This is a genomic window from Streptomyces sp. NPDC058662 (assembly GCF_042716255.1).
Taxonomy (GTDB): Bacteria; Actinomycetota; Actinomycetes; order Streptomycetales; family Streptomycetaceae; genus Streptomyces.
In genome coordinates this window covers 1-44,049 of sequence record NZ_JBHXRU010000053.1, presented here as the reverse complement: position 1 = coordinate 44,049, position 44,049 = coordinate 1, and the positions used below count along the sequence as shown (strand labels likewise).

The following is a 44,049-nucleotide window of genomic DNA, read 5'->3' as shown; positions in this document are numbered from 1 at the left end:
CCGTCTGGGGCATCGGCGTCGCCGTCTACTTCGTCGCGGTGATCTTCAGGACCAGCCTCGGCGTCGCCGGACTCGACGCCGCCGACCGCTTCCACGTCAACGCCTCGGCCCTGGCCGCCTTCTCGCTGCTCCAACTGCTCGTGTACGCGGGCATGCAGATACCCGTCGGCCTGATGGTGGACCGGCTCGGCACCAAGAAGGTGCTGACGCTGGGCGCTGTGCTCTTCACCCTGGGGCAGCTCGGCTTCGCGCTCTCGCCCTCGTACGGCATGGCACTCGCCGCGCGCGCCCTGCTGGGCTGCGGCGACGCGATGACCTTCATCTCCGTACTCCGTCTGGGCAACCGGTGGTTCCCGGCCCGGCGCGGGCCGCTCGTGGCGCAGCTGGCCGGGCTCGTCGGCATGGCGGGCAACCTCGTCTCCACCCTGGTGCTCGCGCCCGTCCTGCACGGCGTCGGCTGGACGGCCGCCTTCGCGGGCAGCGCGGTCGCGGGGCTGGTCGTCCTGGTGCCGCTGGTGCTGTTCCTGCGCGACCACCCGGAGGGGTACGGGCCCGCGCCCCGACCGGCCCCCGTACGGGGCGGCGGGGGCGGCTTCGTGCGCCGCCAGATCGCCGAGTCCTGGCGGGAGCCCGGCACCCGGCTCGGTATGTGGGTGCACTTCACGACGCAGTTCCCCGCGATGGTGTTCCTGCTGCTGTGGGGGATGCCGTTCCTGGTCGAGGCGCAGGGGCTGTCCCGGAGCACGGCGGGCGGGTTGCTGACGCTGGTGGTCGCCTCGAACATGGCACTCGGCCTGGTCTACGGCCAGCTGGTCGGCCGCCGGCAGTCCGCGCGGATACCGCTGGCGCTGGGCACGGTCGCCGTCACCGCCACCCTGTGGGCGGCGGTCCTCGTGTACCCCGGGGACCGGGCGCCGATGGGGCTGCTGGTCGCCCTGTGCCTGGTGCTCGGGATGTGCGGACCGGCATCGATGATCGGCTTCGACTTCGCCCGTCCGGCCAACCCGGCGGAACGCCAGGGCACCGCCTCCGGGATCACGAACATGGGCGGCTTCATCGCCTCGATGACCACGCTGCTCGCGGTGGGCGTCCTGCTGGACGCCACCGGCGACAACTACCGCGTCGCCTTCTCGACCGTCTTCGTCCTCGAAGCCCTGGGCGTCGCCCAGATCCTCCGCCTGCGTCGCCGGGCCCTCGCCCGCGAGGGGGCGTGACTCGCCCCGCGACCGGCCCCGCGACCGGGCTGGCGGCCGGGGCGCCGCTCGACGGCGTTCGGGCGTGCGAAGCCCCGCCGGCGTGGGCGGCGCGGGGCCCCGGTCCCGGTGGAGCCGGGCGCGGCAGGCCCCCCGCCCGCCGCTACGGCGTCACGGCGAAAGCGGCGAGGATGGCCGCGGCCAGCTCCGGATCCCCCTCCACCTTCACCCGGTCCGCCACGGCGTGCGGCCGCACCCGCCCGGCCGCCAGGCGGACGTACGTCTCCCAGTCCAGCGTCAGCGTCACCGCCGGGCCCAGCGACGGCGCCTTGTCCAGCGTCCCCCGGCCCTCCGCGTCCACCCGTACCGTCCGCATGAACTCCAGCTGACCGTGCACGTCCAGGACCACCGCCGAGTTCGCGGGCGCGCCCGCGCCCTTCGCGACCGCCTTCGGCAGCCCCGCCAGCAGGATGTCCCGCGCCACGTAAGCGCCCGGCGAGTCCCAGTTGCCGGGCACGCGCAGCGCCGCCCGCAGGTCCTGCTCGTGGACCCACACGTCGAACGCCCGCAGCCGCAGCGCCTGCTCCAGCGTCACCTGGTCGCCCAGCGGCCCCCGCACCATCGTGTCCGGATCCCGCTTCTCGTTGCGCAGCTGGCGCGCGCGCCGGATGACCGTGTACTCCAGCTCGGAGGTCATCTCGGGGGCGGTGTGGTGGCGGCGCACGTCGACCTGCACCTCCATGTACCGGCTGAACTCGTCCACCACGTGCCGCAGGTCCCGGGCCACCGTGTGGATCGGCCGCGGGTCCCCGAGCTGCTCGCACTCGATGCCGATGATGTGCGACACGATGTCGCGGACCGACCAGCCGGGGCACGGCGTCGCCCGGTTCCACTCACCCTCCGCCAGCGGGAGGACCAGCTCGGATATCGCCTCGATGGAGTGCGTCCACGCGTCGGCATAGGGCTGAAGGCTGGGATGGACGGTCAACGGGACCCCTCGCGGTGCTGTTCAGTGGCGCGTTCTGGATGCTCAAGACTTCGAAGACTCAGTTTCCAAAACTACGCTGCCGGTGAGCACCCCGGCAGTGCTTTCGTGTGACGATCGTAGGCCCGAGTTGACGGCTTGAATGCCAGGACGGTGGTAGTGTGCGCGCCTCGCTGATCCAAATCGCGGTGAATGAGGGCGAGTCGGTGTCTTCCCGGCGGGCCCGGGTGGCCGGTCTCGTACGGGAGCAGGCCGGGTCCGACCTCGTGGTCCTGCCGGAGCTGTGGCCGGTCGGCGCCTTCGCCTACGAGCAGTTCGAGACCGAGGCGGAACCGCTGGACGGCCCGACGTACGAGGCCATGGCCGCGGCCGCGCGGGACGCCGGTGTGTGGCTGCACGCCGGGTCGGTCGTGGAGCGCGCGGGCGACGGCTCGCTGTACAACACGGCCCTCGTCCTGTCCCCGGCGGGCGAGCTGGCCGCCACCTACCGCAAGATCCACCGCTTCGGCTTCGACCAGGGCGAGGCGGTGCTGATGGCGGCGGGCGACTCCCTCACCACGGTGGCCCTGCCGGAACAGGTGCTCGGCATCGCCACCTGCTACGACCTGCGCTTCCCCGAGCTCTTCCGGGGCCTGGTCGACGCCGGCGCCACCACGATGGTCGTCGCGGCGGGCTGGCCCGCGCGCCGCCGCTCGCACTGGACCCTGCTCAGCCGGGCGCGGGCGGTGGAGGACCAGTCGTACGTCCTGGCGTGCGGCCTCGCCGGCACCCACGCGGGCGTCGAACAGGCCGGGCACAGCCTGGTGGTGGACCCGTGGGGCGAGGTGCTGGCGGAGGCCGGCCCCGGCGAGGCCGTCCTGACCGTGGACATCGACCCGGCGAAGGTCTCCGAGACCCGCGCCCAGTTCCCGGCCCTCAAGGACCGCCGCCTCCCCACCCCTTGAGGGGCCCTGCCGGCCCGGCCGCCCCCGCCTCCGGCTTTCGTCACGTACGGGGTGTTCCGGGGTGCGGTCCGGGCCCGCGATAGGTTGCCGTCATGCCTCTGCTCTACGTGACCGACCTGGCCTACCCCGCGCGGGGGCGCCGCTACTGCGACGAGGACATATTCCTGACCTCGCGGCTGCGGGAGTCCTTCGAGATCGCCCTGTGCCATCCCGCGGACGCCCGCGCCCTGATGCCCGGCTTCGACGCCGTGGTCGTCCGCAACAGCGGGCCGGTCCTGCACTACCAGGAGACCTACGACGCCTTCCGCGCGGCCGCCCTCGCCGCCGGGACCCCGGTCTACAACCCGCTCACCGGGCGCGCCGACATGGCGGGAAAGCAGTACCTCCTCGACCTCACGGCCGCCGGCTACCCGGTCATCCCGACCGTCGACGACCCGGCCCGGCTGGCGGAGCTCCCGCAGGTGCCGCTGTACGCGGTCAAGCCCAAGCGGGGCGCCGACTCCATCGGCCTGGAGTTCACCGCGCGCCCCTGCGGCCCGGCCGGCTCCGTCCTGATCCAGCCCCGCGTCGACTTCGCGTACGAGGTCTCCTTCTACTTCGTCGACGACGCCTTCCAGTACGCGCTGTACGCCCCGGACCCGGCCCGCCGCTGGGAACTGCGCCCGTACGAGCCGACCGCCGCGGACCTGGCCTTCGCCCGCGCCTTCGTCGAGTGGAACACCCTCGACCACGGCATCCAGCGCGTCGACGCCTGCCGGGCGCCCTCCGGCGAGCTGCTGCTGGTGGAGCTGGAGGACCTGAACCCGTACCTCTCCCTGGACGTCGTCCCGCCCGCCGTCCAGGACGCGTTCGTCGCCGCCCTCACCCGCTCGCTGCGCGCCTTCCTCGGCTGACCCGGGACCCGACCCGACCCGACCCGGCCGCCCCGCCCCCGGGTCCGGCGCGTGGCCGGCTTCGTACGGCCGTGATTCCGCGTTCACGGGCGGATGGCAAGCTTGAAGCATGAACGATGCCGCCCCGGTGCCCACCCCCGCGCCCGCGCCCCGCCGTGCCCGCCTCCGTGCCCCCGAGCTGATCGGCAAGGGCGGCTGGCTGAACACGGGCGGGAAGGACCTGACCCTCACCGGACTCCGAGGACGCATCGTCATCCTCGATTTCTGGACCTTCTGCTGCGTGAACTGCCTGCACGTCCTCGACGAGCTGCGCGAACTGGAGGAGAAGCACCGCGACACCGTCGTCATCGTCGGCGTGCACTCCCCGAAGTTCGTCCACGAGGCCGAGCACGCGGCCGTCGTCGACGCCGTCGAGCGGTACGGGGTGCACCACCCCGTCCTGGACGACCCCGAGCTCGCGACCTGGAAGCAGTACGCCGTCCGGGCCTGGCCCACCCTCGTGGTGATCGACCCCGAGGGCTACATCGTCGCCCAGCACGCCGGTGAGGGGCACGCGCACGCCCTGGAGCGCCTCGTGGGCGAGCTGGAGGCCGAGCACGAGGCCAAGGGCACCCTGCGCCGGGGCGACGGGCCGTACGTGGCTCCCGAGCCGGTCGCCACCGACCTTCGCTTCCCCGGCAAGGCGGTCGTCCTGCCGGGCGGGAACCTCCTGGTGTCCGACACCACCCGGCACCAGCTCGTGGAGCTGGCCGCCGACGGGGAGGGCGTCGTACGCCGCATCGGCGGCGGGGAGCGCGGCTTCGGCCCCGGCGCCTTCAACGAGCCGCAGGGCCTGGCGCTGCTGCCCTCCGGTTCCGTCGTCGTCGCCGACACGGTCAACCACGCGCTGCGCGTCCTCGACCCCGCCACCGGCGCCGTCGAGACGGTCGCCGGCACGGGCCGGCAGTGGTGGCAGGGCTCGCCGACCTCCGGTCCCGCCCTGGAGGTGGACCTGTCCTCGCCGTGGGACGTGGCCTGGTGGCAGGGCCGGGTGTGGATCGCCATGGCCGGCGTCCACCAGCTGTGGACCTGGGACCCGGAGTCGGGGACCGTGGAGGTCGCGGCCGGCACCACCAGCGAGGGCCTGCACGACGGTCCGGCCAGGGAGGCCTGGCTGGCGCAGCCGTCCGGGCTCGCCGCCGCCGGGGACCGGCTGTGGATCGCGGACTCGGAGAACAGCGCCCTGCGCTACGTGGAGGCCGACCCGGGCGCGGAGGGCGGCTACGCGATCCGCACGGCCGTGGGCACCGGGCTGTTCGACTTCGGGCACCGCGACGGCCCGGCCGGCCAGGCGCTGCTCCAGCACCCGCTCGGCGTGACCGCGCTGCCCGACGGCTCGGTGGCGCTCAGCGACACGTACAACCACGCGCTGCGCCGCTACGACCCCGCCAGCGGCGAGGTCACCACCCTCGCCACCGATCTGCGCGAGCCGAGCGACGCCGTGCTCGTCGGCGAGGACATCGTGGTCGTCGAGTCGGCCCGGCACCGGCTCACCCGGCTGCGGCTGCCGGAGGAGGCGGTCCGCGTGGAGGCCGTGGCGCACCGCACGCAGCGGGCCGCGACCGAGGTGGCCCCCGGAACGCTGCGCCTGGACGTGGTGTTCCAGGCGCCGACCGGGCAGAAGCTGGACGACCGGTACGGGCCGTCCACCCGGCTGCTGGTCTCCTCGACCCCGCCCGAGCTGCTGCTGTCCGGAGAGGGCGCGGGCACGGACCTGTTCCGGGAACTGGGGTTGAACCCCGCGGTCACCGAGGGCATCGTGCACGTCTCCGCGATGGCGGCGTCCTGCGACGACGACCCGCACAACGAGTACCCGGCCTGCCACGTGCACCAGCAGGACTGGGGTGTGCCGGTGCGGGTCGCCGAGGGCGGCGCGGCCCGGCTGCCGCTGGTCCTGGCCGGCCTCGACGCCGGGCAGGAGTAGCGGACGGCGGATGCGCGCGCGGCCCCGCCCCGGAACCGTCCGGGGCGGGGCCGCGTCTCCGCGGCACGGGCCGCGCGCGTACGGGCCGGCGCTCAGCCCTGCAGGAACGCCACCAGGGCGTTCGCCAGCAGGAACGGGTCGTCCGCGCCGCACAGTTCGCGCGCGCTGTGCATCGACAGGATCGCGACGCCGATGTCCACCGTCTGGATGCCGTGGCGGGCGGCCGTGATCGGGCCGATCGTCGTGCCGCACGGCATGGAGTTGTTGGATACGAAGGTCTGCCACGGCACGCCGGCCCGCTCGCAGGCGGCGGCGAACACCGCGCGTCCGCTGCCGTCCGTCGCGTAGCGCTGGTTGACGTTGACCTTGAGGATGGGGCCGCCGTTGGCGCGCGGGTGGTGCGAGGGGTCGTGCCGCTCCGCGTAGTTGGGGTGCACGGCGTGCCCGGTGTCCGAGGACAGGCAGACGGTGCCGGCGAAGGCCCGCGCGCGGTCCTCGTAGGTGCCGCCGCGGGAGAAGACTGAACGTTCCAGCACATTGCCCAGCAGGGGTCCGTCCGCGCCGGTGTCCGACTGCGAGCCGTTCTCCTCGTGGTCGAAGGCGGCCAGGACGGGGATGTGGTCGAGACCGCCGGCGGTCGCCACCGCCGCGAGCGCGGCGACGCCCGCGTGCACGGACAGCAGGTTGTCCATCCGGGGACCGGCCAGCAGCTCGCGGTCGCGGCCGAGGTAGGCGGGCGGCTCGATCGAGTGGACCATGAGGTCCCAGCCCGCCACCGAGCCCTGCGCCAGGCCCTCCTCCTCTTCGAGGAAGGCGATGAGGTCGCCCTCCTGGACCTCGCCCAGGCCCCAGATCGGCTGCATGTGGCGCTGCTTGTCGAGCTTGAGGCCGTCGGAGTTCACCGCCCGGTCGAGGTGCACGGCGAGTTGGGGCACGCGCAGCAGTGCGCGGTCCACGTTCACCAGGCGGTCGGTGCCGTCGAGCAGGGTCAGCCGCCCGGCCAGGCCCAGGTCCCGGTCGAGCCAGGTGTTGAGCAGGGTCCCGCCGTAGATCTCGACGGCGATCTGCCGCCAGCCCTGGGAGCCGGTGTCCGGCAGCGGCTTGACCCGGAGGTTGGGGGAGTCGGTGTGGGCGCCGACGATCCGGAACGGCGTGTGGGCGGCCGCGCCTTCGGGGACGTACCAGGCGATGAGCGCGCCGCCGCGGAGCACGAACCTGCCCCCGGTGCCCGCATCCCAGGCGTCCGTTTCCGACAACTGCCTGAAGCCTGCCTTTTCCAGCCGCTCGGCCGCGTTGGCCACGGCGTGGTACGGCGACGGACTGGCCGTCAGAAAGGTCATCAGATCGTCGGTGTGGCCGCGGTCGAAGCGGGCGGGAGAGCTCATGTGGTTCACCTTAACGACGGTCGTGTTCGCCATGGCCGGACTGCGGCGGATAGCCGGGGGTGCGGGGCCGCGGGGCGTGTGATCTGCGGTCCCTTCCGGTACTCAGCCCGGCGGGCGCTCGAATCTGCGCTGCAGCTGCCTGCGCTCGCCCCGGCGGATGCGCGGGAGCATCTCCGGGGTCTGCGCGGAGCGCTGCGCGCGTCTCTTGCGTCCGGCGCAGAAGATACAGGCCTCACCGGGCGGCGCGTCCGGGTCGATGGGCGCTCCGGGGTGCTCCGAGCAGCCCGACGCGTTGCGCGGGCGGGACAGCTCGCGGGCGACGATGAAGGCGCGGTGCAGGTCGTCCGCCATCCGCACGAAGTCGTCGGCGGGGGAGGACAGCGAGAGGTGGAAGCGGCGGTCCTCGACCGTGCGCAGGCAGTCGCGCAGTGCCTGGAGGGTGTACGGCGGCGCCGGGACCGGGTACCCGAGCCGGCGCTGCTCGCCGGCGGGCCGCTCGGCGGCCGGGGCGGGGCGGGCGCCGTGGGAGCGCAGGCCGAGCCGGCGCCGGTCGTTGCAGAGGAGGCAGCGGCCCCAGCCCTCGGGCGCCTCGGGGTCGAGGGCGCCGTTGGGGTGCTCGGGGCAGCCGGTGTAGCTCTTGGCGGGGGCGAGCCCGGCGGCGGTCCGGAACGCGATGTACAGGGCGTCGGCCAGGCCCTCGTACTCGGCGGGGTGCGCACCTTCGTACAGCTCCCGCAGGTGGTCGCCGAGGCTGCCCAGGGTCGCCTGCAGCTCCTTGAGGGCGTACGGCCGCCCGGTGGGGACGGAGTACCCCCTGCTGCTGTGCTGGTCCTGTGGGCTCATGTCTACGAGCGTCCCATGAACGGCTGACAAGAGGGGAACGGGCGGGTGCACGCAGGCGGCCGGACCCCTCGGAAGGGGCCCGGCCGCCTGCGTACGACGTGGCTCGGGGCGCTCGCGGGCGCCGGAGCGGGAAGCAGCCTAGAAGGCGGCCTCGTCGAGCTCCATGAGGGAGTTGTCGACGGTCTCGGCCAGCTGGCGCTGGACCGAGACGTTCGGCAGGACCTGCGAGGCGAAGAACTTCGCGGCGGCGATCTTGCCGGTGTAGAAGGCCACGTCCTTGGCGGAGGCGGTGGCGAGCTTCTCGGCCGCCACGGCCGCGCCCTTGAGCAGGAGGTAGCCGACGACGACGTCGCCCGAGGCCATCAGCAGGCGGGTGGTGTTCTGGCCGACCTTGTAGATGTTCTTGACGTCCTCGCCGGTGGCGGTGAGGTCGACGATCATCCGGCCGACGATGGCCTCCAGGTCCACGGCGGCCTTGGCCAGCGCGTCGCGGGCGCCGGCCAGCTCCTCGCCGCCGATGGCCTCGGCCAGGAACTTCTTGATCGTCTCGGAGAGGACGTTCAGGGAGGCGCCCTGGTCGCGGACGATCTTCCGGAAGAAGAAGTCCTGGCCCTGGATCGCGGTGGTGCCCTCGTAGAGGGTGTCGATCTTGGCGTCGCGGATGTACTGCTCGATCGGGTACTCCTGCAGGTAGCCGGAGCCGCCGAAGGTCTGCAGGGACTGGGCGAGCTGCTCGTAGGACTTCTCCGAGCCGTAGCCCTTCACGATCGGCAGGAGCAGGTCGTTGAGGCCGATCTCGGCGGAGGCGTCCTCACCCGCGGCCTGCTTGACCTGGATCTCGTCCTGCACCGAGGCGGTGTACAGCACCAGGGCGCGCATGCCCTCGGCGTACGCCTTCTGGGTCATGAGCGAGCGGCGCACGTCGGGGTGGTGCGTGATGGTGACCTTGGGCGCGGTCTTGTCCATGAAGTTCGCGAGGTCCGGCCCCTGCACGCGCTCCTTGGCGTACTCCAGGGCGTTCAGGTAGCCGGTGGAGAGGGTGGCGATGGCCTTCGTGCCGACCATCATCCGGGCGAACTCGATGATCATGAACATCTGGCGGATGCCGTCGTGCTTGTCACCGATCAGCCAGCCCTTGGCGGGGTGCTGGTCGCCGAAGGTCATCTCGCACGTGTTGGAGGCCTTGAGGCCCATCTTGTGCTCGACGTTCGTGGCGTACACGCCGTTGCGCTCGCCCAGCTCGCCGGTCTCCCAGTCGAAGTGGAACTTCGGGACGAGGAAGAGCGACAGGCCCTTGGTGCCGGGGCCGTGGCCCTCGGGGCGGGCGAGGACGTAGTGGAGGATGTTCTCCTCCATGTCGTGCTCACCGGAGGTGATGAAGCGCTTCACGCCCTCGATGTGCCAGGAGCCGTCCGCCTGCTGGATCGCCTTCGTGCGGCCGGCGCCCACGTCCGAGCCGGCGTCCGGCTCGGTGAGGACCATGGTGGAGCCCCAGCGCTTCTCGACGGCTATCTGCGCGACCTTCTTCTGCGCCTCGTTGCCCTCCTCGAAGAGGATGCCGGCGAAGGCCGGGCCCGAGGAGTACATCCAGACGGCCGGGTTCGCGCCCAGGATCGTCTCGGCGAAGCCCCAGATCAGGGAGCGGGGCGAGGTGGTGCCGCCGATCTCCTCGGGCAGGCCCAGACGCCAGTACTCGGAGTCCATGAAGGCCTTGTAGCTCTTCTTGAAGGACGCCGGGACGGGCGCGGTGTTCGTGGCCGGGTCGAAGACCGGCGGGTTGCGGTCCGCGTCCTCGAAGGAGGCGGCCAGCTCGTTCTCGGAGAGCTTGGCGATCTCGCTGAGGACGGTCTTGGCGGTCTCGGTGTCCATCTCACCGAACGGGCCGGTGCCGTACACGTTGTCGCGGCCGAGCACCTCGAAGAGGTTGAACTCGATGTCGCGGAGATTCGACTTGTAGTGCCCCATGGCGACGGCTCCGTTAAGGCTCGGTGAGAGTGGTTCCCAGTGCATACCGATCGGTAACGTAATGATGCTACCCGCCGGTAATAAGGGCAACCCTTCCACGGCGACTGTGACCAGGGTCAAGTTCGAGCTCGCACCAGACGGTCTTGCTGCCGGGCCCCTGGATGACCCCCCATTGCAGTGTCAGCGCGTCGAGCAGGGCTAGGCCGCGGCCGGATTCGTCACCGTCGGCGGCCTGTCGCGGTACGGGCCGTGCGTGCGGGGCGGGGTCAGTGAGCTCGACCCGCGTACGGGCTGCCCTTCCGGTGACGCGCAGGGTGACGGGGGTGCCTTCGCCCAGGTGGGTGAGGGCGTTGGTCAGCAGCTCGCTGACGCAGAGCTCCACGTCCGGGCTCCCCAGGTGCTCGCGCACCGCGTGGCGGGCCAGGGGGATGGCACCGGGGGTGACCAGCAGTCGCAGCGTGAGGTCGCTGTTCACCGCTCGCCGGCCAGGGCCTCGGTCAGGCGGCGGGCGGTGGCCAGGTTGCAGTTGCCGAGAGCGATGAGGGGCGGGGTCGCGGAGGTCCCCGCGTAGGAGGGGAGGTGGAGGTCGAGGGAGGGGAGGGTGATCCCGTGCGCCGCGAGGGCCGCGCGGAGTCGGCCGAGAGCCTCGACGGAGAGGCGGTCGCTGACGTGGTCGCTCATGAGGGCGGGTCCGTTCCTGTGCGGAGTGTGACGAAGCCCTCACAGGCTGGCGTGCCGCCGCGTACCGTGGGAAGGGTTTCAGGTTGCGCAGGGCAAGTGGCAAATGGCGGTGGTGGGTTGTGCCTCCTCGTAAGGACATCGATGCTTCGGCGAATGTCCCCTCCTTCTACGGCGCCGAGTTGCGCTACAAGCGGGAAGTCGCCGGCCTCACGTTGGAGCAGCTGGCGGAGGACAGCTTCCGGGGCGTCCCCTTCCTGAGTCAGATCGAGCGCGGCGAGCGTCGGATGCCGCTGGATCTGGCCCGCCACGTGGACGCGAAGCTCGGCACGGACGGCTTTTTCGAGCGTCGCTGTGAAGATGCGCGCAGGGCGAAGCAGTCCGGTCATGCGGAGTACTTCGCGGATGTCGCCGAAATGGAGCCGTTCGCGGAGACGATCGAGGATTGGGCCCCGATGCTGGTCCCGGGGCTGCTCCAGACGCCCGCCTACGCGCGGGCGGTCAGCCGGGCCGCGATGCCCCGCGCATCCGATGCGGCGATCGAGAGGCTGGTCGTAGCCCGCATGGGGCGCGCCAAACTCTTCGACCAGGAGTGCCCACCCGACTTCTGGGCGGTCCTGGACGAGTCGGTGATCCGCCGCCCAGTCCTGCCCGCGTGCCAGATGGCCGCGCTCTTGGAGCACATCGGGGCAGTGGTCCGCAGGACGCGGGCCATTTTGCAAGTCGTGCCGCAAACGACCGCCGCCCACGCACTCATGATGGGAATGGCACGGGTCATGACCTTTCCGGACGCGCCTCCGGTGGTCTACGTGGAGAGCCTGCACAGCGGGCAGCTCATCGACTTTCCGGCCCTCGTGAAGGAGTACCGCAGGTCTTACGATCTGTTGAGGGCCGCCGCTTTGCCGCCGGAGGTGTCCCTGGCCCTTCTCGACGCTGCGGCAGAGGACTATCGAAATGGCAAGCAGCGGATTTGACCTGAGCGCCGCGACGTGGCGCAAGAGCAGCTACAGCAACGGGACCGGCGGCGAATGCGTCGAAGTCGCCGACGGAGTCGTCGGGGCCGTCCCCGTGCGGGACTCCAAGGTGCGGGACGGGGCCGTCCTGGTCGTCTCCGCGCGCGCGTGGGCGGGCTTCGTCGCGGGGCTGAAAGCCCACTGACCGGAACTCGGCGCCCCCGGCGCTCCCGGTCTCGATAGGCTTCGCTCCATGTACGGCTACGACCAGAACCCGGGCGCCCAGCAGCAGTACGCCCCGCAGCAGCCCGCGCAGGGCTACGGGCAGGCACCGCTGTACCCCGAGCCGTCCCCGCCGTCGCTCGCCGACGCGGTACGGGCCTTCACCACCGGGTCGCTGTCCGCCGAGGACTTCCAGCAGATCTTCGCGACCTCGAAGGTCTACTGCCCCCGGGGCGACACCCCGGGGTTCCTGGCGCTGCACAACACGCAGCAGCCGGTGATCCCCATGTTCACCACGCTCAAGGAGCTCCGCCGCTACGCCGGCAAGGAGTCCAAGTACTTCGTGATCACCGGCGCCGAGGTGATCGACCTGCTGCCCACCGGGTACGGCTTCGTCCTCGACATGGAGGGCGACCACCGCATGGTCTTCGACGCGAAGGCCGTCGAGCAGATGGTCGACTTCGCGATGCGCCGGATGTACGGCTAGTACTGCCCGTAGCCCATCCGCACGCCCGCCCCGCCGCAGATCCGCGGCCGGGGCGGGCGTGCGGCCGTTTCCGGGGTCCGGACGGGGTTCGGGCGGGGTTCCGACGGGGGGCCGCGCGAGGGGCGCGGGCCCGGCGCGCGGTGGCGGGAATGACGGCGCGCGGCCCGTGGTTCTGTCGGTGTGGCAGAAAGTTCGAGTTTCAACTAAACTCGACGCAGAAGGAGGTCCTGACCATGCCCGCAGTGACTGTTGAGAACCCTCTGACGCTTCCGCGAGTGGCCGAGCCCCAGGCGGCCGTCCCGCGCAAGGCGCTGGCCGTCACCACCGCTCCCGGCGGGTTCGAGGGTGAGGGATTCCCGGTGCGCCGCGCGTTCGCGGGGATCAACTACCAGTACCTCGACCCGTTCATCATGATGGACCAGATGGGCGAGGTGGAATACGCGCCGGGTGAGCCCAAGGGCACGCCCTGGCACCCGCACCGGGGCTTCGAGACCGTCACGTACCTGATCGACGGAACCTTCGTCCACCAGGACAGCAACGGCGGCGGCGGAGTCATCAACGGCGGCGACACCCAGTGGATGACCGCCGGGTCGGGCCTGCTGCACATCGAGGCGCCGCCGGAGTCCCTGGTCGTGAGCGGCGGGCTGTTCCACGGCCTCCAGCTGTGGGTCAACCTCCCGGCCTCCGACAAGATGATGCCCCCGCGCTACCAGGACATCGGCGGCGGCCAGGTCCAGCTGCTGACCACTCCGGACGGCGGCTCGCTGCTCCGGGTGATCGCCGGTGAGCTGGACGGCCACGAGGGCCCGGGCATCACCCACACCCCCATCACGATGATCCACGCGACCGTCTCCCCGGGCGCCCGGATCACCCTTCCCTGGCGCGAGGACTTCAACGCGCTGGCGTACGTCATGGCCGGGCGCGGCTCGGTCGGCGAGGACCGCAGGCCCGTGCACACCGGGCAGACGGCCGTCTTCGGCGAGGGCGGCTCGATCACGGTGCGGGCGGACGAGTCCCAGGACGCGAACGCTCCGGACCTGGAGGTCGTCATCCTCGGCGGGCGTCCGATCCGGGAGCCGATGGCGCACTACGGGCCGTTCGTCATGAACAGCAAGCACGAACTGCAGCAGGCCTTCGACGACTTCCAGGCCGGCCGGCTGGGTCGCATCCCCACCACGCAGCGCACGGGCCTCGGCCACCGCGGCGTCGGCGAGGCGGACGACTGACCGTCCCGGACCGCCGCCGGAACGGCTGAGGGGCGGGCTCCCGACCGGGGGCCCGCCCCGTCGTGCGTCCGGGGGCCGCCGTCCGCCCGGGCGGTCAGTCCAGCGGGTCGGGATCCGGCTTCGACTGTTCGTGCAGCTCGAACCAGATCGACTTGCCCTCGCCCCGCGGGTCGACGCCCCAGGTGTCCGCCAGCATCTCCATCAGCAGGACGCCCCGGCCGCTGGAGGCCATCTCGCCCGGCTGCCGCTTGTGCGGGAGCTCGTCGCTCGTGTCCGCGACCTCGACGCGCAGCCGCCGCGCCCCCAGTTCACCCACGGCCTCCGCCACCAGCAGGGCGTCGCCGTCCGTGTGCACCAGCACGTTCGTCACCATCTCGGAGACCATCAGGACGGCCGAGTCCACCTGCTCCCCGTCCGCCCAGTCGTGCAGCAGCTCCCGGACCTGGCGCCGCGCGCCGGCGATCCGCTCCGGCTCCGCCTGCGCCACGGTCAGCATCGTGCGGCGGGCCGGCCGGACCGCGTGCGGCGCGGTGCTGCCGCAGCCGCAGTTCCCGCCCTCCCGGCACAGCAGCACGACGGCTATGTCGTCCTCGCGGCGGTCGGCCAGCGGGCCGGTGGTGTGGTGGGAGGAGGGTCCGTGCACGGCCTGGACCAGCAGGTCGGCCAGCCGCTCCAGGTGCCCGCCGTCCAGGTGCCCGTCCGCCGCCGGCGGGCCGGGCGGATCGGCCTCCAGGATGGCGCGCAGCCGGGCCCAGCCGGTGTCCAGGTCGTGGCCGCCGGTCTCGATGAGCCCGTCGGTGCACAGCATCATCGTCTCGCCGGGTTCCAGCGTGAACCGGGTGGTGGGGTAGTCCGTGTCGGGGACGATCCCGAGCGGGAGCCCGCCCGCGGTGGGCCGCATCAGCACGGTGCCGTCCGTCATCCGGATCGCGGGGTCGGGATGGCCGGCCCGGGCCACCTCCAGCAGGCCGGTCCGGGGGTCGCACTCCACGTACAGGCAGGTGGCGAAGCGCGGGCTGAGGGAGTCGGGGTCGCCGCCGGGGTCCCCGTACCCGCCGGGATCGCCGTACGGGGCCGGGTCGCCGTACGACGCGGCGCCCCCGCGGCCGTCGGACTCCTGCGAGGAGCACAGCCCGGCCAGGAACCGGGAGGCGCGGGAGAGCACCGCGTCCGGGCGGTGGCCCTCGGAGGCGTACGCCCGCACGGCGATCCGCAGCTGGCCCATCAGCCCGGCCGCCCGTACGTCATGGCCCTGCACGTCACCGATGACCAGCGCGAACCGGCCCGACGGCAGCGGGATCATGTCGTACCAGTCGCCGCCGACCTGGAGCCCGCCGCCGGTCGGGACGTACCGCGCGGCGATCCGCATGCCGGGGATCTCCGGGCCGAGCTGCGGCATCATCGACCGCTGCAGACCGGTGGTGAGCTCCCGTTCGGACTCGGCCACGCCCGCGCGCTGGAGCGCCTGGGCCAGCATCCGGGCCACCGTCGTCAGGACGGAGCGCTCGTCGGGGGAGAAGGACACCGGATGCTTGAACGCGGCCATCCAGGCGCCCATGGTGCGCCCGGCCACGATCAGGGGCAGGAAGGCCCAGGAGACGCGGCCGAAGCGCTGGGCGAGCGGCCAGGTGGCCGGGAAGCGCCGCTTGTAGTCCTCGGGGGTGGGCAGGTAGATCGCCCGCCCGGTGCGGACGACCTCCGCGGCCGGGTAGTCCGTGTCCGTCCGCATGTCCGCGAACGGCCCCTCGTCCCCGGCGCCGTGCCCGTGGTGCCCGATGACCGACAGCCGGTCCCCGGCCATCCCGAAGACGGCCAGTCCGTCCGGGTTGAAACCGGGCATGGACAGCGAGGCGGCGACCCGCAGCACCTCGGCCGTGGACCGGGCCTCCGCCAGCGCCCGCCCCGCGTCGAGCAGGAAGGCCTCGCGGGAGCGCCTCCAGTCGCCGGTGATCGGGGTGTGCGCGGCGGTGGTGCCCGGCTGGGGCTCGGCGATCTCCTGGATGGTGCCGATCAGCTCGTAGTCGGTGCGGCCCTCGGGGGTCCGGTTCTCCACCGGTTTGGAGCGGCTGCGCACGGTCCGCAGGACCCGCCCGTCCTCGTCCATGATCCGCAGACGGGCCTCGGCCAGGGTGCCCTCGGCGACGGCCAGGTTCACGATGCCGTTGATCTCGTTCCAGTCCACCGGGTGGAACCGGGACCGTACGGCGACCTCCGGCAGCACCGCGGGCTCCGCGGGCAGCCCGAGGAGCCGGGCGGCCTCGCCGTCGAGCGTGACCGTCCCGGAGGCGTTGTCCCATCGCCACAGACCCGTCGCGATGGCGGCCAGGACGTCCTCGGTGCGCACCCGGTCATCTTTACAGGTCATCCCCCCGGCCTGCCTGTTCACGGTCCCGTCCGGGCGCGCCCGCGCGGTGTCCCGCCCGGACGGTAACCTTGGGACGGTTGAATCCACCCTGGTATCGCGTAGAACTGGATGACTGATGCATCGGTACAGGTCCCACACGTGCGGCGAGCTCCGTGCCTCCGACGTCGCCTCCGACGTCCGGCTGAGCGGCTGGCTGCACAACCGTCGAGACCTGGGCGGCATCCTCTTCATCGATCTGCGCGACCACTACGGCATCACGCAGCTCGTGGCCCGCCCCGGCACCGCGGCGAACGAGGCCCTCAGCAGCGTCACCAAGGAGACCGTCGTCCGGATCGACGGCAAGGTCGTCTCCCGCGGCGCGGACAACGTCAACCCGGAGCTGCCCACCGGCGAGATCGAGATCGAGGTCTCCGAGGTCGAGGTGCTCGGCGCCTCGGCCCCGCTGCCCTTCACGATCAACACCGACGACGGGGTGAACGAGGAGCGGCGCCTGGAGTACCGCTTCCTCGACCTGCGCCGCGAGCGCATGCACCGCAACATCATGCTGCGCTCGGCCGTCATCGCCTCGATCCGTTCGAAGATGGTGGCCCTCGGCTTCAACGAGATGGCGACCCCGATCCTCACCGCGACCTCCCCCGAGGGCGCCCGTGACTTCGTCGTCCCCTCCCGTCTGAACCCGGGCAAGTTCTACGCCCTGCCGCAGGCGCCGCAGCAGTTCAAGCAGCTGCTGATGATCTCCGGCTTCGACCGGTACTTCCAGATCGCGCCGTGCTTCCGCGACGAGGACGCCCGCGCCGACCGCTCGCCGGGCGAGTTCTACCAGCTCGACGTCGAGATGTCCTTCGTCGAGCAGGAGGACGTCTTCCAGCCGATCGAGCGGCTGATGACGGAGCTCTTCACCGAGTTCGGCAACGGCCGCGAGGTCACCTCCCCGTTCCCGCGGATCCCGTTCCGCGAGTCGATGCTCAAGTACGGCAACGACAAGCCCGACCTGCGCGCCAAGCTGGAGCTCGTCGACATCACCGACGTCTTCGAGGGCTCCGAGTTCAAGGCGTTCGCCGGCAAGCACGTGCGCGCGCTGGCCGTCCCGGACACCGCCGGGCAGCCGCGCAAGTTCTTCGACGGCCTGGGCGAGTACGCGATCTCGCTGGGCGCCAAGGGCCTGGCCTGGGTCCGCGTGGGCGAGGACGGCGCGCTGACCGGCCCGATCGCCAAGTTCCTCACCGAGGAGAACGTCAAGGTCCTCACCGAGCGGCTGGGCCTCGCGGCCGGCCACGCGGTGTTCTTCGGCGCGGGCGAGTTCGACGAGGTCTCCAAGATCATGTCCGGCGTCCGCGTCGAGGCCGCCAAGCGGGCGGGGCAGTTCGAGGAGAACGTCTTCCGCTTCTGCTGGATCGTCGACTTCCCGATGTACGAGAAGGACGAGGAGACGGGGAAGATCGACTTCTCCCACAACCCCTTCTCGATGCCCCAGGGCGGCATGAAGGACCTGGAGGAGAAGGACCCGCTGGACATCCTGGCGTGGCAGTACGACATCGTCTGCAACGGCATCGAGCTGTCCTCCGGCGCCATCCGCAACCACGAGCCCGAGGTCATGCTCAAGGCCTTCGAGATCGCCGGCTACGAGGCCGAGACCGTCGAGCGCGAGTTCGCCGGCATGCTGCGCGCCTTCCGCCTCGGCGCCCCGCCGCACGGCGGCATCGCCCCGGGCGTGGACCGCATCGTGATGCTGCTGGCCGACGAGCCGAACATCCGCGAGACCATCGCCTTCCCGCTGAACGGCAACGCCCAGGACCTGATGATGGGCGCGCCGACGGTGCTGGAGGAGACCCGCCTGCGCGAGCTGAACATCGCCCTGCGCAAGCCGGTGGAGACGAAGGCGGCCGACGCCAAGCCGGTCACCGAGGCCGTGCACCCGGACGCCGCGCGGTAGTCACGGCGGTCGCCCGCGGTCACCGCGCGGGCGACCGTCGCACGGAAGGGCCCGGGATCCGATCCCGGGCCCTTCCGCTGTCTCGGCCGTCCCGGCCTCTCGGCCGTCATGCCGTCATGGTCTCCGCCGGGTCAGAACCGCCCGAGGACGCCCTTGAGGAGGGCGGCGGAGGTCAGCTCGCGCGGGGCGGGACCGGCGTGGAAGTACCCGGCGTTCCCCGTGTCCAGCTTGCGCAGGAAGTCGAAGGCCTTGCCGTCGTGCTCGCCGAAGGCGACGAACTGCCAGTGGATCTCCGGGGCGGCGGCGGCCGCCTCGACCAGGGCGGCCTTGGCGGGCTGGCGGTTGTCGGGGGCGCCGTCGGTCTGGAAGACGACCAGGGCCGGGCCCTCGCCGCCGTCCTTCCGGTAGTGCTCGACGACGGCCTCGACGGCCACGTGGTAGCTGGTGCGGCCCATCCGGCCGAACTCGGCGTGGCGGTCCTCGACCCAGGTGTCGCCGTGGGTGTCGAGGGAGAGGTCGGCGGCGCCGTCCACGTCCGTGGAGAAGAACACCGTGTGCACGGTGGCCGCGTCGTCCAGGTGCGCGGCGAGGGCGAGGGCGTGGTCGGCGAGGTACTGGGCGCTGCCGTCCTTGTAGAACCCGCGCATCGATCCGGACCGGTCCAGGACGAGGTACACCTTGGCACGGGCCCCGGTCCTGCCCTTGCTCCGCAGCACCTGCCCGGCGGCCTTGTACGCCCCGGCCAACCCGGGCGCCCGGCGCCGCACAGCGGCCCCGGACCAGGCGGCTGCCGCCTCGGCGCCGACTGCCTCGGGCGCAGGCCCGGCCTCGGGCTCGGCCTCGGCTCGGGCGGCCACCGGCTCGGCGGCGGCCACCTGCTCCTCGGCCACGGGGGCGGCGGGGGTCTCGGGCTCGGCCTCGGGGGCGGCTTCGGCCTCCGCTACGGGGGCGGCGGGGGTCTCGGGCTCGGCCTCGGGGGCGGCTTCGGCCTCCGCCACGGGGGCGGCGGGGGCCTCGGCCACGGCCTCGGGGGCGGCGTGGACCTCCAGCTCGGGGGCGGCGGGGGCCTCGGCCACGGGGCCGGCTTCGGCCTCCGCTACGGGGGCGGCGGGGGCCTCGGTCTCGGCCGCGGTCACGGGGGCCTCGGTCTCGACCACGGCGGCGTCTGCCTCGACCACGGCCGCAGGGGCCTCGGTCTCAACCTCGGCTGCGGGGGCCGTGACCACCGGGGCGGCAGGGGCTTCCTGCGCCTGCGGGTCGGCTTCGGCCCGGGGGGCCTCCGGCTCGGCCTGCGGGGCGGTGTCCGTCCCGGCGGTTGCCGGCTCGGCCGCGGTCTGCTCCGGCGCGGCCTCGGCCCGGGCGGGCTCCGGCGCGGCGGCGGGTGCCCGGTCGTCGGCCGCGTCGGCCGCGTCCTGCGTGCGCGGCGCGGTCTCGGCCGGTTCCGCGGGGGCGTCCGCCTGGGCCGGTACGCGCTCGGCGTCGGTGGCGTCGGTGGCGTCGCGACCGCCCGCCGCCGGCGACGAGCGCCGGGCCTCCGGGACGGTGGAATCCGCCGCGGGGGCGGGGGCGGGGGCGGTGAGGACGGTGCCCGGCTCGCGGTCGCGCGGAGCGGACTGCGGCGGAACCGTCGGGTTGTCGAAGGATGCCGCCACCAGTTCGGCGGCAGCGTCCAGGGGGTTGCGTTCCGCCTGGTTCGGGACGGCCGCCGAATGAGCGGTCGACGTCTCCGGAACCGGCTCGGCAGATCGTCCGAACACCTTGCGCAACAAGCTCCGAATACCCATGGGCCAGGCCTTTCGCATGAGTGCGTACGTCATTTGTCCGTGCTGCGCGGATGATCCCTGCCCAGAGTGGACACGTAAGGTTATCGGCCGCTCGGCTGGATCTTCGTCAGGGTCGCCTTTCGTGGCGCCCGGATCCCAGGAAGCCCCCACGCCCGCAGAACTGCCGCCCCGCCGTGCCGGGTTCACCAGCCGTTCATCCCCGCGCCGCCGCTTCGGCGCAACCCGCGCCTACCGTCGCGGCTGGATCGTCCCGACACGTTGTCGGCGCCCACGCAGCTACTCGGAGGACATTCGTGCGCAAGCTCCTGCCGCTCATCGGCAACCCGCATGGGGGCGGCCGTTCCGCTCTCACCTGCCGCTACCGCTGCGGCGACGCATGCTTCCACGAGGTGCCGAACACCAGCGACAACGAGTACGCCGGCGATGTCATAGCCCGCGCGTACTCCCGCCGGTCCATGCTGCGCTCGGCCGCCGTCGTCACGGTCGCCACCGCCGCCGGTACCGCGGTCACCCTGGGCGGCGACGGCGGGCCTACCGCCAACGCCGCCCCCGCCACCGAAGCCGCCGGCACCTCCGGTGCCAACGCCGCGGGCGCCCGGGGCCTTCGCTTCAAGCCGGTCGCGCCGAACACCGACGACCGGGTCACCGTCCCCGAGGGCCACGAGCAGAACGTGGTCATCCGCTGGGGCGACCCGATCATCAAGGGCGCTCCCGCCTTCCACCCCGACCGGCAGACCGCTGCCGCGCAGGCCGGCCAGTTCGGCTACAACAACGACTTCCTGAGCCTGCTCCCGCTCGGCGGCGACTACGAGCGCCAGCAGCTGCTCGTGGCGAACCACGAGTACACGGACGAGCAGCTCATGTTCAAGGCCTACGACGCGGCCAACCCCACCCGCGAGCAGGTCGAGATCGCCTGGGCCGCGCACGGCCTGTCCGTGGTCGTCGTCCAGGAGGACCACCGCAGCGGCAGGCTGACGGCCGTCTCCCGGCACCACCTCAACCGCCGGCTGACCGCCACCAGCGAGTTCCGGATGACCGGTCCGGCGGCGGGCGGCGCGCTGCTGAAGACCTCGGCCGACCCCACCGGCACCAAGGTGCTCGGCACCCTGAACAACTGCGCGGGCGGCACCACCCCCTGGGGCACCACCCTGCACGGCGAGGAGAACTTCAACCAGTACTTCGCCAACGCCGGCCAGGTCACCGACCCCGCCCAGGCGGCCCGCCTGAAGCGCTACGGCATCACCTCGGGTGCCACCGAGCGCAAGTGGGAGCGGTTCGACAAGCGCTTCGACGTGGCCCAGGAGCCCAACGAGTCGCACCGGCACGGCTGGGTCGTCGAGCTGGACCCGTACGACGTGAACTCCGTACCCCGCAAGCGCACCGCGCTCGGACGGTTCAAGCACGAGGCCGCGCAACCCCGCCTGACCGAGGACGGCCGTCCCGTCGTCTACATGGGCGACGACGAGCGCTTCGACTACTTCTACAAGTTCGTGTCGAGCAAGCAGATGCGCAAGGGCGGCAGCCGGGCGGCGAAGGAGCACAACCTCACGCTCCTCGACGAGGGCACCCTCTACGTCGCCAAGCTCACGGGCGACTCCCCGGCCGAGCGGTTCGACGGCGCGGGCAAGCTCCCGGACGACGGCGAGTTCGACGGCTCCGGTGTGTGGATCAAGCTGGCCACCGGCAACGTCTCGCACGTCGAGGGCATGACCGCCGAGGAGGTGTACGTCTTCACCCGCCAGGCCGCCGACGCGGTGGGCGCCACCAAGATGGACCGCCCCGAGGACGTCGAGCCGTCCCCGCGCACGGGTCGCGTGTACGTCGCGCTGACCAACAACACCGACCGCGGCAAGGCCGGCAAGCCGGGCGCGGACGAGGCCAACCCGCGCAACCTCAACAAGCACGGCCAGATCCTGGAGCTCGCCGAGAACTTCGACGATCCGGCCGGTGACGGTTTCGCCTGGCGGCTCTTCCTGGTCGCCGGGGACCCGAACGACCCGGCCACCTACTTCGCGGGCTTCCCGAAGGACAAGGTCAGCCCGATCTCCTGCCCGGACAACGTGGCCTTCGACCCGCACGGCAACCTGTGGATCTCCACGGACGGCAACCAGCTCGGCTCCCACGACGGGCTGTTCGGTGTCGCGACCGCCGGCGACCGCCGGGGCGAGCTGAAGCAGTTCCTGACGGTTCCGCGCGGCGCGGAGACCTGCGGCCCGCTCATCCAGGACAAGCGCGTCCTCGTCGCCGTCCAGCACCCGGGGGAGCTCGACGGCGCCTCGGTCGAGAACCCCAAGTCGGCGTGGCCCGACGGGCCGGGCAAGCTCGTCCGCCCGGCGGTCGTGTCCGTATGGCGCAAGGACGGCCGCAACATCGGCGTCTGAGCCGGCGGTTCGACGGGGCGGCGAGCAGGGCGCCGGGGCGGGTGTTTCACGTGAAACATCCGCCCCGGCGCCGTCAGCTCCCGCTCAGGCGGCCGACGGGCAGGCGCAGGGTGGTCGTCGCGCCGCCGTCCGGCGCGTTGGCGAACTGCAGGGAGACGTCCAGGACCCCGGCCTGTCCCGCCACGATCGTGAGACCCAGCCCGTGGCCGCGCCCGCGGCCCGGATCACCGGTGCGAAAGCGCCGCGGCCCGTGCTCGATCAGCTCGGGCGGGTAGCCGGGGCCGTGGTCGCGGACGACCACGACAGGGCCCTCCACGGTCACCTCGACCGGCGGGCGGCCGTGCCGGTGGGAGTTGGCCAGCAGGTTGGCCAGGATCCGGTCGAGGCGCCGCCGGTCGGTGAGCACCACGGCGTCCCGGACCACCCGCACCGAGGCCTCGTAACCGCTGCCCGCGACGGCGCGCCGGACCGCCCGGCCGAGTTCCAGCTGGGCGAGATCGGCTCGTTCCACGCCCGAGTCCAACCGGGAGATCTCCAGCAGGTCCTCGGTGAGCAGGTGCAGGGCCCTGAGCCGATCGTTGATCATCTCCTTGGGCCGGCCCTCCGGGAGCAGGGCGGCGGCGGCCAGGGAACCCGTCAGCGGGGTGCGCAGCTCGTGGGCGACGTCCGCCGTGAAGCGCTTCTCCGCCTCCAACCGCCCCTGGAGGGAGCCGGCCATGGAGTCCAGTGCCTGCGCCACGTCCCGTACCTCGTCCCGGGAGCGGGCCGGCCGCGCCTCCTCGTCCGCGGCCCGGTCCTCCCGGTCGGGCGGCAGGCCGACCCGGGCGTCGAGGTCCCCGGCGCTGATCCGGCGGGCCACGGCGGCCGTGGTGGTGAGCCGCCGGCTGATGCGGTTGGCGAGGAACAGGCCGGCCAGTGCCACCACTCCCGCGGCGAGCACGGAGGACGCGAGGATTGCCGTGTCGATGTCCCGGAGCCGGTCCCGGGTGCTCCCGTACGGGATCCAGACCGCGAGCGGCTTCCCGTCGGCGGGGCCGGCGGCCCACATGACGGGCTTGCCCGCGCGGTCGCCGACGATGCTGCCCGTCTTCCCGTCCGCGACGAGCGCGCGCAGCGGCCGGGGCAGGTCGGGCGGGTCCAGGGCGGCGTTCACGTCGCCGTGGGCGGTGCCGTACTCGTAGTGGCCGAGGGCGTGGTCCAGGTCCGCGTTGACCTCCTTGCGCACCTCTCCGACGACCTGCCGGGCCACCACGTTGTGCACGAGGATTCCGAGCGCCGCGGCGACCAGGCAGCACACCGCCGTCGTGGTCAGGGCGATCCGCCACCGCAGACTGCTCAGGGCCCGCACGGCGTCCCGCCCGTGCCGGAGTCGCCGGCGCCGTGGCACTGGTCGAGGGTGAGCTGCGACAGGTTCATGGTCGCGGCCCGCGGGTCCCACACGTAGTCGGAGACGGCTACGTAGGCGGGATTGGAGGTCGGCTCGCGGACCGCCAGGTGCTCGGCGGCCACTTCCACGCCCTCCAGGACTCCGTGCCGGTTCAGGATGCGGGCGACCCGGCCGTCGGCCTGGACGGTGTAGACGCGCAGCTCGCTGGTCCGGCCGTCGATGTCCAGGGCGGTGATCAGCTCCTTCCTGCCGTTGCCGGTCAGGTCGTGCAGGACGGCCGGGCGGACGGGGCAGTTGGGACCGCCGTCCGCGGCCCGGGTGCAGAGCGCGAGCCGCTGGACGGCCCGCGGGTCGACGAGGCGGCCGGAGCCGCCGTCCCGGGCGGTGGCGGAGGTGATGTCGGCGCGTACGACGTCGAGGGCGTTCACCCCGGCCATGTCGCCGCCGGGCACCCGGGGCAGGCCGGGGACGACGGCGGCGCTACCGGACTGCTGCCCGGGATCGGGCGGGGCCGGCCGGAACTCCTTCCACAGGGTCTGCGGCGCGTGCGCCGTTCCCAGGTCGCCCTCGCTGCGGAGCCCCTCCACGTCGGCGCACCCGGCCGTGGCCGCCAGCAGGGCGGCGAGGGCCGGGCCCGCCGTGGTGCGGGGGATGCGCATGTTCCGATGCTGCCCCGTACGGGGCGTCCCGGCCCGGGACGCGGACCCATTCGGGGGACGGCCCTCAGGTACGGGACGGCGGCCGGGCGAGGCCGCGGGCCGCCGCGACCTCCTGGTGGACCGGTGCCAGGACGCTCGTCCCGTCGAACTCCGCCGCCACCTCCGCCCGTACCGGCACCGGGCTGCTCCGGACCTCCCGCGCCAACTCCCGCAGGTGCCGGGTGACGGCCTCGACCTCGGCCGCCGGGGGCGCGGCCGCCCCGTGGTTGACCCGTACCCGCGCGGCCGTGGTCGCGTCCACGATCCGCTCCACGGCGACCACCAGCGGCCACCACGCGGCGGCCCGCGCCCCGGTCGGCGGAGGCTCGGTCAGGGCGCGCTGGAACTCGCTGCGCACGCCTGACAGGTCCCGGTAGATGCGCCGCCGCGCCTGGAGCCGGGCGGTGCGCGCGGCCGCGTGCCCGGCCTCGTCCGCGACCGGCGCGAACGCCCGCTCGACGTAGCGGGCCGCGTCGTCCACGGTGTCGGCGAGGCGGTCTCCGATCCGGGCGTGCCAGCTCTCCGGCCACAGCAGGTAGCCGGCGACGAGGGCGATGGCGCAGCCGATCAGGCTGTCCAGCAGCCGGGGCCGGATCAGATCGAAGCCCTGGTGGTTGAGCAGGTCGGACAGGAGCAGGATCACCGGGGTGATCGCGGCGGTCTGGAAGACGTACCCCTTGGCGGAGAACGCCGGGATCAGTGCGCCGAGCACCATCATCACCGGTACCGCCCACCACCCGCGCGGCACCTCGGCGAGCACGGCGGCGGCGACGACCAGCCCGGCCGCCGTCCCCAGCGCGCGCAGCACGGCCCGGGAGAACACCGAGCCGAAGTCCGGCTTGAGGACGAAGGTGACGGTCAGCGCCACCCAGTAGGACCGCTCGACCTCGATCAGCGAGACGAGCGACTGGGCGAGCCCGATGCACAGCGCGAGCCGCAGCCCGTACCGCCAGGACGCCTCGGACAGCATCATGTCGCGTACCGCCCGCCGGGCCCGGACCCGCAGGGCGGCGGGGCGTCCCAGCCGGTCGTCCACGTTGGAGACGTCGGGTTCGGCGAGGTGCACGACGGTCGCCGCGTGCCGCAGTGCGGCGTCGAGGGCGCGCTCGGCCTCGCCGTGCGGCGCGGGCAGGGCGAGCGCGGGGGGCTCGGTACGGCCCTCCTCCACGGCGGCCGCCAGCTCCCGTACGGCGGCGGGGACCTTGGGCGGCAGCGGGCGGCCGCGCAGGTGCGCGGCGGGCGCGGCCTCCACGAGCGGGATCACCGCATTGAGCTGGGCCAGCATCCGGACCAGCGAGGGGCTGCGGCCGTGGAACCGCGCCCGGCGGCCCAGGACGAGGTCGTAGGCCTGGTTCAGTGTCTGGGTGAGCCGCTGGCGGAGCTCCTCGTACGCGGGGCTGTCGGCCGCCTCCAGCGTGTCGGCCAGGGCCCGGTAGGTGGCTGCGACGGCGGTCCGCTCGGGCCGCCGCCCCCGCAGCGGCCAGCCCAGCAGCGTCAGCGCGAGGACGAACAGCCCGCCCGCGCTCAGCAGCAGCGGCGCCGTCCACCACGGCCGGGGCATCGGCAGCCCGGCGCCCACCACGGCGTTCAGCAGGAGCAGCAGACCGGACACGGAGGCGACCGTGCCGATCGAGGAGATCATTCCGGACAGCAGCGCGACGAGGGTGAGGACACCGACGGTGACCCAGCCGTGCCCGAAGACCAGGGTGCCCAGGGCCACGCCGACGGCGCCGAACAGCTGGGGGACGGCGATGTTCAGGACGCGCATCCGGTAGGCGTCGGCGGTGTCGCCGATGACGCCGGAGAGGGCGCCCATGGAGACGAGCGCCCCGTATTCGGGCTCGCCGAGGGCGAAGCCGACGGCGAGCGGCGCGGCCAGTGCGACCGCCGCGCGCAGGGCGGCGGCCCAGGGGATGGGCGCGCCGGTGGGACGGAGTCCGTTCAGCAGCCAGGCGGGCGGGGTCGGCGCGGGGTGCCGGGCGCGCCCGGACGGTATGGGGTCGGTGCCTTCGGTGCTCATTCCCGCTTCCGTGCGGCCGCTCGCGAATCGGTTGTTCCGCCCTTTTCCGCATGGTTCTACGTAGGTCGGTATCTTCCGAGCTTATGGGGTGCGGCGCAGTCGTCCCGTCAGCCAGGCGGCGAGCGCGGCGGCGAGCCCGACGGCCAGCACCACCCAGGCGGTGGTGCGCAGGAACGCGGTCAGGGCGTCGTACACCGCGGCCGCGGCCGCGCGGTCGATGTCGGGCGGCAGGTCGTCCAGGGTCAGTCGGCGGCACAGGCCGACCGCGATCCACAGCAGGACGGAGCCGACGGCGAGCCCCAGCCCGGTGGCCATCACGGCGCGGCGGCGGTGCACGGCGACGGCGACGGCCGCGGCGGCGAGCACCAGGGTCAGTACGGGCAGCCAGACGCCGGCGATCTGGAGCATGCGGAAGCCCTTCCGGAGCGCGCCGAGGTTGTCGTACTCCATGACCTTCACGGAGAGGTGGTTCACCGGGATCCGGTCGGCGAAGGGCACGCCGTCGGCGACGAGCTCGCCCTTGATCCGGTCGATGACGGGCGCGAGGTCGATGCTGACGGCGTTGCCGTCGCCGGTGGTCAGCGCGTCGAGGAAGGCGGCGTGGGCGGCGCGGTTGGCGGCGTCCCAGGCGGTCCGGTAGGCCTCGGTGTCGGCGAAGGAGCGCAGGGCCTCGCCGAGCAGCGCGTCCACCCCGGGCTGGAAGGGTCCGGCGTCGATCTGCCCCGCGAGGGCCCGGGTGGCCTGGGTGACGACGACTCCCCGCACGGCCGGGTTCGCGGCGAGCGGGGACATGGCGGCGGTGTAGCGGTCGGCGTCGCCCAGCTCGCGGTCGGCCCAGTACGCGACGGCGCTCGCGGGCACCAGCAGGGCCACGAGCGCGATGAGTACCGCCGACAGGATGGTGCGCACGTCACCAGGGAATGCCGGGGCGGCGCCGGGCGCGACCGGTGCTGCTGCGGGCGGGTGGCGCCGCGGGCGCGCGCCACCCTTGCCGGAGCAGTCCTGGATGCCCCGGACCCGCTGCGCGCCCGGCTCGCGACCGGACAACGCCGCCCCCCGCCCCGTGATCCAGTTGCCGGCCGGCGGTGGCGGGTGTGCCCTGGATGATGGGAGAGAGGAGCCCGTCATGGCTCATGCGGCACCCACCGCCACCCGGCGGCACCACCGGTCGACGGCGAACGCGGACCACACCGCCAGGAACGCCCTCACCCGCGCCCTGCTCCTCGGACTCGTCTACGGAGTCTGGGCCGCCTTCATCGAGCGCCGGATGGGCCCGGTCGACGCGGGCAACGTGTTCTACGGAATCCTCTGCGGCGCGCTCTTCGCCGCCGTCATGTTCGCCCTCAACCGCCTCGGCCCGCGGCTCACCCGCGAGCTCCACGGCGCCGCGTACGGGGCCTTCGGCGGCATCGCCGTCGGCTACCTGCACAGCCTCACCGACGCGAGCGTGCTCCGCTCCGCCGGCATCGGCCTGGCCGTCGGCGCGGGCGTCGGAGCGATCGCCTTCTACCGGTACTACACGCACGAGGACTGAGTCCCACGAGCTCCACCGGCCTTGCGATCGAAACCACCGGCCTCGTCAAGACCTTCGGCGACAACCGAGCCGTCGACGGGGTGGACCTCCGGGTCCCGCGCGGCACCGTCTACGGCGTGCTCGGGCCCAACGGCGCGGGCAAGACCACCGTGGTGAAGATGCTGGCCACCCTGCTGCGCCCGGACGGCGGGGAGGCCCGCGTCTTCGGCCAGGACGTCGTCCGCGAAGCCGACGCCGTACGCGGCCGGGTCAGCCTCACCGGCCAGTACGCCTCCGTCGACGACGACCTGACCGGGACCGAGAACCTGGTCCTGCTGTCGCGGTTGCTCGGCCACTCCCGGCCCGCCTCCCGGGCCCGCGCGGCCGAACTCCTGGACGCCTTCGGGCTCTCCGCCGCCGCCGGCCGCCAGGTCAAGCAGTACTCCGGCGGCATGCGGCGGCGCATCGACATCGCCGCCTCCATCCTCAACACCCCCGAGCTCCTCTTCCTCGACGAACCCACCACCGGCCTCGACCCGCGCAGCCGCAACCAGGTCTGGGAGATCGTGCGCGCCGTCGTGGCCCAGGGCACCACGGTCCTCCTCACCACCCAGTACCTCGACGAGGCCGACCAGCTCGCCTCGCGGATCGCGGTCATCGACCACGGGAAGGTCATCGCCGAAGGCACCAAGGGCGAGCTCAAGGCATCCGTCGGCTCGGGGAGCGTGCACGTACGGCTGCGGGACCCCGCGCGACGGGACGAAGCCGTCCGCGTGCTGGCCCGGGTGCTCGGCGACACCGTCTCACCCGACCCGGACCCCGTCGCGCTGACCGCCCGTGTCGACGACGCGGAGTCCGCCGCGGCGGCCCTGGCCGAACTGGCCCGGGCCGAGATCGTGGTCGACACCTTCGCGCTCGGCCAGCCCAGCCTCGACGAGGTCTTCCTCGCGCTCACGGACGACAAGGGGGCGGCGACATGAGCGTCAACACCCAGCAGAACGGCCGCACCGACGCCGCCGACCCGGGCGCCCCCGGCACCGGTGAACAGGACTTCACCGCCCCGCGCGCCGACCAGCTCGCGGCGCTGCTCGTCTCCGGCCGGCGTCCGCCGCGCCCCGGCGCGCTCTCCACCTCGCTGACCTTCGGCTGGCGGGCCGTGCTGAAGATCAAGCACGTCCCGGAGCAGCTCTTCGACGTCACCGCGTTCCCGATCATGATGGTGCTGATGTACACGTACCTCTTCGGCGGTGCGCTGGCCGGCTCACCGGAGACGTACATCCAGACCCTGCTGCCCGGCATCCTCGTGATGTCGATCGTGATGATCACGATGTACACGGGTGTCTCCGTCAACACCGACATCGAGAAGGGCGTCTTCGACCGCTTCCGCACGCTCCCGATCTGGCGGCCGTCGACGATGGTGGGCTACCTGCTCGGCGACATGCTGCGCTACACGATCGCGTCCGCCGTGATGCTGGCCGTCGGCCTCGCCCTGGGGTTCCGTCCGGCGGGCGGCGTGGTCGGCGTCCTGGCCGGGGTGGCGCTGCTGATCGTCTTCTCGTTCGCGTTCTCGTGGGTGTGGACGATGTTCGGACTCCTGCTGCGCAGCGAGAAGTCCGTCATGGGCGTCAGCATGATGGTCCTCTTCCCGCTGACCTTCCTCAGCAACATCTTCGTGGACCCGAGCACCATGCCGGGCTGGCTCCAGGCCTTCGTCAACAACAGCCCGGTCACCCATCTCACCACCGCCGTGCGCGGGCTGATGGCGGGTGAGTGGCCGGCGGCCGCGATCGCCTGGTCACTGGGGTGGGCGGGCCTCCTGGTCCTCGTCTTCGGGCCCGTCACGATGCGGCTCTACAACCGCAAGTAGCCGTACTCCCGGCCGGCCGGACGGCCGGCCCCCCGGCCGGGGGGCCGCCCTGGCGAGGCCGGCGGCGGCGCCGGCGAACCGGCGCCGCCCCTCCGGGTCGGGGTCGGGCCCCGTCCCCTACGCGGCGGAGTCGGCGGGAGTGCCGCGCTGGGGTTCGGACTCGGACTCCGCGGACGCGGCGGGGACCTTCGCCGGTGCCACCGGCTCGGCCTGGCGGGCCGGCGGGGCGCAGCGGGAGACCTCGGCGCGGAGCATGGCGTTCAGGGCGGTGTACGGGTCGAAGGGCATGGCGACACCTCAGGGTGCTCGTGGGGGTGTGGTGGGGGTGTGTGCGCGGCCGGCCGGGCCGGTCAGCAGCGCAGCACCACACTCCGTACGGCCCGCAGGGACAGCGCCGGTTCGGCCGGCCCCCACACGGGCCCGCGCGCCGCCCGCGGCGCGTGTTTCACGTGAAACACCGAGTACCGCGTGCGCCGGAGCCCCGGCACTCCGCGCGCGGCGGCCCGCAACGCGGCCCGGACCTCGGGGTCGGCGGCCGGCTCGGGCTGTCCCTCGGTGGGCTCGGCGGGCGCGGCGGCGGCGGGACGGGCCTCGGCGACCGTCGCGGCGGCCGGGCCCGCGCCGAAGACGCACAACAGCACGACACAGGCCGCTGTCAGGGCCCTGGTCAATGCCGTCCGCGCCGTCCGGAGCAGCCGTGCGCGCCGTCTCCCGCTCATGCGGGGGATGTGCCCCGACACGCCGCAGGACTCCCGGCCGGTCGCCCAGAAGCCCCCGACCGGCGGACGAAGACACCCCCTCACGGCCGACAGGCGGCCTCAGCGGTGCCGGTGCGAGTTGCGGACGGGCGCCGGGCGGACTTGCCTGGACCCATGAACGATCCCTACGCGTACGCCCTGGCCATGGGCGGGGCCCCGCCCTCAGACGGCGACGAGCGTGGCCGTCCCCGCCCCCATCAGCGCGGCGGCGAGGTGCATGGCCGGATGCCCGTAGTCCCCGCACCAGAGGTGGCGCGCCAGTCCGCCCAGGGCGGCCAGGCCCGTGACGACACCGATCTGGCCGAACAGCGTGACGGCGGTGAACGGGGCCACTAGCAGCAGGAACGCGTTCAGCCAGAACGGTGCGGTGCCCGTCCAGCCCCGCCATTCCCAGATCGCCGACGGCATGTACGACCGGCCCCCTTCATCATCAACTCACCGGCTGCACAGCCTCCTTCGGCCTGGCGGGCGACACAAGGGCACGTTCGGCTAGAAAACCGCGGAACAGGCCGAAAGTCGTCCTACGTGCCGCCCCGGGCGCGGCCCCGTGGACGGCGCGCCTACGCTCCCCGTATGACGACCCCCACGGTGCGAGTCCACCTGGTCACGCCCCCGCTCGACGCGGCCGCCCGACAGGGCCGGTTCGGGCCCGGGCTGCCCTGCCCGGACCACGAGGGTCTGCGCGGCCCGGACCCGGGGCGCTGGGCGGGGCGGACCCTGGACGAGGTGGCGGCCGAGGACCCGCAGGCGCTGAGGGCGTGGCTCACGGACCCCGACTGCGCGCCGCCCGGCGGGGAGTCCGTCCGGGCGCTGACCGCCCGTGTCGGGGCGGAGCTGGCGGCGCTGCCCCCGGGCACGCACCGGGCCGTGGTCGAGCAGGCCGTCGTCCGGGCCGCCGTGGTCCACGCCCTGGAGTTGCCCGCCGCCGCCTTCTGGCGGCTCGACGTACGCCCGGACACCGTCACCGCCCTCACCGGGCGCGCGGGACGGTGGAACCTCCTGGTCGGACAGGCGGACGGCCCGGACCCCGCGACGCGGTCCGGGCCGAACTGAGCCGCGGCGGGCGGCTGTCAGGCCGTGATCCAGTCGGACGTGGCGATCACCGGGCGCACGCCCTCGCGGTGGATGGTGCCCTCGATCAGGCCGTACATCCGGTCCGCCGCGAAGTAGACCTCGTTGTCGTTCTTGAGGCCGAAGGGCTCCAGGTCGACGAGGAAGTGGTGCTTGTTGGGGAGGTTGAGGCGCACCTCGTTGACCTTGGGGCAGTTGTCCAGCACCCGCTCGGCCATCTGGTTCAGGGTCTGCTGCAGCGAGTACGAGTAGGTCTCCGCGAACGCCTCCAGCATGTGCTTGCGGACCTTCTTGTACGCCTGGTCCCAGTCGTAACCGGAGTCGTCCGCGGCCAGCGCGGAGTGCGCCCAGCGCGAGGTGACCTTGGTCGCCAGGATGCGGTCGTACGCCTCCTGGAGCGTCGTGTACCGGTCCTTGATGTAGCCGTGGAACTCGGAGTTGGTCGAGTTCATGACCGTCAGGTCCTTCAGACCCGAGATGACCTGGAGGCCGGTGGTCTCGCTGTAGGTGATCTGCGCCGTGCGCACCTCCTGGCCCTTGCGGACGAAGGAGTGCTGCTCCTTGCGCGTGGGGACCGGGATGCGGTCCCAGACGTACTCCTCGATGCGGATCTGCGCTTCGCGGATCGGCGCCTGCGAGGAGACGAAGTGCTTGGCGAGCAGGATGCCGAAGGCCTCCGGAGAGGCGATGCCGTGCTCCTTGGCGAAGGCGTACACCGTGTTCTTGGTGGTGTCCGTCGGCAGGCAGTTGGCGTTGTCACCGGTGAGGTGGACCGCGCTGAACTCGCCGCGGAGCGCCACCGAGACGTTGAGGTCGCGGATCTCGTGCCAGGACCCGTTGCTGCCCTTGCGGGTGACCTTGACGATGCGGTTCTCGGCCTTGCCGTACTGGTTCTGGGCCAGGACGTGCTTGCTCATGGAGTCTTCCTTCGGGTACTCGGGAACACGGAGTCCGGTCGATCTGGATCCCGTACGCCCGGCGTCCAGCGGTCCGCCCGCTCCCCGCCGTTCGGTCCCGGAGGACCGCCCCGGGACTGACGTGCATCCCGGTCCGTAGGTGCTGGGCCCGATGTCGGGTCGAGGCCTGAACGGATTGCAACATGCGGGCGCCGGGCCGGCCACCGCACGAATCCTCCGAACACCGGCCCCGCCCGCTGGGCGACCCCACAGATACGCAGGTCAGACCGTGTGTGCGTCCGCCACCGAGAGGGCCTCGTCGAGGATCGCGAGCCCCTTGGCGACGTCCTCGGGCGCGATGTTGCACGCGGGTGCGACGTGGAGCCGGTTCCCGGCGACGAGCGGCCACAGGCCGCCCTTCCTGCACGCGGCCGCGAGCTCGCCCATGGGCGCGTTGTCCGCTCCGGACGCGTTGTACGGGACCAGCGGCTCCCGTGTACGGGCGTCCCGTACGAGTTCCAGCGCCCAGAAGGTGCCCAGGCCGCGCACCTCGCCGACGGAGGGGTGGCGCTCGGCGAGCGCGCGCAGGCCGGGGCCGAGCAGTTCGGCGCCGGTGCGGGCGGACTGCTCGACGACGCCCTCCTCCTCCATCACGTTGATGGTGGCGACGGCGGCCGCGCAGGCCAGCACGTGCCCGGAGTACGTCAGCCCGCCCGGGTAGGGCCGGCGGGCGAAGGTCTCGGCGATGGCGGCCGAGATCGCGACCCCGCCGAGGGGGACGTAGCCGCTGGTCACGCCCTTGGCGAAGCAGATCAGGTCAGGGGTGACGCCCCAGTGCTCGGATGCGAACCACCGCCCCGTGCGCCCGAAGCCGACCATGATCTCGTCCAGGACGAACACGATGCCGTGGCGGTCGCAGAGCTCGCGCACCCCGGCCAGGTAGCCGTCCGGGTGGACCAGGACGCCCGGGGCGCCGCCGACGGTCTCCAGGATGATCGCGGCGATCGACTGCGGCCCCTCGAAGACGACGGTGTCCTCCAGGTGGCGCAGGGCGCGCTCGCACTCCTCGGCCTCCGTCGCCGCGTAGAAGGGCGAGCGGTAGGCGAAGGGCCCCCAGAAGTGCACCACGCCCGCGGTCGCGGAGTCGTTGCCGAAGCGCCGGGCGTCACCGGTCAGGTTGATCGCGGCGGAGGTGGCCCCGTGGTACGACCGGTACGCGGACAGCACCTTGGGCCGGCCGGTGTGCAGCCGGGCCATGCGGACGGCGTTCTCCACGGCCTCGGCGCCGGCGTTGGTGAAGAAGATCTTGTCCAGGTCGCCGGGGGTGCGCTCGGCGATGAGGCGGGCCGCCTCGGAGCGGACGTCGACGGCGAAGCCGGGCGCGACCGTGCACAGTCGAGCCGCCTGCTCCTGGATGGCCGCCGTGACCTTGGGGTGCTGGTAGCCGATGTTGGTGTAGACGAGGGCGCTGGAGAAGTCGAGGTAGCGGTTGCCCTGGTAGTCCCAGAAGTACGAGCCCTCCGCCCCGGCGACGGCCAGCGGATCGATCAGGTCCTGGGCCGACCAGGAGTGGAAGACGTGCTTGCGGTCGGCGTCCTTCACCGCGTCTCGCGCGGCGGCGTGGGCGTGGGCTTCTGCGTTCATGGAACGAGAGTAGTTGTCCAGGATGTGGACAGGCCGGATGGCGCGACCCGCCGGCGACGCCCCGGCCCGACGCCGGGGGACCTAGGATTGACCTCCCTCGCAGGGGGTAGGCGGGGCGCGAAGCGCGGAGAACGGAGGCCCGGTGGCCGAGCAGACGCGAAGGCTGGTCCTGGGCGGTGCCACGTCCGGCGTGGTCGGCCGCTGCCGTGACTTCACCCGGCGGGCCCTCGCGGACTGGCAGTGGCCGGACGCACCCGGGGCCGAGGACGACGTCCTGCTCCTCGTCTCGGAAGTGGTCACCAACGCGTGCCTGCACGGCGGAGGCCCGCGCGAACTCGTGCTGCGTCACTCCGCCGGGCGCCTGCGCGTCGAGGTGAGCGACGACAACCCCGAGCATCCGCGGCCCCGGCGCGCGGGCGACCGCGCGCTGCCGGGAGGCCACGGGCTCATCGTGCTGGAACGGCTCGCGCGGAGCTGGGGCTCGACCCCGTACGCGGACGGGCGTCCGGGGAAGACGGTGTGGCTGGAGGTGTCGGCGCGTCCGGACGGGACGACGACCCCGGACGGGACGACGACTCCGCGCGGGACGACGACTCCGGATGGAGCGGCGGGTCCGGCTCGTCCGGACCATCGGTGAGCAGGCCCTCACGCAGCCGGGCCAGCGTCCGGTTCAGCAGCCGGGACACGTGCATCTGGGACAGCCCCAGCCGCTCACCGATCTCGGACTGCGTCAGCTCCTGACCGAAGCGCAGCGCGAGCAGCGTCCGCTCGCGCTCGGGGAGCCCGTCCAGCATCGGCTTGAGGGACTCCAGGCACTCGATCCGGTCGAACGCCGTCTCCTCCTCGCCGAGGGCGGGCTGCCCCGCGTAGGCGTCCTGGTCGCCGTCCTCCTGCATCGGCGCGTCCAGGGAGCGCGCGGAGTACGCGTGCGCCGCCTTGAGCCCCTCGGTGAGCTCCTGGGATGTGACGTGCAGGCGTCCGGCGAGCTCGGCCGAGGTGGGCTCCCGCCCGAGGTCCTGCTCCAGGGCGTCGTGGGCCTTGGCGGTGTCGATCCGCAGTTCCTGGAGGCGCCGGGGAACCTTGACCGCCCAGCTGGTGTCCCGGAAGAACCGCTTGATCTCCCCGGTGATCGTCGGCATCGCGAAGGAGGTGAACTCCACCCCGCGCTCCGGGTCGAACCGGTTGATCGCCTTGATCAGGCCGATCGTACCGACCTGGACGATGTCCTCCATCGGCTCGCTGCGCCCCCGGAATCGGCGGGCGGCGTACTTCACGAGGCTGAGGTTGAGCTCCACGAGGGTGTTGCGGACGTACGAGTACTCCGCGCCGCCCTCCCGCAGGTCGGCCAGCCTCCGGAACAGGGCGACGGAAAGGGCCTTCGCCTCGTGGGTCGCGACGTCTGTGAGGTCTGTACGGTGCATGGCACTGTGCTCCTCCGACGGGATGCGTCGACGCGCTGTCCATGGGGATATACCCGGACGGACCATCCCGTACCCCCGCTCAGGACAGGGCGTCGCCGTACAGGCGGAACAGCCGCGGTCCGCCGGGCGGGGCGGCGGCCGCCAGCCGGGACCAGGCCTCGGCCGCGGCCGCACGGGCCGCCGTCCCCGGCCACGGCCGCGGCAGCAGCTCCGGCGGCAGGAGCGGGTCCGGGAGCATCGCGGCGGAGAAGGCCGCGGCCAGCGCGACGGCGTGCGCGAGCCCGGCGGCGCCCCCCGCCCCGCCGTCCGGGGCGCTCGGCCCGGCCAGGCTCAGATCGTGCAGGGCCTCGTAGCGGGCCGCGATGTCGGCCAGCGGCCAGAGGCGCTCCGCCAGGGCCGCCGGCGCGGACGCGCCGCCGACCGACAGGTCGCGCGTACTGAGGCAGCTCAGCGACTCCGGTACGCCCAGGCGCGCCGCCTCGGCCCGTACGTACGGGCCGATCGCGTTCGGCGTCACGTACAGGCCGCCCTGGACCGGCGCCGCCCCCAGTCCGGTCAGCGCGTCGCGCAGGGCGTCCCGCGCCGGCCGCGCCGATTCGGGCACCGCGAAGGCGAAGGCGTGCCAGACGCCGTCCCACGGCTCCAGGCCGCGGTCCTGCCGGTAGGCGTAGCGCACGAACTCCACCTCGGGCACGAGCGCCGGCAGCCCTTCGACCGCTCCCGCTCCCGCTCCCGCCGCTTCCGCTCCCGCCGGTGCCGGGACCGCCGCCGCCCGGTGCAGGACGGCCCGCCGCCCGCGCCCCTCCACGGTGAACCGCCCCTCCGCCACCAGCCGCTTCACACACAGCCGCACCTGCTGGTCGGTCATCCCGAGCAGCCCCGCGACCTCGTACAGCTCGGCGCCGTCGACGCTCCCGTCCTCCCGTACCAGCGCGTGCACCACCATCCGCGTCGGTACCGACGCCCGTTCCCCGTCCACCGTCACAGCTCCTTGTGCATCGTCGTCACGGCCCCGAAGCCGAGGAGGTCCCGCAGCCACGGCGTCCGCCGCACCCGCACCGCCCGGAATCCGTGCCGTTCGTACAGGGCCCGGGCCCGGGGGTTCTCGGCGACCACGTCGAGCCGTATCCGCCGGCAGCCCTGCCCGACGGCCACGGCCTCGACCTCCGCCAGCAGCAGTCCGCCGACGCCCCGGCCCCGCTCGGCCCGGTCGACGGCGATGCCGTCCATGACCAGCTCGCCGCGCGCCGGGGTGCGCTCCAGCAGGGCCAGCAGCAGCACCCGGTACAGGCCCGCGATCCGCCCGTACCGGGCCCTGACCGCCGCCGCGTCACCGCCGATCAGGCCGCGCCCGGCCAGTTGGTAGCCCGCCACGCCCACGACCCGGCCGCCGGACAGCGCGGTCACCGCTCGGTCCGCGTGCAGGTGCTCGGCGAGGTAGCCCCGCCCGGCCGCCGCGGGGCCGAGGGCGGCGCCCAGTTTGGCGCCGAAGGCCTCCCAGTACAGCTCGGCGACACGGGCCCCGGCCCCTTCGGGCAGCCCGCGCAGGATGTCCACACGCTCCGTCGTCATACGCACAAGCATAATACGTTCACAGCGATTACGATCGTTCCATGTCCGAGCGATTGGAGCCCAGCCCCATGCCCACGCCCCGCCGCACCCCCTCGCACCCCCGCCGCACCCGCACTCGCACCCGCACCGCGCTGCTCCTCCTCACCGCCCTCGCCACGGTCACCGCACTGCTCCTCACCGCCGTGGTCCTCCGGCAGCACAGCTACGACATCCACGAGGAGCGCGTCACCGTCCCCGCCGCCGGCCGCCACCTGCCCGGTGTGCTGGCCACCCCCGTCGGCAGGGGCCCGGGCCCCTTCCCGCTCGTCGTCCTCGTCCACGGCGACGGCGAGGTCGACGCCACCCACGAGGGCTTCTACCGGCCCTACTGGGAGGCCTTCGCCCGGGCCGGCTACGCCTCGCTCTCCCTGGACAAGCCCGCCGACTGGCTCGGCCAGAGCATGGACGACCGGGCCCGCGAGACCCTCGACGCGCTCACCTGGGCGGCCCGCACCCGCCCCGAGGTCGACCCCGACCGCATCGGCCTGTGGGGTGCCAGCCAGGCCGGGTGGGTCCTGCCCAAGGTGGTGGCCCGGGCCCCCGCCCCGGGCGTGCGCTTCGTCATCGCGGTCGGGACCGCGGTGAACTGGGAGCGCCAGGGCGAGTACCACCTGCGCTCCGAACTCCGCGCGGCCGGCGCCGGCGCCGACCGCACCGCCGCCGCCCTGCGCACCCGGGAGGCCACCCTGGCGCTGCTGCGGCGCGGGGCGACGTACGAGGAGTACCGCGCGAGCCCCGGCGCCGACCCGGAACTCACCCGGGAGCGCTGGTCGTTCATCAGCCGCAACCACACCGCGGACGCCTCCGGGGACCTGCGGGCCATGCCTCCGGTGCCGGTGCTGCTCATCTCCGGCGCCGACGACCTGAACGTGGACGGGGCCGAGACGGAGGCCGTCCACCGCGCCCTGCTCGCGCCCGGCACGCTCACGGTCCGGCGCTATCCGGGCGCCACCCACGCCCTGCTCCGCACCTCGGTCGAGCGGTCCCCGTGGCGGCTGACCCTGACGGCCGTGTTCGCGCCGCGCTCCCTCTTCCCGCCGGGCCTCCTCGCCGACCAGCGCCGCTTCCTCGAAGGACTCCCGCGTTAGAGAGCCGTAAAAGGGGTGTTCGCGGGCGTATGGGGCCCGTCAAGGGCGCGAGCGGGGCCCCGGAAAGGCGTTCCACTCGGAGGTGTCCGCATCCTGTCCCCCACACCCTCCGGGAGCTCACGATGGCCGATCCGGCCTTCGTCGCCGCCACGATCGCGCTCTTCGCGCTGGTGGCCCTCATCGCCAGGGGGGTGGCCAAGCTGTGAGCGCCGAAAGCGTCGTCGGTCTGCTGGTGGCCGTCTCCCTCCTGGGCTACCTCGTCCTCGCCGTCCTGTACCCGGAGAGGTTCTGAGCCCCGATGAGTCCCGTCCTCGCAGGGGTGCTCCAACTGCTCGCGCTCGTCGCGGCACTGGCCCTCGCGTACCGCCCCCTGGGCGAGCACATGGCCCGCGTCTACTCCTCGACGCGGCACCACCGGCCCGAGAAGTGGATCTACCGGGCGATCGGGGCCGACCCGGACACGCAGATGCGCTGGCCCGCCTACCTGCGCGCCGTCCTGGCCTTCTCCGCGGTCGGCGTCCTCGCCCTCTACCTGCTCCAGCGGCTCCAGGGCGCCCTCCCCGGCTCGCTCGGCTTCGCCTCCGTCAAGCCCGACCGGGCCTTCAACACCGCCGCGTCCTTCGTGACGAACACCAACTGGCAGTCGTACGCCGGTGAGCAGGCCCTGGGCCACGTCGTGCAGACCGGCGGCCTGGCCGTGCAGAACTTCCTGTCCGCCGCCGTCGGCATGGCCGTCGCCGTGGCCCTCGTACGGGGCTTCGCGCGCTCGCGCACCGGCGAACTCGGCAACTTCTGGGCCGACCTGGTGCGCGGCACCGTCCGCATCCTGGTCCCGCTCGCGGTGGTCGGCGCCCTCGTCCTCGTCGCGTGCGGGGTGATCCAGAACTTCGCGGGCGTCCACGAGGTCGGCCAGTTCGCGAACGGGCCGGGCGCCGGCGGCGTCCAGCAGTGGAACGGCGGCGCGGTGGCCTCGCAGGAGGCCGTCAAGCAGCTCGGCACCAACGGCGGCGGCTACTTCAACGCCAACTCCGCCCACCCCTTCGAGAATCCGACGCCCTTCTCCAACCTCTTCGAGGTCTTCCTGATCCTGCTGATCCCCTTCGCGCTCACCCGCACCTTCGGCCGCATGGTCGGCTCGGTCCGCCAGGGCTACGCGATCCTCGCGACGGCGGCCGCCATCTGGCTCGGCTTCACCGCGCTGATGATGTGGACCGAGTTCGCCCACCACGGCCCGGCGCCGCAGGCCGCCGGCGGCGCGATGGAGGGCAAGGAGACACGCTTCGGGATCGGCGCGTCGGCGATCTTCTCGGTCGCCACGACGCTCACCTCCACCGGCGCGGTGAACTCCTCCCACTCCTCCTACACCGGCCTCGGCGGCGGCATCCAGCTGCTCGGGATGCAGCTGGGCGAGATCGCGCCCGGCGGCGTCGGCTCGGGCCTGTACGGCCTGCTGGTCATGGCGGTCATCACGGTGTTCATCGCCGGTCTGATGGTCGGCCGCACCCCCGAGTACCTGGGGAAGAAGATCGGGACCCGCGAGATCAAGTTCGCGGCCTGCTCCATCCTCGTCACCCCCGCGGTGGTCCTCGGCTTCACGGCCGCGGCGATGGCACTGCCCACCCCCGCCCACTCGATGGCCAACCCGGGCGCGCACGGCTTCTCCGAGGTCCTCTACGCCTACACCTCCACCGGGAACAACAACGGCTCGGCCTTCGCCGGGCTGAGCGCCGACACCCCGTGGTTCAACACGACCACCGCCCTGGCCATGCTCCTGGGCCGCTTCCTGCCCATGGTCTTCGTCCTCGCGCTGGCCGGCTCGCTCGCCGAGCAGCGGCCCGTCCCCGCGACCGCGGGCACTCTGCGCACCGACAAGCCGCTCTACGCGGGCCTGCTCGTCGCCGTGGTCCTCATCGTCACCGGCCTCACCTACTTCCCGGCCCTGGCGCTGGGTCCGCTCGCCGAAGGGCTCGCCTCATGAGCACCACCACCCCGCTCCGCGCCCCGCACCAGGACGCGCCGGCCGGCCACGAGCCGCCGGCCCGCCGCGCGGGCGGCGGCGGGCTCCTCGACCCGAGGCAGCTGGTCAGGGTTTTCCCGGACGCGCTGCGCAAGCTCGACCCGCGCGTCATGGTCGCCTCGCCGGTCATGTTCGTCGTCGAGGTCGGCTCCGTACTGACCACCGTGCTCGCGCTCCGCGACCCCGCCGACTGGTTCGGCTGGGCCGTCACCGCCTGGCTGTGGCTGACCGTGATCTTCGCGAACCTCGCGGAGGCCGTCGCGGAGGGCCGCGGGAAGGCCCAGGCCGAGACCCTGCGCCGGGCCAGGACCGACACCGTGGCCCGCCGCCTGGCCGCGGGGGGCGAGGAGCGGGTCGCGGGCACGGAGCTGCGGATCGGCGACCTGGTGGTCTGCGAGGCCGGCGACACCGTCCCGGGGGACGGCGACGTCGTCGAGGGCGTCGCCTCCGTGGACGAGTCGGCCATCACCGGCGAGTCCGCCCCCGTCATCCGGGAGTCCGGCGGCGACCGCTCGGCCGTCACCGGCGGCACCAAGGTGCTGTCCGACCGGATCGTCGTCTCGATCACGGCGAAGCCCGGCGAGACCTTCATCGACCGCATGATCAGCCTGGTCGAGGGCGCGTCCCGGCAGAAGACCCCCAACGAGACCGCCCTCAACATCCTGCTGGCGTCCCTCACCGTCGTCTTCCTGCTGGCCGTGGTGACATTGCAGCCCTTCGCGATGTACGCCGGCGCCGAACAGTCGCTGATCGTGCTGACCGCCCTGCTGGTCTGCCTGATCCCGACCACGATCGGCGCCCTGCTGTCCGCGATCGGTATCGCCGGCATGGACCGGCTCGTCCAGCGCAACGTCCTGGCGATGAGCGGCCGGGCGGTCGAGGCCGCCGGTGACGTCTCGACCCTGCTGCTCGACAAGACGGGCACCATCACCCTGGGCAACCGGCAGGCGTCGGCGTTCATCCCCGTCCGGGGCGCCACCGCCGCCGAACTCGCCGCCGCCGCCCAGCTGTCCTCGCTGGCCGACGAGACCCCCGAGGGCCGGTCCGTCGTGGCCCTGGCGACGCAGGAGTACGGGCTGCGCGCCCGCCACCGGCGCGAGCTCGCCCACGCCGAGTGGATCGCCTTCACCGCCCGGAACCGCATGTCCGGCGTCGACGTGGACGGCCGGCAGACCCGCAAGGGCGCCGCCGGCTCCGTCCTCACCTGGGTACGGGAACAGGGCGGCCGCGTCGCCGACGACGCGGAGCCCCTCGCGGCGCGGATCTCCGAAGCCGGCGGCACCCCGCTGCTGGTCGCCGTCAACGACGCGCGGGGCGCCCGGATCCTGGGCGCCGTCCACCTCAAGGACGTCGTCAAGAGCGGGATGCGCGAGCGGTTCGAGGAACTGCGCCGCATGGGCATCAAGACCGTCATGATCACGGGCGACAACCCCCTGACGGCCAGGGCCATCGCACAGGAGGCGGGCGTCGACGACTACCTCGCCGAGGCCACCCCCGAGGACAAGATGGCCCTCATCAAGCGCGAACAGGCCGGCGGCAAGCTCGTCGCGATGACCGGCGACGGCACCAACGACGCCCCCGCCCTCGCCCAGGCGGACGTCGGCGTCGCCATGAACACCGGCACCTCCGCCGCCAAGGAGGCCGGGAACATGGTGGACCTGGACTCCGACCCCACCAAGCTCATCGAGATCGTCGAGATCGGCAAGCAGCTCCTGATCACCCGGGGAGCCCTCACCACGTTCTCGATCGCCAACGACGTCGCGAAGTACTTCGCGATCATCCCGGCCATGTTCACCGCGGCGTACCCCGGACTCGACAGGCTCAACGTCATGGGCCTGCACTCACCGCAGTCGGCGATCCTGTCGGCCGTCGTCTTCAACGCGCTCGTCATCATCGCCCTGGTACCGCTCGCCCTCCGGGGAGTCCGGTACCGGCCCTCCAGCGCCGAGAGCATGCTCCGCCGCAACCTCGCCCTCTACGGACTCGGCGGCCTGCTCGCCCCGTTCGCCGGCATCAAGCTCATCGACCTCGCCATCTCCCTCATCCCCGGCATTGGGTGACCCGCCATGAACAACTCGGTGTCCAGCACCGCCCGTCTCCTCGGCGCCGGACTGCGCGCCCTCCTCGTCCTGACCGCCCTGTGCGGGGTGCTCTACCCCCTCGCCGTCACCGGCATCGCCCAGGCAGCCTTCCCCGACCGGGCCAACGGCTCGCGGATCGAGGACAGCGGCGGCCGGGTCGTCGGGTCCGCCCTGATCGGGCAGCGGTACGGGGGAGACCTGCGCTGGTTCCAGCCCCGGCCCTCGGCGGGACTCTCCGCCAACACCGAGAACACGCGGTACGGCCTGCTGGTCTCGGGCGCCTCCAACAAGGCGGCCGACAACCCGGACCTCATCGCGGCGGTGGCCGGGGCCAGGGCGAGGGTGCTGGCCGACAACACGGTGCCCGGCTACACGCCGCAGCCGTCGTGGGTCCCCGCCGACGCGGTGACCTCCTCCGGATCCGGCCTCGACCCGCACATCTCACCGGCCTACGCCGAACTCCAGGTCCACCGGGTCGCCGAGCGGAACGGCCTCGCCGTACGGCAGGTCGAGACCTTGGTACGGGACCACACCGAGGGCCGCACCCTCGGCTTCCTGGGCGAGCCCCGCGTCAACGTGCTGGAGCTCAACACGGCCCTGCGGGCACTGGCCGCACCGTAGCCGGCGGACCCCCGGGACCGGACCGAGGCCCGAAGTCCGGTCCGGGGGGCGTCACTTGTCGGAGTAGCTGAAATCCCCCACGGTCCACGCCCCGACGTCCTTCACGGCGATCCGGTACATACCGCCGGTCTCCGGGATGCCCAAGGTGCCCTGGAGGATGCGTGCCACGTGGAAGTGCAGGTGGGACGGGGCCCCGGCGGGGGTCACGGTCCGGTCCGACGCGCCGGAGGCCTCGAAGATGCCGGCGAACGGGGCCAACCGCTCCGAGTCGCGCAGGACTTCGGCCACCCGCTCGCGCCAGACGCGTTCGGGGGCGAGGCGGCCGGTGATGACGGCGCCGTGGACGACGACGGTGAGGGACATCTGGTTGGTCTGCTCCGACTCGACCATGGCAGCGAGGTCGGTGAGCAGGTCGTCAGGGGTCGACATGGGCAGGAACTTTAGCAAGCGCGCTCAGGCGTCGGCCGGAGTTCCGAGCATGGCCTGCGCCTCCTGGAGGGGAGTGCGGACGGGCGCCGGGACGGGCGCCGCCAGGTCGCGGCAGGTGAAGCCGAGACGGGTCAGCGCCCGGGTGACCTCGGCCGCGGTGAAGTCGCGCCGGTCCTGCCGGGTGATGACCTCGCCGACCTGCTTGACGGGGTACGAACGGCGGCCGATCGTGACGGACGCCCCGGTGACGGGCTCGGCCTTGATGCCCTTCATGGCCTCCGCCACCTCGCTCTTCTCAAGGTCGAAGGGGTACCGGGCGATGACGAAACGCATGATGCCTCACAGACGGGGAGGGGCGGTGACGAGGGGGCCGTGGCCGCGGCCACGGCGGTCGCCCCGCCCGGCGCGGGCCGGACCGCTGGGTCCGGTTCCGCGCCGGGCGGGCGGGGCCGCGTGGTCTCAGGCGGCCAGGCCGGAGCTGCGACGGCGCTCCTGGGCGGGCCGGCTGCGGCGTCCGCGCTGCGAGCTGGTGCTGCGCTTGGGTCGGTCGGAGACCGGCGCGGTGATGGTGACCGGGATCCCGGAGGGGGCCTGGGCGCCGGTGATGCGGTTGAGGGCCTCTTCGCCGGAGCGGACCTGGGTGGTCTGCGCGGTGACGCCCGCGGCGAGCATGAGGCGGGTCATGTCGCGGCGCTGGTTGGGCGTGACGAGGGTGACGACGCTGCCG

The 44,049-nt window shown here is 73.1% G+C and carries 41 protein-coding genes and 2 pseudogenes; 20 read left to right on the top strand and 23 right to left on the bottom strand.

Annotated features, from left to right (window positions below; genetic code table 11):
• Positions 1-1,214, top strand: a 1,214-nt coding sequence (locus tag ACFWUQ_RS19540; RefSeq protein ID WP_384539320.1) for a nitrate/nitrite transporter, incomplete at its 5' end; no start/stop codon positions are given.
• A 142-nt stretch (positions 1,215-1,356) separates the two neighbouring features.
• Here ACFWUQ_RS19540 and ACFWUQ_RS19535 read toward each other — a convergent pair.
• Positions 1,357-2,181, bottom strand: coding sequence for a maleylpyruvate isomerase family mycothiol-dependent enzyme (locus ACFWUQ_RS19535; protein WP_384539318.1), 825 nt, complete (start codon positions 2,179-2,181; stop codon positions 1,357-1,359).
• Between the two features lie 158 nt (positions 2,182-2,339).
• Here ACFWUQ_RS19535 and ACFWUQ_RS19530 point away from each other — a divergent pair, with 158 nt between their 5' ends.
• The 3 genes from ACFWUQ_RS19530 (at position 2,340) to ACFWUQ_RS19520 (ending at position 5,978) form a co-directional block, all read left to right on the top strand.
• Complete coding sequence (locus tag ACFWUQ_RS19530; RefSeq protein WP_384539316.1) at positions 2,340-3,122, top strand: carbon-nitrogen family hydrolase; 783 nt, start codon at positions 2,340-2,342, stop codon at positions 3,120-3,122.
• 92 nt (positions 3,123-3,214) lie between these two features.
• The gene (locus ACFWUQ_RS19525) at positions 3,215-4,015 is read left to right on the top strand and encodes a hypothetical protein (protein ID WP_384539314.1); all 801 of its coding nucleotides are present in this window, start codon (positions 3,215-3,217) and stop codon (positions 4,013-4,015) included.
• Between the two features lie 109 nt (positions 4,016-4,124).
• Positions 4,125-5,978, top strand: a complete 1,854-nt coding sequence (locus ACFWUQ_RS19520; protein ID WP_384539313.1) for an NHL domain-containing thioredoxin family protein — start codon at positions 4,125-4,127, stop codon at positions 5,976-5,978.
• 92 nt (positions 5,979-6,070) lie between these two features.
• Here ACFWUQ_RS19520 and ACFWUQ_RS19515 read toward each other — a convergent pair whose 3' ends face one another.
• The 5 genes from ACFWUQ_RS19515 to ACFWUQ_RS19495 form a co-directional block, all read right to left on the bottom strand.
• Positions 6,071-7,363 carry a M18 family aminopeptidase gene (locus tag ACFWUQ_RS19515; RefSeq protein WP_384539311.1) on the bottom strand — a complete coding sequence of 431 codons (1,293 nt, stop codon included), beginning with the start codon at positions 7,361-7,363 and terminating at the stop codon, positions 6,071-6,073.
• Between the two features lie 102 nt (positions 7,364-7,465).
• Positions 7,466-8,206, bottom strand: coding sequence for a hypothetical protein (locus tag ACFWUQ_RS19510; protein ID WP_384539309.1), 741 nt, complete (start codon positions 8,204-8,206; stop codon positions 7,466-7,468).
• Positions 8,207-8,344: 138 nt separating this feature from the next.
• Positions 8,345-10,171 (bottom strand): acyl-CoA dehydrogenase, encoded by a 1,827-nt coding sequence (locus ACFWUQ_RS19505; protein ID WP_384539307.1) that lies wholly within the window; start codon positions 10,169-10,171, stop codon positions 8,345-8,347.
• A gap of 67 nt (positions 10,172-10,238) precedes the next feature.
• Positions 10,239-10,646 carry an ATP-binding protein gene (locus ACFWUQ_RS19500; protein ID WP_384539305.1) on the bottom strand — a complete coding sequence of 136 codons (408 nt, stop codon included), beginning with the start codon at positions 10,644-10,646 and terminating at the stop codon, positions 10,239-10,241.
• A complete protein-coding gene (locus tag ACFWUQ_RS19495) occupies positions 10,643-10,852 on the bottom strand; it encodes a hypothetical protein (protein ID WP_384539303.1) in 210 nt (69 codons plus the stop codon). The genes ACFWUQ_RS19500 and ACFWUQ_RS19495 overlap by 4 nt, the downstream gene beginning before the upstream one ends.
• Before the next feature lie 119 nt (positions 10,853-10,971).
• Here ACFWUQ_RS19495 and ACFWUQ_RS19490 point away from each other — a divergent pair, with 119 nt between their 5' ends.
• The 4 genes from ACFWUQ_RS19490 to ACFWUQ_RS19475 all read left to right on the top strand — a co-directional run bounded on the left by ACFWUQ_RS19490 (position 10,972) and on the right by ACFWUQ_RS19475 (position 13,737).
• Positions 10,972-11,823: a helix-turn-helix domain-containing protein gene (locus ACFWUQ_RS19490; RefSeq protein WP_384539301.1), complete on the top strand. Its 852-nt coding sequence runs from the start codon at positions 10,972-10,974 to the stop codon at positions 11,821-11,823.
• Positions 11,804-12,007 (top strand): DUF397 domain-containing protein, encoded by a 204-nt coding sequence (locus ACFWUQ_RS19485; protein ID WP_384539300.1) that lies wholly within the window; start codon positions 11,804-11,806, stop codon positions 12,005-12,007. The genes ACFWUQ_RS19490 and ACFWUQ_RS19485 overlap by 20 nt, the downstream gene beginning before the upstream one ends.
• Positions 12,008-12,055: 48 nt before the next feature.
• A complete protein-coding gene (locus ACFWUQ_RS19480) occupies positions 12,056-12,511 on the top strand; it encodes an SseB family protein (protein WP_362295202.1) in 456 nt (151 codons plus the stop codon).
• A gap of 233 nt (positions 12,512-12,744) precedes the next feature.
• Positions 12,745-13,737, top strand: coding sequence for a pirin family protein (locus tag ACFWUQ_RS19475; protein WP_384539298.1), 993 nt, complete (start codon positions 12,745-12,747; stop codon positions 13,735-13,737).
• A 94-nt stretch (positions 13,738-13,831) separates the two neighbouring features.
• Here the strand turns inward: ACFWUQ_RS19475 and ACFWUQ_RS19470 are convergent, their stop codons facing one another.
• On the bottom strand, positions 13,832-16,081 hold the full coding sequence (locus ACFWUQ_RS19470; protein WP_384539328.1) for a SpoIIE family protein phosphatase: 2,250 nt from the start codon (positions 16,079-16,081) through the stop codon (positions 13,832-13,834).
• Positions 16,082-16,217: 136 nt separating this feature from the next.
• On the opposite strand from ACFWUQ_RS19470, the gene aspS reads away from it, so the two are divergent.
• Complete coding sequence (gene aspS / locus ACFWUQ_RS19465; protein WP_384539297.1) at positions 16,218-18,035, top strand: aspartate--tRNA ligase; 1,818 nt, start codon at positions 16,218-16,220, stop codon at positions 18,033-18,035.
• A gap of 131 nt (positions 18,036-18,166) precedes the next feature.
• Here aspS and ACFWUQ_RS19460 read toward each other — a convergent pair whose 3' ends face one another.
• Entirely contained in the window at positions 18,167-19,792 is a 1,626-nt protein-coding gene (locus tag ACFWUQ_RS19460; RefSeq protein ID WP_384539295.1) for a VWA domain-containing protein, read from the bottom strand.
• A gap of 320 nt (positions 19,793-20,112) precedes the next feature.
• Here ACFWUQ_RS19460 and ACFWUQ_RS19455 point away from each other — a divergent pair, with 320 nt between their 5' ends.
• Positions 20,113-22,200, top strand: a complete 2,088-nt coding sequence (locus tag ACFWUQ_RS19455) for a PhoX family protein (protein ID WP_384539294.1) — start codon at positions 20,113-20,115, stop codon at positions 22,198-22,200.
• A 73-nt stretch (positions 22,201-22,273) separates the two neighbouring features.
• On the opposite strand, the gene ACFWUQ_RS19450 is transcribed toward ACFWUQ_RS19455, so the two are convergent.
• From ACFWUQ_RS19450 to ACFWUQ_RS19435, 4 genes are all read right to left on the bottom strand, one after another.
• The gene (locus ACFWUQ_RS19450; protein WP_384539293.1) at positions 22,274-23,587 is read right to left on the bottom strand and encodes a sensor histidine kinase; all 1,314 of its coding nucleotides are present in this window, start codon (positions 23,585-23,587) and stop codon (positions 22,274-22,276) included.
• A complete protein-coding gene (locus ACFWUQ_RS19445; protein ID WP_384539291.1) occupies positions 23,536-24,246 on the bottom strand; it encodes a hypothetical protein in 711 nt (236 codons plus the stop codon). The genes ACFWUQ_RS19450 and ACFWUQ_RS19445 overlap by 52 nt, the downstream gene beginning before the upstream one ends.
• A gap of 64 nt (positions 24,247-24,310) precedes the next feature.
• A complete protein-coding gene (locus ACFWUQ_RS19440) occupies positions 24,311-26,305 on the bottom strand; it encodes an FUSC family protein (RefSeq protein WP_384539289.1) in 1,995 nt (664 codons plus the stop codon).
• 81 nt (positions 26,306-26,386) lie between these two features.
• Complete coding sequence (locus ACFWUQ_RS19435) at positions 26,387-27,214, bottom strand: hypothetical protein (RefSeq protein ID WP_384539288.1); 828 nt, start codon at positions 27,212-27,214, stop codon at positions 26,387-26,389.
• A 217-nt stretch (positions 27,215-27,431) separates the two neighbouring features.
• Here ACFWUQ_RS19435 and ACFWUQ_RS19430 point away from each other — a divergent pair, with 217 nt between their 5' ends.
• From ACFWUQ_RS19430 to ACFWUQ_RS19420, 3 genes are read left to right on the top strand one after another with little or no spacing between them, the layout of a single operon-like run.
• Positions 27,432-27,839 (top strand): hypothetical protein, encoded by a 408-nt coding sequence (locus tag ACFWUQ_RS19430; protein ID WP_384539286.1) that lies wholly within the window; start codon positions 27,432-27,434, stop codon positions 27,837-27,839.
• The gene (locus tag ACFWUQ_RS19425; RefSeq protein WP_384539325.1) at positions 27,836-28,798 is read left to right on the top strand and encodes an ATP-binding cassette domain-containing protein; all 963 of its coding nucleotides are present in this window, start codon (positions 27,836-27,838) and stop codon (positions 28,796-28,798) included. The genes ACFWUQ_RS19430 and ACFWUQ_RS19425 overlap by 4 nt, the downstream gene beginning before the upstream one ends.
• The gene (locus ACFWUQ_RS19420) at positions 28,795-29,685 is read left to right on the top strand and encodes an ABC transporter permease (RefSeq protein WP_384539284.1); all 891 of its coding nucleotides are present in this window, start codon (positions 28,795-28,797) and stop codon (positions 29,683-29,685) included. Before ACFWUQ_RS19425 ends, ACFWUQ_RS19420 begins: the two co-directional genes overlap by 4 nt.
• Before the next feature lie 117 nt (positions 29,686-29,802).
• Here ACFWUQ_RS19420 and ACFWUQ_RS19415 read toward each other — a convergent pair whose 3' ends face one another.
• The 3 genes from ACFWUQ_RS19415 to ACFWUQ_RS19405 form a co-directional block, all read right to left on the bottom strand.
• Positions 29,803-29,973 carry a hypothetical protein gene (locus tag ACFWUQ_RS19415; protein WP_384539282.1) on the bottom strand — a complete coding sequence of 57 codons (171 nt, stop codon included), beginning with the start codon at positions 29,971-29,973 and terminating at the stop codon, positions 29,803-29,805.
• A 62-nt stretch (positions 29,974-30,035) separates the two neighbouring features.
• On the bottom strand, positions 30,036-30,404 hold the full coding sequence (locus ACFWUQ_RS19410) for a hypothetical protein (RefSeq protein WP_384539280.1): 369 nt from the start codon (positions 30,402-30,404) through the stop codon (positions 30,036-30,038).
• 201 nt (positions 30,405-30,605) lie between these two features.
• Positions 30,606-30,851, bottom strand: a complete 246-nt coding sequence (locus tag ACFWUQ_RS19405; RefSeq protein ID WP_384539278.1) for a hypothetical protein — start codon at positions 30,849-30,851, stop codon at positions 30,606-30,608.
• 165 nt (positions 30,852-31,016) lie between these two features.
• Here ACFWUQ_RS19405 and ACFWUQ_RS19400 point away from each other — a divergent pair, with 165 nt between their 5' ends.
• Entirely contained in the window at positions 31,017-31,496 is a 480-nt protein-coding gene (locus ACFWUQ_RS19400) for a histidine phosphatase family protein (RefSeq protein ID WP_384539276.1), read from the top strand.
• A 17-nt stretch (positions 31,497-31,513) separates the two neighbouring features.
• Here the strand turns inward: ACFWUQ_RS19400 and pucL are convergent, their stop codons facing one another.
• Together pucL and ACFWUQ_RS19390 are read right to left on the bottom strand one after the other, a co-directional pair.
• A complete protein-coding gene (gene pucL, locus ACFWUQ_RS19395; protein WP_384539274.1) occupies positions 31,514-32,431 on the bottom strand; it encodes a factor-independent urate hydroxylase in 918 nt (305 codons plus the stop codon).
• Between the two features lie 261 nt (positions 32,432-32,692).
• Positions 32,693-34,054 (bottom strand): aspartate aminotransferase family protein, encoded by a 1,362-nt coding sequence (locus tag ACFWUQ_RS19390; protein ID WP_384539272.1) that lies wholly within the window; start codon positions 34,052-34,054, stop codon positions 32,693-32,695.
• 142 nt (positions 34,055-34,196) lie between these two features.
• Here ACFWUQ_RS19390 and ACFWUQ_RS19385 point away from each other — a divergent pair.
• Positions 34,197-34,520: pseudogene (locus ACFWUQ_RS19385) on the top strand (ATP-binding protein); the annotation flags it as partial.
• Here ACFWUQ_RS19385 and ACFWUQ_RS19380 read toward each other — a convergent pair.
• The 3 genes from ACFWUQ_RS19380 to ACFWUQ_RS19370 form a co-directional block, all read right to left on the bottom strand.
• A complete protein-coding gene (locus ACFWUQ_RS19380; RefSeq protein WP_384539270.1) occupies positions 34,501-35,475 on the bottom strand; it encodes an RNA polymerase sigma factor SigF in 975 nt (324 codons plus the stop codon). The pseudogene ACFWUQ_RS19385 and the gene ACFWUQ_RS19380 overlap by 20 nt on opposite strands.
• 79 nt (positions 35,476-35,554) lie before the next feature.
• On the bottom strand, positions 35,555-36,421 hold the full coding sequence (locus ACFWUQ_RS19375; protein WP_384539322.1) for a PaaX family transcriptional regulator C-terminal domain-containing protein: 867 nt from the start codon (positions 36,419-36,421) through the stop codon (positions 35,555-35,557).
• 35 nt (positions 36,422-36,456) lie between these two features.
• A complete protein-coding gene (locus ACFWUQ_RS19370; protein WP_384539268.1) occupies positions 36,457-37,047 on the bottom strand; it encodes a GNAT family N-acetyltransferase in 591 nt (196 codons plus the stop codon).
• Positions 37,048-37,088: 41 nt separating this feature from the next.
• Here ACFWUQ_RS19370 and ACFWUQ_RS19365 point away from each other — a divergent pair, with 41 nt between their 5' ends.
• The 5 genes from ACFWUQ_RS19365 (at position 37,089) to kdpC (ending at position 42,893) form a co-directional block, all read left to right on the top strand.
• A complete protein-coding gene (locus ACFWUQ_RS19365) occupies positions 37,089-38,174 on the top strand; it encodes an alpha/beta hydrolase family protein (protein ID WP_384539266.1) in 1,086 nt (361 codons plus the stop codon).
• Positions 38,175-38,376: 202 nt separating this feature from the next.
• Positions 38,377-38,466: a K(+)-transporting ATPase subunit F gene (gene kdpF, locus ACFWUQ_RS19360; RefSeq protein ID WP_384539264.1), complete on the top strand. Its 90-nt coding sequence runs from the start codon at positions 38,377-38,379 to the stop codon at positions 38,464-38,466.
• A 6-nt stretch (positions 38,467-38,472) separates the two neighbouring features.
• Positions 38,473-40,152, top strand: a complete 1,680-nt coding sequence (gene kdpA / locus ACFWUQ_RS19355; RefSeq protein ID WP_384539263.1) for a potassium-transporting ATPase subunit KdpA — start codon at positions 38,473-38,475, stop codon at positions 40,150-40,152.
• Positions 40,149-42,251, top strand: a complete 2,103-nt coding sequence (gene kdpB / locus ACFWUQ_RS19350; protein ID WP_384539261.1) for a potassium-transporting ATPase subunit KdpB — start codon at positions 40,149-40,151, stop codon at positions 42,249-42,251. Before kdpA ends, kdpB begins: the two co-directional genes overlap by 4 nt.
• 6 nt (positions 42,252-42,257) lie before the next feature.
• Complete coding sequence (gene kdpC, locus ACFWUQ_RS19345) at positions 42,258-42,893, top strand: potassium-transporting ATPase subunit KdpC (protein WP_384539259.1); 636 nt, start codon at positions 42,258-42,260, stop codon at positions 42,891-42,893.
• A 51-nt stretch (positions 42,894-42,944) separates the two neighbouring features.
• Here kdpC and ACFWUQ_RS19340 read toward each other — a convergent pair whose 3' ends face one another.
• The 3 genes and pseudogenes from ACFWUQ_RS19340 to ACFWUQ_RS19330 form a co-directional block, all read right to left on the bottom strand.
• The gene (locus tag ACFWUQ_RS19340) at positions 42,945-43,322 is read right to left on the bottom strand and encodes a hypothetical protein (protein WP_384539257.1); all 378 of its coding nucleotides are present in this window, start codon (positions 43,320-43,322) and stop codon (positions 42,945-42,947) included.
• Between the two features lie 24 nt (positions 43,323-43,346).
• On the bottom strand, positions 43,347-43,655 hold the full coding sequence (locus ACFWUQ_RS19335; RefSeq protein WP_384539255.1) for an SCO5918 family protein: 309 nt from the start codon (positions 43,653-43,655) through the stop codon (positions 43,347-43,349).
• A gap of 126 nt (positions 43,656-43,781) precedes the next feature.
• Positions 43,782-44,049 (bottom strand): annotated as a pseudogene (locus ACFWUQ_RS19330) (ATP-dependent helicase); the annotation flags it as partial.

What these genes read in the sequence shown, in the direction of transcription:
- ACFWUQ_RS19420 (WP_384539284.1), top strand. Translation starts at nt 28,795, where the DNA reads ATGAGCGTCAACACCCAGCAGAACGGCCGCACCGACGCCGCCGACCCG.
- pucL (WP_384539274.1), bottom strand. Translation starts at nt 32,431, where the DNA reads ATGAGCAAGCACGTCCTGGCCCAGAACCAGTACGGCAAGGCCGAGAAC.
- ACFWUQ_RS19525 (WP_384539314.1), top strand. Translation starts at nt 3,215, where the DNA reads ATGCCTCTGCTCTACGTGACCGACCTGGCCTACCCCGCGCGGGGGCGC.
- ACFWUQ_RS19370 (WP_384539268.1), bottom strand. Translation starts at nt 37,047, where the DNA reads ATGACGACGGAGCGTGTGGACATCCTGCGCGGGCTGCCCGAAGGGGCC.
- ACFWUQ_RS19375 (WP_384539322.1), bottom strand. Translation starts at nt 36,421, where the DNA reads ATGGTGGTGCACGCGCTGGTACGGGAGGACGGGAGCGTCGACGGCGCC.
- ACFWUQ_RS19495 (WP_384539303.1), bottom strand. Translation starts at nt 10,852, where the DNA reads ATGAGCGACCACGTCAGCGACCGCCTCTCCGTCGAGGCTCTCGGCCGA.
- ACFWUQ_RS19365 (WP_384539266.1), top strand. Translation starts at nt 37,089, where the DNA reads ATGTCCGAGCGATTGGAGCCCAGCCCCATGCCCACGCCCCGCCGCACC.
- ACFWUQ_RS19415 (WP_384539282.1), bottom strand. Translation starts at nt 29,973, where the DNA reads ATGCCCTTCGACCCGTACACCGCCCTGAACGCCATGCTCCGCGCCGAG.
- ACFWUQ_RS19510 (WP_384539309.1), bottom strand. Translation starts at nt 8,206, where the DNA reads ATGAGCCCACAGGACCAGCACAGCAGCAGGGGGTACTCCGTCCCCACC.
- ACFWUQ_RS19505 (WP_384539307.1), bottom strand. Translation starts at nt 10,171, where the DNA reads ATGGGGCACTACAAGTCGAATCTCCGCGACATCGAGTTCAACCTCTTC.
- ACFWUQ_RS19410 (WP_384539280.1), bottom strand. Translation starts at nt 30,404, where the DNA reads ATGAGCGGGAGACGGCGCGCACGGCTGCTCCGGACGGCGCGGACGGCA.
- kdpB (WP_384539261.1), top strand. Translation starts at nt 40,149, where the DNA reads ATGAGCACCACCACCCCGCTCCGCGCCCCGCACCAGGACGCGCCGGCC.
- ACFWUQ_RS19390 (WP_384539272.1), bottom strand. Translation starts at nt 34,054, where the DNA reads ATGAACGCAGAAGCCCACGCCCACGCCGCCGCGCGAGACGCGGTGAAG.
- ACFWUQ_RS19430 (WP_384539286.1), top strand. Translation starts at nt 27,432, where the DNA reads ATGGCTCATGCGGCACCCACCGCCACCCGGCGGCACCACCGGTCGACG.
- ACFWUQ_RS19380 (WP_384539270.1), bottom strand. Translation starts at nt 35,475, where the DNA reads ATGCACCGTACAGACCTCACAGACGTCGCGACCCACGAGGCGAAGGCC.
- kdpA (WP_384539263.1), top strand. Translation starts at nt 38,473, where the DNA reads ATGAGTCCCGTCCTCGCAGGGGTGCTCCAACTGCTCGCGCTCGTCGCG.
- ACFWUQ_RS19340 (WP_384539257.1), bottom strand. Translation starts at nt 43,322, where the DNA reads ATGTCGACCCCTGACGACCTGCTCACCGACCTCGCTGCCATGGTCGAG.
- ACFWUQ_RS19440 (WP_384539289.1), bottom strand. Translation starts at nt 26,305, where the DNA reads ATGAGCACCGAAGGCACCGACCCCATACCGTCCGGGCGCGCCCGGCAC.
- aspS (WP_384539297.1), top strand. Translation starts at nt 16,218, where the DNA reads ATGCATCGGTACAGGTCCCACACGTGCGGCGAGCTCCGTGCCTCCGAC.
- ACFWUQ_RS19335 (WP_384539255.1), bottom strand. Translation starts at nt 43,655, where the DNA reads ATGCGTTTCGTCATCGCCCGGTACCCCTTCGACCTTGAGAAGAGCGAG.
- kdpC (WP_384539259.1), top strand. Translation starts at nt 42,258, where the DNA reads ATGAACAACTCGGTGTCCAGCACCGCCCGTCTCCTCGGCGCCGGACTG.
- ACFWUQ_RS19485 (WP_384539300.1), top strand. Translation starts at nt 11,804, where the DNA reads ATGGCAAGCAGCGGATTTGACCTGAGCGCCGCGACGTGGCGCAAGAGC.
- ACFWUQ_RS19475 (WP_384539298.1), top strand. Translation starts at nt 12,745, where the DNA reads ATGCCCGCAGTGACTGTTGAGAACCCTCTGACGCTTCCGCGAGTGGCC.
- ACFWUQ_RS19520 (WP_384539313.1), top strand. Translation starts at nt 4,125, where the DNA reads ATGAACGATGCCGCCCCGGTGCCCACCCCCGCGCCCGCGCCCCGCCGT.
- ACFWUQ_RS19400 (WP_384539276.1), top strand. Translation starts at nt 31,017, where the DNA reads ATGACGACCCCCACGGTGCGAGTCCACCTGGTCACGCCCCCGCTCGAC.
- ACFWUQ_RS19480 (WP_362295202.1), top strand. Translation starts at nt 12,056, where the DNA reads ATGTACGGCTACGACCAGAACCCGGGCGCCCAGCAGCAGTACGCCCCG.
- ACFWUQ_RS19445 (WP_384539291.1), bottom strand. Translation starts at nt 24,246, where the DNA reads ATGCGCATCCCCCGCACCACGGCGGGCCCGGCCCTCGCCGCCCTGCTG.
- ACFWUQ_RS19515 (WP_384539311.1), bottom strand. Translation starts at nt 7,363, where the DNA reads ATGAGCTCTCCCGCCCGCTTCGACCGCGGCCACACCGACGATCTGATG.
- ACFWUQ_RS19405 (WP_384539278.1), bottom strand. Translation starts at nt 30,851, where the DNA reads ATGCCGTCGGCGATCTGGGAATGGCGGGGCTGGACGGGCACCGCACCG.